Genomic DNA, 56,753 nt, shown 5'->3' on the forward strand with positions numbered 1-56,753 from the left:
GGTCCGGGCCGTCTGGGGGCGCCGGCTGTGGCCGCCGCCGGCCCGGGCGTGCGCTCCACCGGTGGTCGTGTCGCCGTCGAGGTCGTGCTCGTCGAGGTCGTCGTCGGCGGGCGACGGCTCGGGCGCGTTCCGGGCCTCGGGCGTGGCGGGGCCTGACGCGGCGGGGCCGAACGCGGCGGCGAAGCCGGGTCCGGGCTCGTAGGCCTTGGTCTCGGTGGCAGTCGCCGGCCTCGGGGTGGGTTCGGGCTCGGCATCGGCCCGGCTCCCGGCGCGACGGCCGCCGGCGGACCTCGACCCGGCCCGTGCCGTGGCCGGCTCCGGCTCGGCGGCACTGGACGGGTCGTCGGGCGACGTGCGGTCGGCGGCCTGGCGGCCGTCGGCGAGCGGGTCCGGTTCGGGTGCGGATCCGAGTCCGAGCGGGTCGTCCGGCTCGATCCTGATCCGCCCCGACGCCGATCGCCGGCCCCGCTGCGGCGGAGGCTCGCCCTCGGGCACCGGATCGATCGGGCGGCTGTGTTCGGCGACTCGGCCGGGCTCCGAACCACGGCTGGCCTCGGACCCGCCGCCCGCAGCGGCCTCCCCTCCCGGCTCCGGATCGGACCACAGCGGCGTCCCCAGAGCGTCGCCGGAAGCGGCAGAATCGGCCGGACCAGTCAGTGGCGACAGCAGCGGCCCGGTCTCGTGCGGTGCCAGGGCGCCGGACTCGAGCCAGGAGGCGATGCCGAGGTCGTCGTCGGTGGCCGCGCCGGAGCCGCCGTCGACCGTGCCCGAGCGCTCGTCCGGAGATTCACCGGTGCCGCGGCCCGCCGCACGGCGGCCGCCGGCGGCGTGCTTGGCGGCGCGAGCGTCGCCTGAGGCTGGTCGGGACATCGTCGCCTATTGAAGCATCCGCCACCGACGGCCCGCCTCAGCCGACCGCGACCTGGACTTCGTTGGACACGACGGAGTCGTCGTCCTCGCGGACGAGGCGGAACGCGTTGGTGCCGCTCTGGCTGGTCGAGGCGTAGGTGGAGAAGGTGCCGTCGGCGCCGGTGACGGGTTGGTTGTTGAGCGGGAACGTCTCCCAGTCGCCGCCGTCGACGCTGCGTTCGAGCCGGAGCTGGACGCCTTCCTCGGGTGGGTCGATGGCGCCGGTGAAATCGATCTGGCCGCCGGGGCTGACCTCCGTCTGCGCGGCGGACAGGGTGAGCGCGCCGTCGCCGGCCGGGGTCTCGGTCTCGCCCGGGGTCTCACCGTCGCCCGGGGTCTCACCGACCGGGGTGGTGTCGTCGGGAGCGGGCGACTCAGACGCGGAGGGCGAATCGCCGCCGGACTGCGAGCCGAAGTAGCCGCCGCCGGCGAAGCCGACGATGGCAGCGGTGATGAGGCAGGCGGCGAGCGCGCCGCCCGAGGCTCGACTGGACATCGGAGACATTCAACCCCGACACCCCGGGGGCGAAGCAAGTCGGCCCCGCTGCGACGTCCGACGTGACCAGGCGTGACGTCGAGTGTGATGACGGCGACAGGTACAGGACGGGCCGAGGCGGGTACCGTGCCGACAGGCCGAGGAGCCGGGAGGGATCGATGAGTGAGATGCCGGACGTCGTGGTGGTCGGTGGTGGGCCGGCCGGCTTGCTGCTCGCCGGTGACCTCGCCGCCGCCGGGATCCCCTGCACCCTGCTCGAGCGGCGCACCGGCCGCTCGCCGCTGACCCGCGCGTTCGCCGTCCATGCCCGCACCCTTGAGATGTTCGACGCCCGCGGCATCGCCGAGCGGGTCATCGACGCCGGGCGGCGGGTGGCCGCGCTCAGCCTGTTCGGCAACATCGAGGTCGACCTGTCCGAGCTACCGACCCGGTTCCCGTTCGTGCTGGTCACGCCGCAGTACAACGTCGAGGACGTGCTGGCGGCGCGGGCCCGCGAGGCCGGCGCCACGCTCGTCGAGGGCGCCGAGGTCACCGGCCTGGTCCAGGACGGCGCCGGCGTCACCGTGCGGGTGTCCGGCGACGGCGGACGGCGCGAGCGGGAACTGCGTGCGGCCTACGTGGTCGGCGCCGACGGCGTGCGCAGCACGGTCCGCGAGGCGCTCGGGCTGCCGTTCCCCGGCGAGGCCGTCGTCCAGTCCGTCATGCTGGCCGACGTCCGATTGGCGCAGCCGCCCGACGAGGTGCTCGTGGCGAACGCCAACGACGACGGGTTCGCGTTCGTCGCCCCGTTCGGCGACGGCTGGTTCCGCATCATCGCGTGGGACCGCAGGATGCAGCGGCCCGACGACGACCCCGTCGACCTGGACGAGATCCGCGACGTCGCGAGGCGCGTGCTCGGCACCGACTACGGCATGCACGACGCCCGCTGGCTGTCGCGGTTCCACAGCGACGAGCGGCTGGTCCCGAGCTACCGCGAGGGCCGGGCGTTCCTGGCCGGTGACGCCGCGCACGTGCACTCGCCGGCAGGCGGCCAGGGCATGAACACCGGCCTGCAGGACTCCGCGAACCTGAGCTGGAAGCTCGCCGCCGAGCTGCACGGCTGGGCGCCGGCCGGGCTGCTCGACACCTACGACACTGAGCGCCGGGCGGTCGGGGCCAGCGTCGTGCAGGGGAGCGGGACGCTGTTGCGGATGGCGCTGACAGGGTCGGCGGCGCTGCGCGCGGTGCGTAACGTCGCCGGCGCCGTCGCCGCCAGCCTCGGCCCGGTGCAGCGCAAGGCCGGCGAGTTCGTGTCCGGCCTGGCCATCGGCTACGGCAGGTCCCGCGGCGACCACCCGCTGGTCGGCCGGCGGGTCCCGGACGTCGCCGTCGTCACCGATGACGGCACGAAGTCCCGGCTCTACGAGGCGCTGCGCACAGGCCGGTTCGTGCTGCTGACCGGCCAGGACCACCACGGACTGGTGGACCCGTGGGCCGGCCGGGTCGACCTCGTCACGACGGTGGACCGCTCGCACGGCCTGACGCTCGTCCGCCCCGACGGCTACGTCGCCTGGGCCACCGACACCCGGCCGATGATCCGCCGCGACGCCGAACTGCGGGCCGCGCTCATCGCCTGGTGCGGCGACCCTGCCCGCTGACCGGGTTCCCGCGCAACCACAACGCCGGCCTGCGGCGCACGTGGGGCGGCCGGCTGCCGGGTCTCGCTCGGTCGACGTGGTGTTCACCGACAGCTGCCCGGGCCCGACCTGCGACTCGCTGTTCGAGCACGACCTCTGGTCGGTGACCGGCTCGCTGCGGTAGCCCGGCTTCCGCCACAGCCGTCCAAGGCTCCATACCATCCGGTATGGTATGGCGTGAGGTGATGAGCATGGTGAGTAGGCGGGACTGGCTGGACGAGGGCCTCGCGGTCCTGGCCGAGGGCGGCGCGCCGGCACTGACCATCGACCGGCTGACCGGCCGGCTCGGCGTCACGAAGGGGTCGTTCTACCACCACTTCCGCGGCCTGGCGGACTTCAAGACGGCGCTGCTCGAGTACTTCGAGGCCGAGTGGACCGAGCGCTACATCGCCGCCGTCGAGGCCAGTCCGGCAGCGCCCAGGGCGAAGCTCGACCACCTGCTCGAGCTCGTGCTCGCCGACGAGTCCGGCCCCGGCACGTCCGACCCCGAAGTCGGCGTTCGAGCCTGGGCGCTGCAGGACCCGCAGGTGCGTGCGGTGCAGGAGCGCGTGGACCGGGCGCGGGCGGAATACCTGCGCGCCCTGTGGCGAGCCGCCGGCGGCACCGATGACGAGGCCCGGCTCATGGGCTGGGTGCTGTATCTCGTGCTGGTCGGCGCCAGTCACGTCGTGCCGCCCGTGCCGGCAGGCGAGCTGCGCGACATCTACCGGCTGCTCCTGCGGCCGGCCGGAGAAGGGGAGGCATGACGATGACCGCACTGCACCGCTGGATCCCACGGTTGATCACCGCCACCGCCGTGCTGCACGTCGGGTTGGCATTCGCGCAGCCCCACGACTGGTCCGGCCTGATGGCGGACGGATTCGTCGGCGCCAACGTCGACACCGGCGCCGCGTCCTACGCCCTGCGCGAGGCGAGCATCTGGTTCATGGCGGCCGGTCTCGCACTGTTCGCGCTGGCGAGCCTGGCCCGCACGGCCGTGCGCGAGACCGGCCGGCTGCCCGCCCAACTCGGCTGGTACCTGCTGGCCATGGGTGTACCGCTCAGCCTGGTCTATTTCCCGGTCGCCGGGAGCTGGGCCCTCGTGGTGATCGGCGTCCTCAGCGTGTATGCGGCTCGCTCGCCGAGCTCGCCGTCGCCGACTCCACGAGCGGGAGGATCCGCGGGGCCACCACCGTCGACAGCGCGATGAGCGTCGAGGTGCGGACGATGTTGTCGTCGCCGACGAGGTCGTCGATGACGCGCTGCAGATCGTCGTTGTCGCGGGCGACGATGCGGCAGAGCAGGTCGCCCTGGCCGGTGATGGTGTGCACCTCGAGCACCTCGGGGATGCGGCTCAGGTGCGCCGCGACGGACTCGCGCGCGCCCTGGCGGATGTCGAGCGAGGCGAACGCCGTCACCCGGAACCCGAGCGCCGCCGGGTCGACCGTCGGCGCGAAGGTGGCGATGACGCCGGTGTCGCGGAGGCGGTCCAGCCGGGCCTGCACCGTGCCGCGGGCCACCTGGAGCCGTCGCGACGCCTCCAGCACGCCGATGCGCGGCTCGCGGGTGAACAGCTCGAGGATGCGCGCATCGAGACCGTCGATCATGCGTCCTCCCCCCCGGCTGGGCAATCTGTACAGCGACTCACCGGTAACGGTGTTCACACCGTACACCATGACCAGAGTGACACGCGCCACTTGCCCACCTCGCGGCGGGCCCGGCAGAGTCCTGACATGACGGCCATCGATCACGCTCTGACCCCCGAAGAACGCGACGCCGACCTCGATCTCGAGCAGCTCAAGCAGCTCGTCGGACTGGTCGAGTACGACGAGAGCAAGGACCCGTTCCCGGTCACGGCGATGGACGCGGTGGTGTTCGTCGCCGGCAACGCCACCCAGGCCGCGCACTTCTACCAGTCGGCCTTCGGCATGGAGCTGGTCGCCTACTCAGGCCCCGAGACCGGCAACCGCGACCACAAGGCGTTCGTGCTGCGCAGCGGCTCGGCGCGGTTCGTCATCAAGGGCGGCGTGGTGCCTGACAGCCCGCTGCTGGACCACCACCGCCGGCACGGCGACGGTGTCGTCGACCTCGCGCTGGAGGTGCCCGACGTCGACAAGTGCGTCGCGCACGCGCGGGCGCAGGGCGCCACCGTCCTGGAGGAGCCCCACGACGTCACCGACGAGCACGGCACCGTCCGCCTCGCCGCCATCGCGACGTACGGCGAGACCCGCCACTCCCTCGTCGACCGGTCTCGTTATTCCGGGCCGTACCTGCCCGGCTACGTCGTCCGCAGCTCCGGCTACGTCAAGCGCGACGGCGCCCCGAAGCGGTTGTTCCAGGCCGTCGACCACTGCGTCGGCAACGTCGAGCTGGGCAAGATGGACTACTGGGTCGACTGGTACCGCAAGGTCATGGGCTTCGTGAACATGGCCGAGTTCGTCGGCGACGACATCGCCACCGAGTACTCCGCGTTGATGTCGAAGGTCGTCGCCAACGGCAACCACCGGGTGAAGTTCCCGCTCAACGAGCCGGCCATCGCGAAGAAGAAGTCGCAGATCGACGAGTACCTGGAGTTCTACGGCGAGGCCGGCTGCCAGCACATCGCCCTGGCCACCAACGACATCCTGCGCACGGTCGACGCGATGCGTGCCGAGGGCGTGGAGTTCCTCGACACCCCGGACGCCTACTACGACGACCCCGAGCTGCGGGCCCGCATCGGCACCGTCCGCGTGCCCGTCGAGGAGCTGAAGAAGCGCGGCATCCTGGTCGACCGCGACGAGGACGGCTATCTGCTGCAGATCTTCACCAAGCCGATCGGCGACCGCCCGACGGTGTTCTACGAGATGATCGAGCGGCACGGCTCGCTCGGCTTCGGCAAGGGCAACTTCAAGGCGCTGTTCGAGTCGATCGAGCGCGAGCAGGAGCGTCGCGGGAACCTCTGATCCCTTCTGCCTTGTGGGCCTCGCTGCCCGCCCGGGACCTCGCGGTCGGCGTGTCTAGGACCGCGGTCGTCTGCACCAGCCCGTGGACGAAGCGGGCCAGCCGCGCCTGGCCGGTGGGCGTCGTGAACGCGAGGTGCCATCGGCTCGGCGCGTCGCCCTCCAGGTGTTTCACGTCGGCGTAGGTCTGCTCGACGTCGCCGATGACGCACGACCACGGCTCGAGGTCGCCGTCCGCCGGCAGCTCGGGGACGGCGCCGCCCCGCTCGCGGGCCAGCCAGCCGTTGACGACGCTGCCCTTCGCGCCGGTCAGCACCTCCCAGCGCAGGTCCGGCCAGAGCGGCAGGTACCAGTGGTACAGCCGGCACGGCAGGTCGCCGATCTTCAGCTCGCTCTCGCCGACCGGCGCGCCGAGCACGATGCGGTACCGGTCCAGCCCGCGCGGCGCCCGGCGCGACCGCTCCAGCGACTGCCAGAACGCGTTCGCCTGCCGCGCGTCTGAGTGGGTCACGCCGAGCCGCTCCCACGCGGCCTCGACCAGCTCCGGCTGGTAGTCCTGCATGCGGCGCAGCAGGACCAGCTGGAACTCGGTGACGCCGAAGCCGCTCAATGCCATCGGACCAGTCTGTCAGCCAGGTCAGACAGCCCGCGGGCCCACGTGATTTCGCGGCGGACCATTCCCATTCGTCGCGATCTCGGGCAGGCTGCGGTGATCACTCGTCATCTACTCCGGGGAGCGTCCTCGATGAGATCTCGTGTCAGGTCCGGCGTCGTCGCGGCGGCCGCCGTGGCGTTGCTGGCAGGTGCCATCGTCCCGGCGGGCGCGGCGGATGGGCAGTCGTCCAGGCCGGCGCCGGGCGGGTCGGGCGCGGGCGACGCGTACTTCCCGTTCGCCGGCAACGGCGGCTACAACGCCGTGCACTACGACCTCGACCTGCGCTACCAGCCGCCGGCGCCGGCGCCCGCCCCGCTGGCCGGGCGGCTGGACGCCGTCGCGACCATCAGCATCGTGCCGACCCGGCACCTCACCAGCTTCAACCTGGACCTGCGCGGGCTGGAGGTGGAGTCCGTCGTCGTCGGGAGCCGGCCGGCGGAGTTCACCCGCGAGGGCGACGAGCTGATCGTCACGCCGAAGACGATCCTCCCGCGCGGCAAGGCGGTCGACGTCGTCGTCACGTACGGCGGAGCCACCGGCCGGCCCACCGACATCGAGGGTGCGCTCTACGGCTGGGTGACGACGCGCGACGGCGCGATGGTGGCGAGCGAGCCGGAGGGCTCGATGACGTGGTACCCGGTCAGCGACCACCCGACCGACAAGGCCACGTACGACGTCGCCGTCGCCGTGCCGGAGGGGCTGGTCGCGGTCGGCAACGGCGACCTCGTCGGGTCCTCGACGGCGAACGGGTGGACGACGTGGGAGTGGTCGTCGCGCGAGCCGATGGCCAGCTACCTGGTGACGGCGTCGGTCGGCAACTACCAGCTGCGGCAGACGACGACGCCGGACGGGCTGCCACTGATCGACGCGATCGACCGCGACCTCGCGCCCGCGGCGTCGGCCGGCCTTGCGCAGACCGCGGAGATGATCGCGTTGTTCGAGAGCGAGTTCGGGCCGTACCCGTTCTCGTCGTACGGCGCGATCGTCGACGACGACAGCGTCGGCTACGCGCTGGAGACGCAGACCCGGCCGATCTACTCGACCCGGGCGAACGAGGGCACCGTGGCGCACGAGCTGGCGCACCAGTGGCTGGGCAACTCCGTGAGCCCGGCGCGCTGGCAGGACATCTGGCTGAACGAGGGCTGGGCCACCTACGCCGAGTGGCTGTGGTCCGAGCACGACGGCCGCACCACCGCCGCGGAGAACTTCGCCGACGTCATGGCGACGCCGGAGACCAGCTCGTTCTGGCAGACGATCGTCGCCGACCCCGGGCCGCTCGGACTGTTCGCCGGCGCCGTCTACGACCGGGGCGCGGCGACGCTGTACGCGCTGCGGCTGGAGATCGGCGAGGAGACGTTCGACGCCTTGTCGCGGGAGTGGCCGACGCGGTACAAGGACTCGACGGCGACGACGGAGGACTTCCAGGCGCTGGCCGAGGAGCTGTCCGGCCAGGACCTGGAGGAGTTCTTCGACGTCTGGGTCTGGACGGCGGGCAAGCCGGCCGTTCCCTGACGGTTCATCGGCGGAGCGCGCTATCATCGTCGTATGACGATGAATCGGGCGTCCGTCGACGCTGCGGCCGTGCAGCTGTTCCACAGCCTCGCCGATCCGGCCCGGCTGGAGATCGTGCGGCTGCTCGGCCACGGCGAGCGGCGGGTGGTCGACCTCACCGCCGAGCTCGGTCTGGCCCAGTCGACGGTCTCCGGTCATCTGTCCAGCCTGCGCAACGCCGGGCTGGTCGAGCCGCATCCGCATGGCCGGTCCACGTTCTACGCGCTGGTCCGGCCCGAGCTGTGGTCGATGCTGGCCGCCGCCGAGGACGTCCTCGCGGCGGCCGGCTCGCCGGCCCAGTTGCGGCCGGACGGCGTGGGCGCCGGCACCGCGCACGGCCCGCACGCTGACGCCGCCGGGCACCGGGCCCGGCCGGACGCCGCCGCTCCCGCCACCAGGCCTGGGCAGGTGCACTGATGGGCGCCGGGCACGGTCACGGGCACGGCCTGTCGCAGGGCGGCACCGCGTCGTACGCGTACCGGCGGCGCATGCAGGCGGTGCTCGCCATCATCGTCGTCGTGCTGGTCGTCGAGGTCGCCGGCGCGCTGATGTCAGGATCGCTCGCGCTGCTCGCCGACGCCGGGCACATGCTGGCCGACGGGCTCGGCGTCGCGCTGGCGCTGCTGGCCACGGCCATCGCGACCAAGCCGGCGAACACCGCGCGGACGTACGGCTGGCAGCGGGCGGAGATTTTGGCGGCGCTGACCAACGGCGTCGTCGTCGGGGTGATCGGGGTGCTGGCGATCGTCGGCGGCGTCCGGCGCCTCGGCGACCCCGGCGAGATCGAGACCGGCATCATGCTGGCCGTCGCCGTCGTCGGCCTGGTCGCGAACGTCGGCGCGCTGCTGCTCCTGCGGTCCGGCCAGCGCGCGAGCCTGAACGTGCGCGGCGCCTACCTCGAGGTGCTCGGCGACACGCTGGGCTCGCTCGCCGTCGTGGCGGCCGCGTTGGTCATCATGGGGACCGGCTGGGTCGAGGCCGACGCGCTCGCGTCGATGCTCATCGGCGTCCTCATCCTGCCGCGCGCCTGGATGCTCCTGCGCGAGGTCTTCGACGTCCTCCTCGAGGCCACCCCCAAGGGCGTCGACCTCGAGGACGTCCGCCGCCACATCCTCGAGATCCCCGGCGTCGTCGACGTGCACGACCTGCACGCCTGGACCATCACCAGCGGCGTGCCGGTGCTGTCCGCGCACGTGGTCATCGCGGCGTCTGCCGAGCCCGGCTGCGGCGCCGACTCCGTCCTCGACGGCCTGCACGCCTGCCTGGCCGGCCACTTCGACATCGAGCACAGCACATTCCAGATGGAGCCCGAAGGCCACGCCGAACACGAGCACGCCGGCCACGCCTGACTTCCCCGTTGACGATCGCGGCGACTGGGTACCCGCCGACCATCAGCACATTTCCGTCGGTGGAGGTGAGCAGGATGGCGCTGCTCAGACGTGGTGACCGCGACGACCAGCTGGACGTCTTCAGCAGGTTCGACCGGATGTTCGACGAATGGACGCGGGCGTTGCCCTTCGGCCGCGCCGGGTCCGGCTGGTGGCCGGGGAGCGAGGACATGATCCGCGTCGACGAGTACAAGGAAGGCGACACGCTCGTGATCCGGGCCGACCTGCCCGGCGTGGACCCGGACCAGGACATCGACCTCGATATCGTCAACGGGATGCTCCGCCTCCGCGCGGAACGGCGCTCGGAGGAGGACCGCGAGTCCGGCGGCTACCTGCGCCGTGAGCTCAGGTACGGCAGCTTCGCCCGCACCCTGCCGCTTCCGGAGGGCGTCACCGAGTCCGACATCTCCGCGTCCTACAAGGACGGCATCCTCGAGATTCGCGTGCCGATGCCGAAGCCCGAGCCAGCGCAGGAGCCGAAGCGGATCTCCATCGCCCGCGGTTGACCCCCGCCCGCCCATGATCATCGGCGATCGACCCCACGATGACGTGGTCGATCGCCGATGATCATGGGGAGGGGGCGATGGCGCCGGTCACCTCGCCGAGCCGCAGCCGCGTGCCGTCGGGGCCCGGCGCCGTCGCGATGATAGAGACGGTGTCGCCGTCCTCGAGGAACGACCGCTGCGACCCGTCGGCCAGGGTCACGGGTTCGGCACCGTTCCACGTCAGCTCGAGGAAGCAGCCGCTCCCGCCCGGACGGGGTCCGCTCACCGTCCCCGACGCGTAGAGGTCGCCGGTGCGCAGCGACGCACCGTTCACCGTCATGTGGGCCAGCTGCTGCGCCGGCGTCCAGTACAGATCGCGCAGCGGCGGCCGCGACACGACCGTCCCGTTCCACGACACCTCGAAGTCGACGTCCAGCCCCCACGGCTCCTCGTCGCGCAGGTAGTCGGCCACGGCGGGCGAGCGCGACGGTGGCGACACCCGGGCGTGCGCCAGCGCGGCGAGCGGCACCACCCACGGCGACACCGACGTCGCGAAGGACTTGCCCAGGAACGGGCCGAGCGGGACGTACTCGAACGACTGGATGTCGCGCGCCGACCAGTCGTTGACCAGCACCATCCCGAACACGTGCTCCTCGAACGCCCCCACCGGCACGCGAGATCCAAGCGGAGACGGCGTCCCCACGACGAACCCCGCCTCGGCCTCGATGTCCAGCCGCAGCGACGGCCCGAACTCAACGTCCGAGCCGGCGCCACCCACCCGGCGCAGCCCGGACGGCCGCACGATCGGCGTCCCGGACGGGACGACGGTGCCGGCCCGGCCGTGGTAGCCGATCGGCAGGTGCCGCCAGGCCGCCGGCAGCGCGGGGGAGTCGGGCCGGAACAGCTGCCCGACGTTCTCGGCGTGGGTCTGCGAGGCATAGAAGTCGACGTAGTCGGCGATCGCGAACGGCAGGTGCAGCTCGACGTCGTGCAGCGGGACGAGGTGCGGCTCGACGGACTCGCGGCGCGGCTCCTCGGCGACCAGCTCCAGCACCCAGCCGCGCACCGCGTCCCAGGCCCGCCACCCGGCCGCGAGGAACGGGTTCAGCGTGCGCTGGGCGAACAGGTGGGCGCCGTCCAGGCCCTCGACGGCGGCCAGCGGCGCGAGGTCGAGCACCCACGACCCGACGGCGACGCCGACCCGCGGCTCCTCGCCGGGGGTGGAGAAGACCCCGTACGGAAGCGTCCAGGCGTCGAACGGCGCGTCGTCGGCAAGATCCAACCAGGTCACCGCGCGACCTTACCGGGATCGGCGACCAGTCCGAGGGCGATCAGCTCGGCCAGCGGCTCGGCGATGCTGCACGACCCATACGACGCGAACCAGCGCCGCACCGACACGGCCGGCAGCTCCGCCACGGTGGCCGCGAGCCGCGCCCCGTCGTCCAGCGCCAGCGCCGCGGCGACGTCCGCCGCCGCGCCGCCGCCCACCGCCGTCCCGGCGGCGACCAGCATGTTGAGGAACCCGTGCTCCGACGGACGCCGGACGGCGTGGTGCAGACCGGCGGTGAACTTGAACGGGATGCCGCGGTCGAGACACCCGACGATGAACGCGGCCACCGCATCGTCCGACGGCACGGCATCGGGGGACGCGCCGCCGGTGCGCAGCTTGGCCCGATACCCGGCGTCGGCGACGACGTCCAGCGCCTGCTCCCACCCCGGCTCACGCGGCACCTCGACGTAGGCCGGCTCGTCGTCGTCCGGGCCGCCCAGCGCGGCGTCCAGCGCCGCCACCGTCCGCCGCGCGTTCTCGCCCAGCGGCGACCCGCGCAGTGGCACCTCGACCCCGCGCAGGACGACGTGCGACTCCTGGGCGACGGTGTCGACGGCGGCCAGCACGCCGGCCGTCCCCGTGTCGACGACGACGGCCACCTCCAGCGGCGACGGCAGCGTGCGGGCCAGCGACGCCAGGGACTCCAGCGACGACGCCGGGCACAGCAGCGGCCCGACCAGCGCGGAGTACCACGCCGACCGGTGCGCCACATGTGCCGGGACGGCGTCGGCCAGCGGCAGGTCGCCCGGCGGGAACACGGCCGCGTCGTCGATCAGCCGTCCGAAGATCGGTGGAATCGTCATCGCCGGTCTGGTTCCTTTTCCCTTGTGGGACTCGCCGCCGTTTGGGGACCTCGCGGTCGGCCTCGATCTGGCATCCCTTGACACCCGTCATACCATCCTCGACGCTGGTCGATATACGGGCAAGCGCGTCCGATATCCGAACAACGCCGAGAAGGTGACGGAGATGTTCTACCGCAGCGTCGGCCAGGTACCGCCGAAGCGGCACACCCAGTTCCGCCGGCCCGACGGCGCCCTCTACTACGAGGAGCTGATGGGCGAGGAGGGCTTCTCCTCCGACTCGTCGCTGCTGTACCACGAGGGCGTCCCGTCGGCGATCGTCGACTCGCGCATCTGGGATCTGCCCGACGCGCGCACCGTCCCCAACCATCCGCTCAAGCCGATGCACCTCAAGCCGCACGACCTCTTCCCGGGCAGGGACTGGAAGGCGCTCGACGTGGTGACGGGCCGGCGGCTGCTGCTCGGCAACGGCGACGTGCGCCTCGCCTACGTCGCGGCCGGCGAGTCGTCGCCGTTGTACCGCAACGCCATCGGCGACGAGTGCGTCTACGTCGAGGACGGCGAGGCGACGCTGGAGACGATGTTCGGCCTGCTCCGGGTGCGCAAGGGCGACTACGCGATCATCCCGCGGGCGACGGTGCACCGCTGGGTCCCGACCGGCGACGGCCCGCTGCGCGCGTACGTGATCGAGGCGAACTCACACATCACGCCGCCGAAGCGGTACCTGTCGCGGTTCGGGCAGTTCCTGGAGCACGCACCGTATTGCGAGCGCGACCTGACGGCGCCGGCCGAGCCGTTCGTCACCGCCGGCACCGACGTCGAGGTGTACACGAAGCACCGCGGCCACGGGCCGTCCGGGCTGGTCGGCAGCATCGTCACCTACCCGACGCACCCGTTCGACGTGGTCGGCTGGGACGGCTGCCTGTACCCATACACGTTCAACGTCGACGACTTCGAGCCGATCACCGGGCGCATCCACCAGCCGCCTCCGGTGCACCAGGTGTTCGAGGGCTACAACTTCGTCATCTGCAACTTCGTGCCCCGCAAGGTCGACTACCACCCGCTGGCCGTGCCGGTGCCGTACTACCACTCCAACGTCGACTCCGACGAGGTCATGTTCTATTGCGGCGGCGACTACGAGGCGCGCAAGGGGTCCGGCATCGGCCAGGGCTCGATCACGCTGCATCCGGGTGGCCATTCGCACGGCCCCCAGCCGGCGGCGATCGAGCGGGCGCTGGGCAAGGACTACTTCGACGAGCTGGCGGTCATGGTCGACACGTTCCGGCCGCTGGAGATCGGCGAGGCCGGGCAGCAGAGCGACGACGGCGCGTACGCGTGGAGCTGGAGCGGCCGCGGCCCGCAGGGCTGAGCCGGCGGCACCTCCCGCGGGGTACAGGTCGCGAGTGGCGGTTCGGCCGCTCGCGACCTGACGATCAATCGCTGCGCCATGGTCTTTCGCCCTTGACGATCAGCGCTTTCCACGCCTATCGTCGGAAAGCGCTTGCCGGAAAACGCTTACCGGGGACTGATCGCAGCACGGCGAACCTGGGAGGACGATCATGGCACGGCCCTTCGACCGTACAATCCTCATCCCGACGACGAGAGGGCCGGCCTGGCGGATCGCCGCGCTGGTCATGGCGCTGGCGCTGGTGCCGTTCCTACTGGCCGGACCGGCCCAGGCCCAGACGGCGCGGACCGCGCCGGCGCCGGCCGACGACGGGGCGCGGTTCAACGTCCTGGTCTTCTCCGGCGTCACGAACTTCTACCACGACTCGATCCCGGCCGGGATCGACACGGTGCGCGAGCTCGGTGCGGAGCACGGGTTCGCCGTCACAGTCACCGACGACGCCAGCATCTTCTCCGACAAGGGGCTGCGGCCGTTCGACGTCGTCATCTTCAACAACACGAACTCGACGCCCGAGCGGGGGAACCTGCTCGACCCCTCCCAGCGGGCGGCATTCCAGCGCTACATCAACGGCGGTGGCGGCTTCGTCGGCTGGCACTCGGCCACGGGTACCGAGCGCGACTGGGACTGGTACGCGGGGCTCGTCGGCGCCGAGTTCCAGAACCACCCGGCGCCGCGCCCCGGTCGCATCGAGGTGCTCGACCACGCCCACCCGTCCACCGAAGGGCTTCCTGAGCTGTGGGAACGCACTGAGGAGTGGTACAACTGGCAGGCCACGCCGAACGGTAACGTGCACGTTCTCACCGAGATCCGCACCACCGACAACCCGCAGGGCCTGAACGAGGGCCCGGAGCACGCCCACGCCTGGTGCCAGGTCTACGACGGCGGGCGCTCCTGGTACACCGCCAGCGGCCACCACGCCGAGACGTTCGACGAGCCGCTGTTCCGCGAGCACATCCTGGGCGGCATCGAGTGGGCCGCCGGGGCCGTACCGGGGGACTGCGGCGCGACGGAGTGGAACAGCTTCCGCAAGGTCCAGCTCGAGGACGACACGAACCTCGCCGATCCGTACGAGATCGCGCCGCTGCCCGACGGCCGGGTCCTCTACATCCAGCGCACCGGCCAGATCAAGCTGATCCACCAGAACGGCGACGAGGCCACCACCACGCTGGCCGGGGACCTGCAGCTGAGTCTGCCGACCACGCGTACCGCCGACGGCCTCACCGGCATCGCGATCGACGAGGACTTCGCCGAGAACGGCTGGCTGTACCTGCTGTACACGGTGCCGCCGGCCGAGCCGCTCTACCGGTTGTCGCGGTTCACCCTGGTGGGCGACACGCTGGACATGGCCAGCGAGGAGGTGGTCCTGGAGTTCCCGATCTGGCGCAACGAGCTGCTGGCGAACGTCCACATGGCCGGCTCGCTCGCGATGGACGACGAGGGCGACCTGTACATCGCCACCGGTGACAACACCGACCCGTTCGTGCAGAGCGGATACACCCCCATCGACGAGCGCGCGGGCCGGCGGGCCGCGGACGCCCAGGCGACGTCGGGGAACACCAACGACCTGCGCGGCAAGATCTTGCGGATCCATCCCGAGGACGACGGCGGCTACACCATCCCCGAGGGCAACCTGTTCCCGGAGTCCGCCGACGCGACCGACCAGACCCGGCCGGAGATCTACGCGATGGGCTTCCGCAACCCGTTCACCATCAGCTACGACGACGCCGGCGACGCGCTGCTCGTGGCCGACTACGGTCCCGACGCGAGCGCACCGAACCCGCTGCGGGGCCCGGCCGGCCTGGTCGAGCAGAACCGCATCCTCGAGGCCGGCAACTACGGCTGGCCGTACTGCATCGGCCCGAACATCCCGTTCGTCGACTTCGACTTCGCGACGGGCACGTCCGGCGAGCCGTTCGACTGCGAGAACCCCGTCAACGACTCGCCCAACAACACGGGGTTGCGGGAGCTGCCGCCCGTGCAGGAGCCGCTGGTCTGGTACGGCAAGCGTGGCGAGCACTCGGGCCTCTTCCCGGAGATCACCGGCGGCGGCGCGCCGATGACCGGGCCGGTGTACGACTACGACAAGGACCTCGACTCGGACACGAAGTTCCCCCAGTACTTCGACGGCAAGTGGTTCGCCTTCGAGTACGGAGCGGACTGGTACAAGACGATCAGCATCATGACGGAGGCGGCGGCCAGCGACCGGTTCACACCCGCCGAGCCCGGCGACCTGCAGTCGATCAACTCGTTCCTGCCCGGTGAGACGTTCAACTCGCCGTTCGACGCCGAGTTCGGGCCTGACGGCTCGCTGTACACGATCGACTTCGGCGGCGGCTCCGGCGTCGGCCGCGGCGACCACAACGACGGGTCGGGCATCTATCGCATCGACTACGTCGGCGGCGAGGACGTCACCGAGCCGCGCGACCGGTGCTTCGGCGGCTACGGCACCGACGTCCCGGTCTGGTTCGGCGAGGGATCGGACTCCGGCGTCCCCAACCGCGATTCCGGCGACGGCTGCACGATCATGGACCTGATCGAGCACGAGCAGCCGTTCACCAACCACGGCGACTTCGTCCGGACGGTGGAGGGCATCACCTCCCAGCTGGTGGCCGACGGCGTCCTCACACAGCGCGAGCGGGCCGCCGTCATCCGCGCGGCGGCCGGCTCCGAGATCGGCAAGGCGCCCAAGCTCGACGGCGACCGCCAGGTGCCCGCCGAGCAGATCGGCGTGGTCGGGTACACGGTCCGGGCGACCATGCCGGCACCGAACACAGAGGCGACGCTCGCGGCGCTGGCCGCCTGCGGCTACCAGAACATCGAGCCGTCAAGCAACCTGTACGGCTACACCGGCGATCAGCTCGGCGAGCTGATCGCCGCGGCCGGCATGCGAGCGCCCTCGGTCGGCCTGGACCTGGGGCAGATCGAGAGGAACATCGAGGGCGTGATCGAGACCGCGAAGGCCCTGGGTGCGGAGTACGTGCGCATCTCCGGCTCGGCCCGCTGGGACGCCGCCGACTACTCCCGGGTCGCCGACATTCTCAACGAGCAGGGTGCCCGGGCCAAGGAGGAGGGCATCACGCTGGCCTACCACAACCACGACTTCGAGTTCCGGACCGAGGACGGGGTGCGCCTGTACGACGTGCTGGTGCGCGAGACCGACCCGAACCTCGTCGACATGGAACTCGACCTCTACTGGGCCGTGGACGCCGGTGTCGACCCGGTCGGCCTGATCCAGCAGTACCCGGGCCGGTTCTCGTTGCTGCACGTGAAGGACCGGGCCGCCGACGGCTCCTTCGCCGACGTCGGTGAGGGCACGATCGACTTCGGCCGGATCTTCGCCCACAGTGAGCTGGCCGGCGTCGACTACTACTTCACCGAGAACGACCAGCCCCGGCCCGACGGCATCTCGTCGGCCTGCGACAGCATGGCCTACCTGCAGACCCTGCGCTACTGACCACGCATGGAAGCATCGACGGCTGGCGACGTCACGGCGTCGCCAGCCGTCGATGCTGGTTGCCGGCGGGCGCGGCTAGAGTGCGGTTGGTCCGATCCGATCCCCGCCGAGGAGCCCCCGTGCGCCGCATCACCGGCTGCCTGCCACTGGCCGCCGCCCTGCTCGTCCTCGCCGGTTGCGGCGACGACTCCGACGACGGCTCGGCGGGGAGCACAGCCGCCCCGTCGGCCGAGGCATCCGACGAGTCCGGACCGGGCGAGGAGACCACCGAGCCGGCCGCGGACGCCACCTGCACCGACGGGCCGCCGGAGGCCGTCGTCACCGACGCCGGCGACGAGCCGCGGACGCTGATGGAGCTGTCGCCCACGGCCGGCGACACCACTGCCGTCGACATGCGCATGACCATGAACACCACGGCAAGCGTCGACGGCGAGGAATCGCCCTCGATGCCGACGCCGCCGATGCTCATGGGCATGGTGCTGACCATCGACGACGTCACCGACGACGAGATCACCATGACGGTGGCCTACGACCGCATCGAGGTCGAGGGCGGTGACCCGTCGCTGCAGAGCCTTCTCGACTCCATGGTCGGCGTCACCGGCACCGTCACGACGACGCGCAGCGGCGCGTTCGTCGACGGCAAGCTGGACACGTCCGGTGTCGATCCCACACTCGCCCCGACCATGCAGCAGCTCGACAGCCAGTTGGCCAACCTCGCCGTGCCGCTGCCCACCGAGCCGGTCGGCATCGGCGCCACCTGGGACGTCGCCACGGCGGTCGACTCGCAGGGATTCACCTTCTGCAACACCTTCAGCTACACGCTGACCTCGTTCGACGGTGACGCATACGAGCTGGGCGTCGAGATGGCGCAACACGCGGAGCCCACCACCATCGAGCAGGGCGGCGCCTCGGTAGAGCTGATCGAGGCGGCCGGCTCGGGCACCGGCACGAGCGCCGGCCGGCTGAGCTTCCCGATCGCCGGCTCCGGCAGCAGCGACACCAGCACGTCCATCGAGATGGCGATCGACGACGGCTCCACCCAGCAGACGCTGGACATGGACATGGACATCCAGCTGGAGCTCAGCCCGCGCGAGTGAGGCCGTGAGGACGAACGGGAGCGGACGTCCCCCGATCGCCCGCTCCCTTGATCATGTTCCCTCGCGGTCGCTCAGGCGCCGCGAGGGAACATGATCACGGGTTCGCGGGTCGCTCGTCAGCCGCACTCGGACTGGACGCTCTCGCCCAGTCGCTGGCTGACCGCGGCGAGGTCGCCCAGCTCCTCCAGCTGTCCCGCCGCCTCCGGGTCGGCGGGGTCGATGTCGGACAGCGCCTCCATGGCGTCGGCCATGGCGGTCCAGTCCGCGGCGACGTCCTCCGGCGCGACGGCGGCGATCTCGCGGTAGGCGTCGACCAGTCCGGCGGCGGCGTCGGGATCGGTGCTGCCGGCGCCGGCCAGGACGTCGTTGCCGAACGACTGCAGCATCTCGCAGTAGTCGCCGTCGCCGGAGGCCTCCTGCTCGGTGTCCTCCTCCGCCGCGTCGGGCGGCGGCTCCGTCATGGTCATCTCAAGATCGGGCTCCGGCGCCGACGGCGGCGGCGCCTCGTCGTCGGATCCGCAGGCGGCGGTCGCGAACAGCAGGGCGATGCCGGCCAGTGGGGCGAGGGCTCGGGTTCGGATCGTCGATTTCACGCACTATCTCCGTACTCAGTGTGATCTGGTTCGGGTGAACCGACGTGACGATCGCAGCCGCCGCTATACGGGCACTACATGGGCGCTGACCGCCGGTCACGCCGGGTGACGAGCGTCACGGCCGCGGCGCAGGACGGCGGGCATCCGCGGGACCGGCGCGCCGAGGAGGTCGCCGGCCTCGTCGCTCGTCAGGCTGCGCATCTCGCGCAGCAGGTCGGTCGAGCGGCTCCAGCTGTGCCGGGCGTCGCCGTCGCGGCCGAGTAGGCGCAGGATGTCGCCGTGCAGCCATCGGGCCAGCGCCTCGTCGACGCTGGAGCCGCACGCCTGGAACGCCTCGATCGCCGGCTCGAGGCAGTCGAGGGCGCGCTCCGGCCGCCCGGCGTCGAGGTGGGCGTCGCCGAGCCTGAACAGCGCGATGCCGGTGAGATGCGGGCTGTTGTCCAGCTGCAGCGCACGCTGCTGGCACGCGACAGCCTCGTCGAGCCGGCCGCTCAGGTGGTGACTGACGCCGAGCCGGGTGAGGGTGACCGCCTGCCCCTTGGCGTCGGCGATCTCGCGCTGCAGCTGCAGCGCCCGGCGGTACTGGACGAACGCCTCGTCGGTCCGGTCCAAATGGTGCAGGACGAAGCCGAGCGCGCTGCGGGCGTCGGCCTCGCTGTGGCGGTCGCCGCCCTCGTGCGCGGCGCGGACCGCTTCGAGACCGTGCTGGTGCGCCTCCGCCAGCCGGTTCAGCATGAAGTAGCCGTCGCTGAGACTCTGGTGGATCTTCGACCGCCACCGGGCCTGCCCGCTGTCGCCGAGCGTCGCGAGCGCGAGCTGACCGATGGCGACGAGGTCCGCCCAGCGGTCCTGGCTGCGCAGCGGGTGGGCCATGGCCGCCGCCAGGCCGGCCAGGATGGCCGGGCCGTCGCCGTCGAGCGCCGCGGCGTGGATCGCGGCGGCGGCGATGTTGTCGGACTCCGCCCGCACCCAGGCCGAGATGGCCGGGCCGTCGGGCAGGTCGGCGGCGGCCCGTCCCGGCTCGGTGGTCTCCGGCCCGATCGCCGCGTGGCGATCGGACCACGCGACGCTCATGCGCGACGCGTGCCGCGCGGTGGCGAGATAGTGGTGGAGAGCCCGGCGGATGGCGTCGTCGCGGGCGGACGGGGTCAGCGTGCGCTCGGCCCGTTCGCGCGCGTAGAGGCGGACGAGGTCGTGCAGCATGAACCGGTCGCCCGGCGCCGCGATCAGCAGCTGGGCCTCCACCAGCTGGTCCAGCGCCCGCCGTGTCGACGCAAGCGGACGACCGGCCAGCGCGGCCGCGGTGTGGACGGTGAAGTCGGCGAAGCCGGCCAGGCCCAGGCCGGTGAAGACCTCCGCCGGCGCGTCCGGCAGCGCGGCGTAGGCGACGTCGCAGCTGGCCCGCACCGCGAGGTCGTCGTGCTCCAGCTCGTCGAGGCGATGCTGCGCGTCGTCCAGGCGGTCGCGCAGCGACGCGAGCGTCCAGTCGGGCCGGGACAGCAGCCGCGCGCCGGCCACCCGGACAGCCAGCGGGAGCAGGCCGCACAGCGCCACGACCTCGGCGGCGACCTCCGGCTCCGCGGCGACGCGCGCCGCACCGGCCAGCGCGGCGAGCAGGTCCACTGCCTCGTCCGGCGGGAGCGTCCCGAGCGCCAGCTGCCGGGCGCCGGCGAACGTCGCGAGCACCCGGCGGCTGGTGACGAGCAGGGCCGGCCCGGCATCCGGGCCGGGCAGCAGCGGCCGGACCTGCGCGGCGGAGTCGGCGTCGTCCAGCACGATCAGCAGCCGCCGCCCGGCGACGGTGGCGCGGAACAGCGTGGCGGCCGCGGACGGGTCGGCGGGGACGTACCGCTCCTCGACGCCGAGCGCGCTGAGCAGCCTGACGAGCACGTCGTGCGGCCGTAGCGGGCGGACGCCCGGCGTCGCGCCGCGCAGGTTCACGTACAGCTGGCCGTCGGGGAACTGCGCGGCGGCCACGTGCGCCGCCCGCAGGGCGAGGGCGGACTTGCCCACGCCGCCGGGCCCGCTGACGGCGACGACGGCGGGCCGGTTGCCGCCCTCCGTCAGCCAGGCGGTGACGCGCCGCACCTCGTCGCGCCGCCCGGTGAAGGCCGGATCGGCGGGCGGCAGCTCGGCCGGGCGGGTCGAGGCCGGGCTGGTCCCCGCCGGGTCGCGGGGCGGTGGCGGGGCGAGCGCCGGGTCCTCGGTCAGGATGGCCCGCTCCAGTTCGCGCAGCTCCGGTCCCGGCTCCAGCCCCAGCTCCTCGACCAGGGCGGCGCGGGCGCGGTGGTAGACGTCGAGCGCGTCGGCCGTGCGCCCGGATCGGTGCAGAGCGAGCATCAGCTGGCGGTACAGCCGCTGCCGCAACGGATTCGCGGCGACCAGCGAGGTCAGCTCGGCGACCAGCAGGTCGTGCCGGCCGCGTTCGAGGTCGGCCTCGAAACGCAGCTCGACCACCGCCAGCCGCAGCTCACCGAGCCGGGCCGCCTCCAGGTCGACGGTGCCGGACTCGGGGACGTCGGCGTAGGCCGACGGTCCGCGCCAGAGCGCCACGGCGTTGTGGAACAGCTCCGCGGCCTGCGCGACGTCGCCGGCCGCGAGGGCGTCGCGACCGTCCGCGGCCAGCCGCTGGAACTCCTCGTCGTCGGCCTCGCCGGGACGTACCTCGAGCTGGTAGCCGGAGCGATGGTGGACGATCCGGGACTCGCCGAGCAGCCGCCGCAGCCGGTGGACGTAGCTCTGCAGGTTCGCCCGCGCCGACCGCGGCGGGCGGCCGTCCCACAGCGCCTCCAGGAGCGTGTCGGCGGAGACCCGGGTGTTGCGGCGGGTCAGCAGGACGGCCAGCAGCTGCCGCTGCTTGGCCGAGGTGACGGGGACGGCCGTGCCGTGGTCGTCGTGGACCGCCAAGGGGCCCAGGACGCCGAACCTCATCGAACCTCCCCGCCGAACGCCGCCGCCGCGCCCCGGTAGCGTACTTCACGGACGAAGTACTTCTTCCGGTTCGCGGCGACGGCGTTCGGCCGCCGCCCGGGGATCAGACGACGTCGCGGCGCCGCATCAGCAGTGCCGCGACGGCGGCGAAGACCACGAGATACGCCGCCACCAGCAGCGTCGCCGGGCCGCCATCGAGCACGGTGAGCACGCCCGGCGCACCGTCGGGGTCACCCTCGGCGCCGGCGCCCAGTGCGCCGGCCACCGACCCTGCCGCCGTCCCCGGCAGCACGTTCGTCACGTACTCGACGCCGCTGAGCAGGTTGCCGACGCCGCGCAGCAGGTTCTCGATCACCAGCGACCACACCAGGCCGAGGCCGACCGCCAGCGCCGGGCTGCGGGTCAGTACGCCGACCAGCACGCCGGCCGCCGCCCACATCCCGAAGATCAACAGCCCGCCGCCGACCGACTCGGCCAGCGCGCCGAGCTCGGGCCAGACGATGCTCTGGCCCTCGACGACGGCGATCAGCGTCGACGCCGCGAAGTCCAGTGCCACCGTCGCCGCGACCACCGCGACCACCGCCACACCCACGGCGGCCAGCGTCCCGCCGAACGCGGACAACCGGCCCGGACCCTGCGTGAGCACGGTCTTCCAGGTGCCCCAGCCGAACCCACTCCCGGCGGCCAGCGCGCCGAGGATGAACATGATCGCGCCGCCGAACATCGGCATGCCGCCGGTGAGGACCGACGGGATCGCCGCGGGCAGCAGCTCCGGCAGCAGGGCCTCCGGCGCGACGCCCTCGTTGGAGAAGCCGGAGGACCCGGTCGCGTACGCGACGTAGTTGAAGAGGTACGCGAAGGTGAGGTTGAGCAGCAGCCACACCGTCGCCAGGACCCAGACCGCGGGCCACTTGCGCAGCCGGAGCAGCTCGGCCCGGGCGCTGGCGAGCAGGCCGCCGAGCGCGGTCGGGACGGCCCGGGTCTCGCCGCGGGCGGCGGGCCGGCCGGTCATCGTCGCGGTGCTCATCGGTTCTCCTCCTGGTCGGTCGTCATCTCGAAGAACACGTCCTCCAGAGACCGCTCCGACGGGCGGATCTCGTGGATGTCGGCGCCGGCCGCGACCAGCGCGCGGGCCAGCTCCGGCGCCCGGTCCTCGGGCAGCTCCAGCCGCACGCCCGCGTCCGTGAGCTGGACGGCGTCGTCGCCGGCCACCTGCATCGACACCGAGAGCGCCAGCTCCACCGGCTGCGCGCGGACCAGCAGCGTGCTGGCGCCGCGCAGCTCGGCGACGGTGCTCTCGGCCAGCAGCCGGCCGTGCGCGATGACGCCGACGCGGTCGCAGATCTCCTGCACCTCGGCCAGCAGGTGGCTGGACAGCAGCACCGTCTGGCCCTGCTCGGCGAGGTCGACGACGAGCTTGCGCATGTCGGCCATACCGCCGGGGTCGAGGCCGTTCGTCGGCTCGTCCAGGACCAGCAGGTCCGGCTCGCCGAGCAGCGCCGACGCGACACCGAGCCGTTGCTTCATGCCCAGCGAGTACGACTTGAACGCGTCGTCACCGCGCTCAGACAGGTCGACCCGGGCGAGTGCGTCTTCCACGGCCTGGTCGGAGACGCCCTGGTAGCGGGCCATGACCCGCAGGTTGTCGCGGCCGGAGAGGTAGGGGTAGAAGCCGGGACCCTCGACCAGCGCGCCGACCCGTGCCGTCGCGCCGGACTCTCCTGGCGCATGGCCCAGGATCGTCGCGGTCCCGCTGGTGGGACGGACCAGGCCGAGCAGCATGCGCAGCGTGGTCGTCTTGCCGGCTCCGTTCGGTCCGAGGAAGCCGTACACCTCACCGCGGCGGACGGTGAGGCTCACGTCGTCGACGGCGAGCCTGTCGCCGTAGCGCTTGGTCAGCCGGTCGGTGACCACGATGGTGTTCGTCATGGCTCCACGCTCTCGCGCGGCCGCCGTCGCTGGCGTCGGCCGCAGAGCGGCATTCCGCGTACGCAGATCCGCGTAGTCCGGTTACGCCGCGGCGCCGACGCCAGTGGTCGCCGCGCGCGTCTATGGTCGAGTCCGTGGAGAGGTTCGCCCGGTTCAAGATGTCGGCGCTCGACGTCGGCATCGCGCTGTTGCTGCTGTTCGTCGGAATCGCGGGCACACACGGTGCCAGCGCCAGCCAGGACGGCGGCCGCGACGCCGACGCGCTCGCGTTCGCGCTGGTGGTCATCGCGACACTGCCGTTCGCCCTGCGGAGCCGGTACCCGCGCACCGTTCTCGTGGTCAGCGGCGCGGCCCTGCTGTCGTACCTCGCGGCCGATTATCCCTACGGGCCGATCATGTTCACCATCCTGGTGATCAGCTTCACCCTCGGTTACCGGCTGCCGCATCGGATCGCGCTGCGCTGGGTCGGCGGCTACTGGGCGCTCGTTGCCCTGGTGTCGGTGTTCCGCCTGCTCGACGATCCCGGCGACTTCTGGCGGCAGGCCACCGCCGGAGCCGTGGGTTCGCTGGCCGCGTTCGCCGCGCCGCTGGCCGTCGGCGCGGCGCTGAAGACGCGGCGCGAGTCGCAGGCCGACGTGCGCGCGGCGCAGGCCCGCCGGGCGGTGTCTGAGGAGCGGCTGCGGATGGCGCAGGAGCTGCACGACTCCGTCGGCCACGGCCTCGCGGTCATCGCGATGCAGGCCGGTGTCGCGCTGCACGTCCTGGACCGCAACCCGGAGAAGGTGCGGGCCGCGCTGGAGGCGATCCGCGACACCAGCAAGGCGTCGCTCGACGGGCTGCGGGCCGAGCTGCAGGTGCTGCGCAGCCCGGTCACCGACGCCGCGCCGCGCCGGCCCGACCTCGGGCTGGCCGAGCTGGACGTGCTGCTCGACCGCATCCGGGCCGGTGGAGTGGAGGTGGACGCCGACGTCGAGGGCCACACCGACCTGCCGCCGGACATCGACGTGGCGGCGTATCGGATCGTGCAGGAGTCGCTGACCAACGTGCTGCGCCACGCCGCCGCCACCCGCGCAGAGGTGCGCATCCGGCGCTCCGGCGACGAGCTGCTGCTGGACGTGAGCGACGACGGCGTGGGCGGGGCGCCGCCGGGGCCGTCGTCGTCGCCGGAGGGGGACGGGTCGGGGACCGGGATCGCCGGTATGCGCGCCCGGGCCGAGGCGCTCGGCGGCCGGCTGCAGGCGGGGCCGCGCGGCGGCGGCGGGTTCGCCGTCCACGCCCGGCTGCCGCTGGTGGACGCGGACCGCGCGCCGGACATGTCAGGATCGACGTCATGACGGATGGCGGGCGTGACGGTGTGATCCGGGTTGCGGTGGTCGACGACCAGGCGCTGGTGCGCATGGGGCTGGCCACACTCCTGGAGACCGAGGACGACACCGAGCTGGCCGGCGAGGCCGCCGACGGCCGGGCCGGGCTGGACCTCGTCCGGCGCACGAAGCCCGACGTCGTGCTGATGGACATCCGCATGCCGGTGCTCGACGGCCTGGCCGCGCTGCGCGAGATCACCGCCGACCCGGAGCTGAGCGGCGTCAAGGTCATCGTGCTCACGACGTTCGAGCTGGACGAGTACGTCTTCGAGGCGCTGCGCGGCGGGGCCAGCGGGTTCGTCCTCAAGGACTCGCTGCCGGCCGAGCTGTTGCACGCCATCCGGGTGGTCGCCGACGGCGCCAGCCTGCTCTCGCCGTCGGTCACGCGCCGGGTCATCGAGCAGTTCAGCGGGCGCGACGCGCCGGCCAGCGCGCCGCACCCGGAGCTGGACCGCCTCACCGAGCGCGAGCGCGAGATCGTCGCCTGGGTCGCGACCGGCCGGTCCAACGACGAGATCGCCGCCGAGCTCGTCGTCAGCCCGGCGACCGTGCGCACCCACGTCAGCCGGGCGATGGTGAAGCTGCACGCCCGCGACCGCGCCCAGCTGGTCGTCTTCGCCGTCCAGTCGGGGCTGACGCTGCCGTGAAGGTCGTCGCGACGGATCTCGACGGCACCCTGCTGCACAGCGACGGGACGGTGTCGCCGCGCAGCCGGGCGGCCCTGGCCCGGGCCGAGGACGCCGGCGCGACCGTCGTCTTCGTGTCCGGCCGGCCGCCGCGCTGGATCGACGTCCTGGCCGAGGAGGTCGGGTCGCACGGGCTGGCGATCTGCGCGAACGGCGCCCTGGTCTACGACGTGCGCACGCGCGAGGTGGTCGAGGAGCACGGCCTGCCCGGCGACGTCGCACTGCAGGTCGCGCAGGCGATCCGGGCGAGCGTGCCGGGCGCGACGTTCGCCATCGAGCGGCGGCTGACGTTCGGCCAGGAGCCGTCCTTCCGTGGAACGTGGCCGGCACCTGACGGGACCGTCGTGGCCGAGCTGGAGGAGCTGCTGGCCGAGCCGGTGTCCAAGCTGGTCGTCACGCATCCGGAGCTGGACGCGCCGGAGTTCATCTCGCGGGCCGCGGCCGTCGTCGGCTCACTGGCCGCCGCGACGTACTCCGGGCACGCGCCCGTGCTGGAGGTCAGCCGCGCCGGCGTCTCCAAGGCGTCCGCGCTGGCCGCGCTGTGCGGCTCGCTCGGCGTCGACGCGCACGACGTCGTGGCGTTCGGCGACATGCCCAACGACGTCCCGATGCTCACCTGGGCCGGCACGTCGTACGCCGTCCGCAACGCCCACCCCGACGCCGTCGCCGCCGCCACGCACCGCTGCCCCTCGAACGACGAGGACGGCGTCGCCCAGGTCCTGGAGCACCTCTTCCCCTGACCCACAACCACCAGGATTACCCGAGCCTCAACACGATTGCAGACGTGTTGAGGCTCGGGTAATCCTGGTGACGGCCCCACGAACGCCCGACACGGGCGGCAGGGGGACGGCCAACGCCGCATCCCCTGCCAACGCCGCACCTGGGGAGGGTCGCCGTCAGACGCGGGCGAGCACCGCGGCCAGTTGGTCGTCGAGGGGCGGGGCGCCGCGGCGGTTGTCGATCTCGGCGTGCGGCGCCGGCGGCGGGACGTCCGGCAGGGTGGCCGCGGTGAACTCGGCGAAGTTCGCCAGCTTCTGCCCGTCGCGGTCGTGGCCACGGCCGGTGATCCGCTCGCGCAGCGTGTCGCCGTCCGAGCGCACCCACAGCAGGTGCACCGGGTCGCCGCCGAGTCGGTCGACGTAGGCCGCCCAGGCGTCGAGGTCGCGGATCTGGCCGGTGAACGGCGCGACCAGGATCGCCGGGCAGCCGGCCGACCGGACCTCCGCGGCGGTGTCGGCGAGGCCGGCGTACTCGTGCACCTTGATGTGCTCGTCGTACCAGGGCCCCTCGCGCTCGCCGAACGGCCGCCCGTGCGTCTCGAGCGTCGCGACCACGAACGGCGCGTAGACGGTGTCCTTGTCCAGCAGCGCGGGGGTGGGGTCGAGGAGCGCGGCCAGCTTGCGGGCGACGGTGGTCTTGCCGGCGCCGGGCGCGCCGGCGATCATCCAGACGGCGGGGGTCACGTCCGATGAGACTACTAAGGCGCGGTCACGCCTAGCAGCAGGCGGTGGTGCCGCGGCCGCTCGATCTCGTCGGCGACGGCCACGGCGAGGTCGGCGTAGGTGATCCGGGCGGCGGCGTCGCCGGGGACGATCCGGTACCCGCCGGCCGGGGTGCCGCCGTGGTCGAAGTCGCCGGCCGGGGCGACGACCAGCCAGTCGACGGCCGTCTCGGCGGTGCGGAACACGTCCATCCCGGCGCCGTGGCCCAGCATGAAGTCGCGGTGGTCCGACGGGTAGCCGGGCGCGTCCATCAGCGGCGTCCCGGTGACGTCGGGCAGCTGCGACGCCAGCCCGACGGCGACCAGCCGCGGCACGCGCGCCCGGGCCAGGCCGGTGAGCAGCGCCGACGCGGCGGCGGGGAAGAACTCGGCGGCCGGGACGGTGAGGGTCGCCGCGGCGTGGACGGCGGCGTCGTGCCCCGCGGCCAGCCGGGCGACGGCGTCCGGGTCGGTCACGTCGCCGGTCGCCAGGGTGACGCTGCCGCCGTCACCGCCCAGATCGGGGTGGCGCGCGGGGTCGCGCACCACCGCCGTCACCTCCCAGCCCCGGCCGGCCGCCTCGGCCAGTACCGCCCGCCCGGCCCGTCCGCCGGCTCCGAAGACCACGATGCTCGTCATGCAGCGCACGCTAGGCGACCGGCTGGTCAGGCCGAGATGACCACGCAGGTCAGTACGCCTGTCGAGGGCCGTGCACACCGGCGACGACTGGGGGCCGGAGGCTCCCACGAGTCGTCGGTCGGCAGCGTGAGACGAACGGAGCGAGGGAGTCCTGCGTGCACGGCCCGAGACGTGAAAGTGTGATCACATGCCGACGCCGCTCGATCCCGACATGTTCGACCCCGTCTGCCCGTCGACGCTGATGCCGCTGCGGTTCTCGGACAAGTGGGCCGGCCTGGTGATCCGGTGCCTCGAGGACGGCCCGCGCCGGTTCTCCGAGCTGCGCGTGCCGCTGCGCTCCGTCAGCGCCCAGTCGCTGACGACCTCGCTGCGGAACCTGCAGCGCGACGGCCTGGTCGTCCGCACCGAGTGGCCCGGACCCGACCGGAGCGTCGAGTACGCGCTGACGCCGCTGGGCCGCAGCATGCTGCCGGTCATCGAGGCGCTGTGCGAGTGGGGCGCGGAGCACTGGGACGAGCTACTGGACGCCCGCGAGGCGTCGACCGCCGCACGTACCGCCTGATCAGCGGACGATCGGCTCGCCCTGCAGCCGGACGCCGACCGCGCGCATGGCCTCCAGCGCCGCCGCCGTCGTCTCCATCGCCACCCCGGCGGTGAGGTCGAGCAGCACCGTCGTCTCCAGGCCGTTGTGGGCCGCGTCGAGGGCGGTCGCCCGGACGCAGTGGTCGGTCGCGATGCCGACGACGTCGACGCTGCCGACCTCGTGGCCGCGCAGCCAGTCCGCCAGCGGGACGCCGTCGTGCGACTTCCCCTCGAAGCCGGAGTAGGCGGCCTGGTACTCGCCCTTGTCGAAGACCGCGTCGAACGGCTGCGGGTCGAGGTTCGGGTGGAACGCGACGCCGTCGGTGCCGGCGACGCAGTGCGGCGGCCAGCTGTCGACGTAGTCGGGGTGGTCGGAGAAGTGGCCTCCCGGATCGATGTGGTGGTCGCGGGTGGCGACGACGTAGTCGTAGCGGCGGTCCCACGGTTCGCCGTCGGTCCAGCGCTTGAGCACCTCGGCGATGCCGAACGCGACGTCCGCGCCGCCCGCGACGGCGAGGCTGCCGCCCTCGCAGAAGTCGTTCTGGACGTCGACGACGATGAGTGTGCGCTTCATGGGCGATCCTCCCAGCGGGTGGGGATGGCGGGCTCACCGCGCGACAGCTTCAGCGCGGTGCGGGGCAGCTCGGCGCGGGACCGTTCGTGGCGTTCGCGGGCGGCGGCCAGCGGCTCGCGGCCGACGATCTCGCCGTCGCGCACGAGCGGGACCAGCAGCGGCCGCTCGGCCAGAAATTCGGCGCCTTCGGCTGAGGAGCGTACCTCGGCGCTGGCATCGACGGGCTCGTGGCCGACGCAGATGACCTCGGCCTCGGCGACCCCGCGGGCGTTGCGGCGGCGCAGCGCGTATTTGCGGCCGCCGTGGCTGATCTTGCCTTCGCTCTTCTTCTCGACCGAGACCATGGTGCCGTCGTCGTCGGCGCGGGCCACCAGCTTGTAGACCATTCCCGCCGTCGGGGAGCCGGCGCCGGTGACCAGCTGGGTGCCGACGCCGTACGCGTCGACCGGTGCGGCGGCCAGCGCGGCGATGGCGTGTTCGTCGAGATCGCTGGTGACGACGATGCGGGTGTCGCGGGCACCCAGGGAGTCCAGCAACGCGCGGACCTCCTTGGCCTGGGGCAGCAGGTCGCCGGAGTCGAGCCGGACGGCGCCCAGCTCCGGCCCGGCGATCTCGACGCCCAGCCGGACCGCCTCCTCGACGTCGTAGGTGTCGACCAGCAAGGTCGTGCCCTTGCCGAGGGAGTCGACCTGCGCGGTGAAGGCGTCGCGCTCGGTGTCGTGCAGCAACGTGAAGGAGTGCGCGCTGGTACCCCGCGTGGGCACGCCATAGCTGCGGCCGGCCTCGAGGTTGCTGGTGGCGGTGAACCCGGCGATGTACGCGGCCCGGGCGGCGGCGACGGCGGCCCGCTCGTGGGCGCGCCGCGAGCCCATCTCGATGCACGGGCGGTCGCCGGCGGCCGTCGTCATACGCGAGGCCGCCGTGGCGACGGCGGAATCGAAGTTGAGCACCGACAGCACCAGCGTCTCGAGCACGACCGCCTCGGCGAACGATGACTCGACGATGAGCAGCGGCGAGTTCGGGAAGTACGCCTCGCCCTCGCCGTAGCCCCACACATCGCCGGTGAACCGGTACCCGGACAGCCAGTCCAGCGTCGGTCCGCCGACGACGGAGTTGTGCTCCAGGAAGGCGAGCTCGTCGTCGTCGAACCGGAACGACTCGAGGTCGTCGAGCAGCCGGCCGGTGCCGCCGACGACGCCGTAACGGCGACCGCCGGGTAAGCGTCTGGCGAACACCTCGAACACCGAGCGCCGTCCGGCGGTGCCCCGGGCCAGCGCCGCTTGGAGCATCGTCAGCTCGTAGTGGTCGGTGAGCAGGGCTGTCGTAGCCGACACAACCACCAGACTATGCGGCTGCGCCACGAATGGCCCGGATCCCGCGCAGACTGGCGAAGGCGTTGCGTGGGGTGGATGATGAGATGTCGGGGACCGGCGGGAACACCGCGGGTCCAGAGCACGGTTGTGCATGTGAGCGCAGGACGGCGCGGGGTGATGGCCGGAAAATGACACCATTGGGGGCCGTGATGACCGCACCCGTGGAGATCGAGCGCCCGGAGGCCGCCGAGGTTCCGTTGGCGGACGTTCCGTGGGTCACCGTGGTGTGGAACGACCCGGTCAACCTCATGTCGTACGTGACCTACGTCTTTCAGGCATACTTCGCGTATCCGAAGACCAAGGCCGAGAAGCTGATGCTCGACGTCCACGAGAAGGGGAAGGCCGTCGTGTCCTCCGGCACGCGCGAAGAGATGGAGCGCGACGTCGAGGCCATGCACTCGTACGGCCTGTGGGCCACGCTGCAGAAGGCGGGGGACAGAGTCTGAGCACCGCGTTCCGTCGAGCCCGCGGGGGCGTCGTCGCCGCGTCGTTCCACGTCGTCGAGGTCGAGCTGCTGCGCTCACTGGTGGGTCAGCTGCTGGAGCTGGTGCGCGACGAACCCGCCGACCTCGCCGCCGGCGACGGCTGGGCCGCCGAACTCGGCCTGGCCGACGACGCGCCGTCCCGCCCCACCGACCCGGTGCTGCTCCGGCTGTTCCCCGACGGCTACCGCGAGGACGCCGAGGCCGCGTCCGACTTCCGCCGCTTCACCGAGCGCGGCCTGCGCGACAGCAAGGCGGCGACGGCGGCGACGGTGCTCGCCTCGCTGGCAACGGCTGACGGCGCCGGGCTGCCGGCGAAGAGCCGCGAGAAGATCCGCATCGAACTGGACTCCGCCGAGTCCGAGGCCTGGCTGCGGACGCTCACCGACCTGCGGCTGGCCCTGGGGACCCGGCTCGGCGTCACCGAGGGCGACGAGGACGACTGGCTCGCGCTCGACGAGAACGACCCCCGGCGCCACGTGCACGACGTGTACGACTGGCTGGGCTGGGTCCAGGAGACGCTGGTCCGCACGCTGTCGTCCGCCCTGGAATAACCGGCGACGGGCCAACCTCCAGCGAACGTCACGGTGGGCGTCACCGCGATCGCAGGCGCAGTGCGACACGGGGGGCATGGCCGGCCCGGCCCACCGGAACCTCGATCAGCTTCCGTATCCTTCAACCGTGCTGACCATCCGCCGTCACCTCGTCGACGCCATCGTGGAGCATGCCCGCAAGGATCACCCGGACGAGGCGTGTGGTGTGATCGCCGGACCGGCCGGCAGCGACCGCCCGGAGCGGTTCGTCCCGATGCTCAACGCGGCCCGGTCGCCCACGTTCTACGAGTTCGACTCGATGGACCTGCTGCACCTCTACCGCGAGATGGACGACAACGACGAGGAGCCGGTCGTCATCTACCACTCGCACACGGCGACCGAGGCCTACCCGTCCCGCACGGACATCGGGCTCGCCAACGAGCCGGGCGCGCACTACGTCCTGGTCTCGACCCGCGACGAGGACACGCACGAGTTCCGCTCGTTCCGGATCGTGGACGGCGAGGTGACCGAGGAAGAGGTCCAGGTCATCGATGGGGAATGATGGGACCCTGCACCGCCGTTGCGGTGAGTGACCAACTTAGCGAGAGTTCACAGGAGCCGTCCGATGGCCGTCGAGGTCCGTATCCCCACGATCCTGCGCCAGTACACCGGTGGCGCCAAGACCGTCGAGGGCACCGGTGACACGCTGGCGGCGCTCATCGACGACCTCGAGTCGCGGCACCCGGGGCTGCGCGACCGGCTGGTCGAGAACGGCTCGCTGCGCCGGTTCGTGAACGTCTACGTCAACGACGAGGACGTCCGCTTCCTCGGCGCGGAGAAGACCCAGCTGAGCGACGGCGACTCCGTCACCGTGCTGCCGGCCGTCGCCGGCGGCAGTCACAGCCGCTGATGCGCTACGACTCCCTGCTCGATTCCCTCGGCCGGACACCGCTGGTCGGGCTGCCGCGGTTGTCGCCGTCGCCCGACGTGCGGTTGTGGGCGAAGCTCGAGGACCGCAACCCGACGGGCTCGGTCAAGGACCGCCCGGCGCTGCGGATGATCGAGGCCGCCGAGGCCGACGGACGGCTGACCCCCGGCGCGACGCTGCTGGAGCCCACGTCGGGCAACACCGGCATCTCGCTGGCCATGGCAGCCAAGCTCAAGGGCTACCGCCTGGTATGCGTGATGCCGGAGAACACTTCCGAGGAACGCCGCCAGCTGCTGCGCATGTGGGGCGCGGAGATCATCGCGTCACCCCCCGCGGGCGGGTCGAACGAGGCGGTCCGGGTAGCCAAGGAACTCGCGCGACAGAACCCCGACTGGGTCATGCTCTACCAGTACGGCAACCCCGGCAACGCGCTCGCGCACTACGAGACCACCGGCCCTGAGCTGCTGGAGGACCTGCCCGAGATCACCCACTTCGTCGCCGGCCTGGGCACGACGGGAACGCTCATGGGCGTCGGCCGCTACCTGCGCGAGAAGCTGCCCGACGTGCAGATCGTCGCCGCCGAGCCGCGGTACGGCGAGCTGGTCTACGGGCTGCGCAACCTCGACGAGGGGTTCGTGCCGGAGCTGTACGACGAGACGGTGCTCACGTCGCGGTACTCGGTCGGCCCGCGCGACGCCGTCCAGCGGACCCGGCAGCTGCTGGAGCTCGAGGGCATCTTCGCCGGCATCTCCACCGGCGCGGTCCTGCACGCCGCGCTCGGCATCGCCAAGAAGGCGGTCGCCGACGGCAGGCGCGCCGACATCGCGTTCATCGTCGCCGACGGCGGCTGGAAGTACCTGTCGACGGGCGCTTACGAGGGCAGCGTCGACGACGCGGAGGACCGCCTCGACGGCCAGCTCTGGGCCTGAGTACGGTGCTCTGGTGCGCCAGCTGGTCTATTACATCGGTCAGTCCATCGACGGGTTCATCGCCGGCCCGGACGACGAGATCGACTTCTTCCCCGTGCCCGACGAGTACGCGACGTGGATGTTCGCGCAATACGGCGACGCGCTGCCGAGTCACGCCCGGCAGCTGGGCCGCATCGACGACGTCCCGAACTCGCGGTTCGACACCATCGTCATGGGTCGCCGCACCTACCAGCCCGCACTCGACGTCGGCATCACCAGCCCGTACGCCCACCTGCGGCAGTACGTCGTCTCGACGACCATGACGGAGTCGCCGGACCCGGCGGTCACCATCGTCGGCGACGACCCGCTGGAGTTCGTGCGCGGGCTCAAGGCCGAGGACTCGCCGCTGGACGTCTATCTCGCCGGCGGTGCCGGGCTGGCCGGCGCGCTGCTGCCGGCGATCGACCGCATGGTGGTCAAGCAGTACCCGATCGTCGCCGGGGCCGGCGTGCCGCTGTTCACGACCGGGTTCGCGCCGACGGCGTTCGAGCTCGCCGACGTGCAGACGTTCGGCAGCGGCCACGTCGTACTCGACTACCGCCGGGCCTGACACGGCGTGGCGTTCGCCACGTCCGGGCCTCAGCGTCCGCCCGTCGGCGTACGCTCTTGCGACGATGAACGACGCACCGATCGGGATCTTCGACAGCGGAGTGGGCGGTCTGACGGTCGCCCGGGCCGTCCTCGACCAGCTCCCGCACGAACCCGTCATGTACGTCGGCGACACCGCACGCGGCCCATACGGACCGCGGCCCATCGCGCAGGTGCGCGAGTACGCCCTCGACGTCATGGACACCCTCGTCGCCGAGGGGGTGAAGATGCTGGTCATCGCGTGCAACTCGGCCAGCAGCGCGGTCCTGCGCGACGCCCGCGAGCGGTACGACATCCCCGTCGTCGAGGTCATCCAGCCGGCCGTGCGCCGCGCTGTCGCCGCCACCCGCAACGGCCACGTCGGCGTCATCGCGACCCGTGCCACCGTCACGTCGCGCGCCTACGAGGACTCCTTCGCCGCCGCGCCGCACCTGCGCATCACCACGCAGGCCTGCCCGCGGTTCGTCGAGTTCGTCGAGGCCGGCATCACCCACGGGCCGGAGCTGGAGACCGTCGCCCGCGAGTACCTCGAGCCGGTCCGCGCCGCCGGCGTCGACACCCTGGTCCTCGGCTGCACCCACTATCCGCTGCTCACCGGCGTCGTCTCGTACGTCATGGGTGAGGCGGTCACGCTGGTCAGCAGCGCCGAGGAGACCGCGAAGGACGTCTACCGCACGCTCGTCGACCATCGGCTCATGCGCGCCGACACGCTCCCGCCGCCGCGGCACCAGTTCCGGTCCACCGGCGACGCGCGGCCGTTCCGCGAGCTTGGCCGCCGGTTCCTCGGCCCGGAGATCGCGTCGGTCGAGGAGACGTCCGAGCTGCCGGTGGTCGGCCGCAACCTGGCGGTCGGGTCTTGAGGCTCACCGTCCTGGGCTGCTCCGGCTCGATGCCGGGGCCGGACTCGCCCGCGTCCGGCTACCTGGTCGAGGCCGACGGGGTCCGGCTGGTACTGGACCTCGGCAACGGCGCGCTCGGCCCGCTGCAGCGGATGGTCGGCGTCGCCGGGCTGGCCGAGTTGGACGCCGTCGTGCTCAGTCACCTGCATCCGGACCACTGCATGGACGTGTGCGGGCTGTACGTCGCGCTGCGCTACGGCGTGCCGTCGGACCGGCGGGTCCCGGTCTACGGGCCCGACGACACTGCCGAGCGCATGGCCGCGGCGTACGGCAAGGAACCCGACCCGGGGCTGTCCGGCGAGTTCGACTTCCGCACCTATCCGGCCGCCCCGGCCGACGCGTTCGCCGTCGGGCCCCTGACCGTCCGGGTGGCCCGGGTCGAGCACCCGGTCCCGGCGTACGCGATCCGGGTCGAGCACGAGGGCCGGTCGCTCGTCTACTCCGGCGACACCGCGGCCACGCCGGCGCTGGTCGACCTGGCCCGCGACGCCGACCTGTTCCTGTGCGAGGCCGCCTACGCCGACGGCGAAGACAATCCGCCCGGCATCCACCTGACCGGGCGCGAGGCCGGCGAGCACGCCGCGGCCGCCGCAGTCCGTCGACTGGTCGTCACCCACGTGCCACCATGGGGCGATCCGCAGCGCGCGGCCGAGCACGCGAGCGCGGTCTACGACGGCCCGGTGGAGCTCGCCGTGCCGGGTGGACACTGGGAGGTCTGATGACGGAGCACGAGGTCGCGCCCGAGCAGCCGGTGACGGAGCCGTTGCCGGAGCCGCCGCTGCCGATGCCGACGACGCCGCTGGAGCCGCTGCCCGAGGACTGGGACCGGGCGCTGGTCGTCGCCGCGCACCCCGACGACGTCGAGTACGGCGCCGCCGCGGCCATCGCGCGGTGGACCGGGCAGGGCAAACGGGTCGTGTACTGCATGGTCACCAGCGGCGAGGCCGGCATCGACTCCATGCCGCCGGAGCAGACCGGGCCGCTGCGCGAGAAGGAGGAGCGCGACGCCGCCGCCATCGTGGGCGTCGACGAGGTCGAGTTCCTCGGCCACGCCGACGGCGTCGTCGAGTACGGCCTGCCGCTGCGCCGCGACATCGCCCGGGCGATCCGCCGGCACCGTCCCGACATCGTCATCACGGGCAACTTCCACGAGACGTTCGGCGGCGTGATCCTGAACCAGGCCGACCACATCGCCGTCGGGAAGGCCGTGCTCGACGGAGCCCGCGACGCCGGCAACCGGTGGGTGTTCACCGAGCTGCTCGACGAGGGCCTCGAGCCCTGGAACAAGGTGCGCGCCATCTGGGCGGCCGGCTCGCCCGAGGCCAAGCACGGCGCCGACGTCACCGACACGTTCGACCTCGGCGTCCGGTCGCTGGAGGCGCACGCCGGTTACCTCGGCGCGCTGCCGGGGCACCCGGAGCCGCGGGAGTTCCTGGGGATGTTCGCCCGGCAGGCCGGGGACCGGCTCGGCGTCACGTACGGGTCGGTCTTCGAGGTCTACCCGCTGATGCTGTACTGACGGCGCTCAGCCGGTGGCGGTGTCGCGCGGCCGCTCGTCGACCAGCACACCGGTGGCGTACATCCGCTTCTCCGACCCCCACCGCGGCCAGCACGTCGTCAGCGTCAGTCGCGCCTCGGCCGGCTCGGTGCCGGCGGGCTCGCCGGGTACGGGGTCGACGACCCACAGCTCGGTCGCCTCGATGACATTGCCGTCGTTGTCCCCATCGGGCGCGTCGTCCAGCTCGTACCGGAACACGCCGTCGATCGTCTCGATCTCGACGATGTCGCCCTCGCGCAACTCGGCGAACCGGGCGAACGGCTCGCCATGGCCGGACCGGTGCGCGGCGACGGCGAAGTTGCCGAGCTGGCCGGGATCGACGCTGTCGACGTAGTGGCCGGGGCCGTCCCTGAGGTCGTCCGGGTCGGTGCCCTCGATGACGATGCGCTCCCAGCCGTCGCCGAAGCGCGGGATGCGCAGGATGCCGTAGGCGTCGCCGAGCTCGAGCGGCGCCGGCTCGGCACTGGCGTCGTCGCCGCCGTCGGCCTCGGCGCCGGTCGGCTCCTCGCGGCTGAGCAGGTGCTGCTGGAACTCGTCGCGCAGATCGTCCTGGGCGGCTGCGGTCTGCAGCCCGGTGCCCCAGAACGTGTAGACGACGAACAGCAGCACCAGCGCGCCGGCGGTCAGCAGCAGCTCGCCGGCCACCCCGGCGGCCACGAGCGCGGTGCGCCGGCCGGACGACCGCGACCCGGACGCCCGGCGGTGCCTCGGCGCCGCCCTGCGCTGCATGATCTCGAACGTAGCCGGGACGCCGGCCGGTACGCAGGCGATTCGGGTGGTTCGCCGGGGGCCGGCGCTGCGGAGGCGACAGAGGCGATAGCTTGGGCCGCATGACCCGTATCGACGGCCGCAGTGCCGATCAGCTCCGCACCGTCCGGCTCACCCGGGGCTGGCTCGACCACGCCGAGGGCTCGGTGCTCGTCGAGTTCGGCAAGACCCGAGTGCTCTGCGCCGCGTCGGTCACCGAGGGCGTGCCGCGCTGGCGCAAGGGCTCCGGCCTCGGCTGGGTGACGGCGGAGTACGCCATGCTGCCGCGGTCCACGAACACCCGCTCCGACCGCGAGTCGGTGAAGGGGCGCATCGGCGGGCGCACGCACGAGATCTCCCGGCTCATCGGCCGATCGCTGCGCGGCATCATCGACACCGCGGCGCTGGGCGAGAACACGCTGGTCATCGACTGCGACGTGCTCCAGGCCGACGGCGGCACCCGCACGGCGGCGATCACCGGCGCCTACCTCGCGCTGTACGACGCCGTCGAGTGGATGCGCGCGCAGAAGCTCGTGGCGTCGGAGAAGGTGCTGACGGACTCCGTGTCGGCCATCTCGGTGGGTGTCGTCGACGGCGTGCCGATGCTCGACCTCTGCTACGAGGAGGACGTGCGCGCCGAGACTGACATGAACGTCGTCATGACCGGCGACGGCCGGTTCATCGAGGTGCAGGGGACCGCCGAGGGCGCCCCGTTCGACCGCCAGGAGCTGGACTCCCTGCTCGCGCTGGCCGGCACCGGCTGCAAGGAGCTGACCGACCTGCAGAACGCCGCGCTGGTCGGGTGAACATGCCCGAGGTCGTCCTCGCCACCCGCAACGCGCACAAGGTCCCGGAGATCTCCCGCATCCTGGCCTCGGCCGGGGTCCCGGTCGAGCTGGTCGCCGTCACCGAGTTCCCGGGCGTCGAGGACGTCGAGGAGACCGGCCTGACGTTCGCCGAGAACGCGCTGCTCAAGGCCCGCGCGGTGGCCGCGGCGACGGGGTTGCCGGCGCTGGCCGACGACTCCGGCCTGTCCGTCGACGCTCTCGGGGGCATGCCGGGGGTGTTCTCGGCGCGCTGGGCCGGCGTCCACGGCGACGACGGCGCCAACCTGCGGCTGGTGCTCGCCCAGCTGACCACCGTGCCGGACGACCACCGGCACGCCGCGTTCGTCTGCGTCGCGGCGCTGGCGCTGCCTGACGGCACCGCCTGGACCGAGGAGGGCCGGGTCGACGGCGTCGTCGTGCGGGCGCCGCGGGGGAGCAACGGGTTCGGCTACGACCCGATCTTCGTGCCGGACGGGTCCGATCGCACGACGGCCGAGCTGCGGCCGGAGGAGAAGGACGCGATCTCGCACCGCGGCCAGGCCTTCCGGGCGATCGCCCCGCACCTCGCCGCCCTGCCCGCGTTTCGGGGGCCATCATGAGGTTTTCTGGAGCGTCACTATGCCTGCAATCGTGTTGAGGCTCGGGTGATCCTGGTGATGAATAGCGCCCTGGGCCGGCGGGCGCGCGGGTCAAGTCAGCCTCGTCGTCGCGGATCGGGTGGGGAACCTCGTTTCCGGCGGGGAACGGACTCCCGATTCTGAACTTTCGCTGACGATCATGGCGGGCGTTGGGCGGATCGGGCGCGCGCGAGGATGATCGAAGGGTGACTGATTCCGCGACCGCCGCGTCGCCCGCCGCACCGCCGTCCGTGTCGCGCGGGCCGTGGTGGGCGCCGGCGCTGGCCGGAGTCCTGGCGCTGGGCCTCGGGCTGGCGGTCGCCGAGGTGGTGGCCGGTGCACTGGGTCGGGCCGAGACGCCGGTGGTGGCGGTCGGCGAGGAGTTCATCGACCTCACGCCGGGCTGGCTCAAGGATTTCGCCATCGAGGTCTTCGGCACGAACGACAAGACGGCGCTTCTGGTCGGCATGGGGATCGTGCTGACGGTGCTCGGCGCGCTGATCGGCCTGCTCGCCTCCCGCCGCAAGGGCGCCGGCCTGGTCGCCGCCACCGTCCTGCTGGTGATCGCCGGGCTCGCGGTCAACAGCCGGCCGGACACCACGATGGCCGACCTCGTGCCCACCGTCGCCGCGGGGATCGTCGCGCTGCCGACGCTGAGCTGGCTGGTCGGCAAGGCCGCGCCACCCCAGCAGGCCACGAGCACGGCCACGAGACCGGCCCCGAGCCGGCGGTCCTTCCTCACCGCCGCGGGCGTCACCGCGGGCCTGGCCGTCGTCGGGACGGGGCTCGGGCAGCTGCTCGGCGCCCGGCGGGCCGGCGTCGAGACGTCCCGCGACGACCTCGCTGCGAGCCTCGATCTCCCGCGCCCGGACGTCCCCACCGGAACGGACCTCGTCGTCGACGGGGCGGAGCCGTGGCGCACGCCCAACCAGGACTTCTACCGCATCGACACCGCGCTCTCCGAGCCGCTGGTCCGGGCCGAGGACTGGACGCTGCGGGTGCATGGCATGGTCGAGAACGAGGTCGAGCTCGACTACGACCAGCTCGCCGGCATGGGCCTGGTGGACCGCTGGCTGACGCTGAACTGCGTCTCCAACGAGGTCGGCGGCAACCTCATCGGCAATGCGCTGTGGACCGGCGTGCCCATCGCCGACGTCCTCGCGCTCGCCCGCCCACACGCCGACGCCGACGCCGTCCGGTCCCGCTCGCAGGACGGCTGGACCGCCGGCACCCCGCTCGACGTCCTCACCGACGGCCGCGACGCGCTGCTGGCGGTCGGCATGAACGGCGACCCGCTGCCGCTCGCGCACGGGTTCCCCGTCCGGATGATCGTGCCCGGCTTGTACGGCTACGTCAGCGCGACGAAGTGGGTGGTCGAGCTCGAGGTCAGCCGGTTCGACCAGTTCAACGCGTACTGGACGACGCGCGGCTGGGCCGAGCGGGGCCCGGTCAAGGTCGCCTCGCGCATCGACGTCCCGAGCAGCCGCGCGCACGTCAGCGCCGGCACCGTCGCCGTCGCCGGGGTCGCGTGGGCGCAGCACCGCGGCATCGAGGCCGTCGAGGTGCGAGTCGACGAGGGCGACTGGAACGCCGCGCGGCTGGCCGCCGTCCCGAGCACCGACACCTGGCGCCAATGGGTGTGGGAGTGGGACGCGCAGCCGGGCGAGCACCGGCTGCAGGTCCGCGCCACCACGGCCGACGGCGAGGTGCAGACGTCCGAGCAGGCGTCGCCCGCTCCTGACGGCGCCAGCGGCTGGCACACCGTCGACGTGACGGTCGACTGATTCCTTTTCCCTCGTGGGACTCGCCGCCGCCTGGGACCTCGCGGTCGGCCGTGGGGTAGCGCCCCACGTCGCGGGGTACGGTGGCGGGCGACCGCCGCCGACCCGGCCTCGTGGAGGTCAGCCGCCTATGCGTCCCGCATCGCCGTCCCGCCGCCATCCTCGTCTCGCCGCCGCCGTCGCCGTGCTGGCCGTGTTCGCGAGCGCCCTCCCGGCCACCTCCGGCCCGCCGGCCGCCGCGGCCGCGCCGATCGAGGTCTTCCCGGCGCCGCAGCAGGTGGAGCGGCTCGGCGGTGACCTGCGGCTGCCGCCGCGGGTGCGGGTCGAAGCGGCGCCGGACGCCGACCCGGCCGCCGCGGACGCCCTCGCCGCGGTACTCGCCGACGCCGGGCTCACGCCGGTCGACGGCATCGCGCCGGTCACCATCCGGCTGGCCGGCTCCGACGGCGCCGCCGGCACCGCCGACGCGCTCGCCGAGCTCGGCGTCGAGGGCCCGGCCGGGCTGCCGGCGGAGGGTTACGTGCTGGCCGCCGGACGGGCCGGGCGCGGCGTCGAGGTCGTGCTCGCGGGCGCCGACGGCGCCGGCCAGTACTACGCCGTCCAGACGCTGCGCCAGCTGCTCACCGCAGACCGCGGCCGGGTGACCCTGCCCGCCGTCGCCGTCCGTGACCACCCGGCGTTGGAGTGGCGCGGCACCATCGAGGGCTTCTACGGCGAGCCGTGGTCGCACGAGGACCGGCTGCGTCAGCTCGACGCGTACGCCGCGCAGAAGATGAACACCTATGTCTACGCGCCTAAGGACGACCCGTACCATCGCGACCGGTGGCGCGAGCCGTACCCCGCGGCGGAGCTGGATCGGCTGGCCGAGCTGATCGCGCACGGCGCGCAGCAGCACGTCGACGTCGTCTTCACCGTCTCGCCGGGCGTCGACGTCTGCTACTCCGACCCGGCCGACCAGGCCGCGCTCGCCGCCAAGGCGCAGCAGCTGTGGGACGCCGGCGCCCGGACGTTCGGCATCCTGCTCGACGACATCGGCGGCGGCCTGACCTGCGCGTCCGACCAGGAGGCGTTCGGCGGCGACGCCAGCCCGCTCGCCGCTGCCCAGGCGCACCTGCTCAACGCGTTCCAGCGCGACTTCCTCGACACCCACCCGGGCGCCGGCCGGCTGCTCACCGTCCCGACGGAGTACGCCGGCAACCAGACCTCGCCGTACCGCGAGCGGTTCGGCGCCCTGCTCGAGGAGCGGGCCGTGGTGATGTGGACCGGATCGCAGGTGGTCCCGCCGCAGGTGACCGCCGCCGACGCGGACGTCGCGGCGGCCGTCTTCCGGCACGACCTCGTGCTCTGGGACAACTATCCGGTCAACGACTACCTGCCACGCCAGCTCTTCTTCGGCCCGCTCACCGGCCGCTCGCCGGACCTGGCCGAGCACGGCGTCGTCGGCATCACCGCGAACCCGATGCCGCAGGCCGCGCCGTCGCTCGTCGCGCTCGGCACCGTCGCCGACTACGCCTGGAACCCGCCGGCCTACGAGCCGGAGCCGTCGTGGGAGGCGTCGATCCGGCGCCTGGGCGGCGAGGCGGCCGGCGCGCTGCGGACGTTCGCGTCGAACAGCCGCTCGTCCGCCCTCGACAGCACCGAGTCGCCGGAGCTGGTCGCCGCGATCGAGGCGTCGCGGGCCGAACGCGAGGCCGGCGCACCGGGGCCGGCGACGGCCGAGCTCGTCGCGCTGTTCGACGCCATGGCGGCCGCGCCCGGCGAGCTGGAGGCGCGCATGGGCGACCCGGACTTCGTCGAGCAGGCCGGGCCGTGGCTCACGAAGCTGCACCATTACGGGGTCGCCGGCGCGGCGGCGACCCGGGCCCTGGTCGCGGAGGCCGCCGGCGACGGCGCCGAGGCGTGGGCGCAGCGCGTGGTCGCGGCCGATGCCACCGCGGCCGCACGCGAGACCTACGAGACCGTCGCGACGGGCGTCGTGCCGCCGTACCTGAAGGAGGCCGCGGCGGCCAGCCGGGTCGTCACGGCAGGCGCCCCGGATACCGCTGAGGCCGGCGGCGACGTGCCGCTCACCGCCGAGGTCGACGCCGGCGACGTCGCGATCGACCGGGTGGAGTGGTACGCCGGGACCACGCTCGTCGGCTCGGACACGACCGCTCCGTACGAGCTGACCTGGGCCGGCGCGCCGGAAGGGCTGCACCTGGTCACGGCGCGTGCGGTCGCCGCCGACGGGAGCGCCGTCACGTCTCCGGCCGTCCGGCTCACCGCCGGCGACCCGGCGCCCATCCTGCTGCTGGTCGGTGACGACGCGCCGATCCCGGCCGGCGCGGAGCTGAGCACCGGCGACCAGGCCGCGCTGGAACGGCTGGAGCTGCTGGGCCACCCGGTCGAGGTCATGCAGGGCAAGGACGCCGTCACCGCGGACGCCCAGGGCAAGGCCGCCGTCGTCATCACGTCCACGCTCGCGTCGAGCGAGGCCGGCAGCAAGTTCCGCGACGTCGCCGTCCCGGTGCTGACGTGGGAGGCGTTCGTGCTCGACGACATGGGCATGGCGACGGCACCGGGCGAGGCGTTCCGGTCGTTCCAGCTCGAGGTCGACCCGGCCTCGGAGCTGTCCGCCGGGCTGTCCGGCACCGTCGATGTGTACCGCGGCGCCGACCGGCTGCGGTTCGGCACCCCGGCCGCGGGCGCCGACGTCGCCGCCCACCTCCCCGGGGCCCCGCAGCAGGCCGCGCTGTTCGGCTACGCCACCGGCGCCCCGATGGTCGGCCGGACCGCGCCGGCTCCGCGGGTCGCGCTGTTCCTCGGCGACGAGGGCGCCGACCCCGGCGTCCTCACCGACGAGGGACTGGCCCTCTTCGACACGGCGGTTCGCTGGGCGCTGCCACCGTCGGAGTGAGTCACGGGACGACGTCGACGGCGGCCCGCGGCCCGTCCAGCACCGGGACGCCGTCGTCCCACGTCACCTCGGTGAGCCACATCGTCCGGCCGGGCAGCGCGGACCCGACGGACTCCGGCGGCCAGGCGTGGTGCACCATCCATGTGCGCCCGTCCTTCTCGATCAGCACGCAATGCCCCGGCCCGGCGGCGTCCTCGGTCGACGCCAGGATCGGCTCCGTCGACGGCTTCGAGCACGGCCCCAACGGCCCGTCGCAGAGCGCGTACCCGACGGCGTACGCGGCGGAGTCGTAGGCGTTGGCCGAGTAGAACAGGTAGTACGTGCCGTCGCGCAGCCACAGGAACGGCGCCTCGACCAGCGTGCCCTCCCACGGCTGGTCCTGCTTCATCAGCCGCACGGACTCACCGACCAGGGACAGCCCGTCCTCTGACAGCGGCTGGGCGTAGATCCAGGTGTCGACGCCGATCGCGTTGCCGTCGTTCTTCCACAGCAGGTACCGGGTGCCGTCGGCGTCGGTGAACGGGCTCGCGTCGATCGAGCCGCCCTCGTCGGCCTGGCAGATCAGCGGCTCCGCGGAGTCGTCGACGAACGGGCCGGAAGGCGACGACGCCACCGCCCGGCCCACGCACTGCCGCCCCGACGCCGTCCCCAGCGCCGTGTAGTAGAGGACGTACCGGTCCGGCCCGTGCACCGCGATCTCCGGTGCCCAGGTCCGCCCGCCGGTGACCCACGGAGCCAGCACCGGCATCGCGTCGCCGGCCGGCTCCCACGACACCAGGTCGGCCGACGTCATCACCGGCACGTTCCCGAGCCGCGAGTTCGTCGCGTGCGCGAAGTAGGCGCCGTCGGCCTCGATGACGGCCGGGTCGGGGAAGTCGCGGTCCACGACTGGGTTGATGAAGCCCACCTGCTGTTCCTCCTGAGTCGGGACGGGGTCGGGCTCGGCGGGCTCGGTGCCGCCGCTGCAGGCGGCCAGGACGAGGACTGCCCCGGCCGCGGCGAGCAGTCTCATCGAACCTCGTGCAGACGGAACCAGTCGAACGTCGCGACGGTGGCCGGCGTGGCGCCGCCGCCGGCGTACAGCCCGATCTGCGGCGACGTGTGCGCCGGCAGCGTCCACGTCGCGCCCCACCGCCAGGTGACGCCGTCGCGCGACGACGCGGACCGGTACCGGTGCTCGCCCGTCTCCGGGTCGGTGGTGTGGTGGATCCGCAGCCACATCGTCTCGGCCACCGGGCCGCCGAGGTGCGCGCCCCACCGCAGCGCGCCGTTCTCGTCCAGCTCCTTGCCGAACTCGACCTGCCGGGTGCCCCAGATCGCGACGTCGCCCAGCCGCAGCAGGTTGTCGTCGTCGACCCGGACGATCAGCCCGGCCTGCTGGTAGTTGCGGATCGTCCCGGAGCCGAGGTCGAGGTGCAGCTTGGTCTCGGCGATCCAGTCGCCCTCCGGCGGCGTGCGCAGCAGCAGCGGCCCGGTATTGCCGGCGCCGACGACGTCGACGGACTCCAGCGGCCAGCGCAGCATGCCCTCGCCCACGGTCACCGACGACGACGGCCGCACCCACGACCAGCCCTCGGCCAGCGCCGGGTCGTCGAAGTCCTCGCCGAACAGGGCGTCGCCGGCCCGCGGCTCGTCCACCCGCGACGTCACCGGCTCGTGCGCCGCGACGACGGTGAGGTTGTCGACCTGTGCCGCACCACCGGACGCGGCCAGCGTGACGGGGCGCGGCTTGGCCACGCCGCGGGGCAGGTCGACGGCGACCTCGGCGTCGGCGTCGCCGAGCCGGCTCTCCGCCAGCCGCGCCGTCGCCCGGCCGGCCCGCAGCTCGACCGCCAGCGATGTCCACTCACCGGCGTCGAACCGGGCCGGCAGCGGCGCGGCGTCGCGCACCGTCCGCCCGCCGACCCGGCCCTCGACGGTCAGCCGGCCGGCCGCGTCGTCCACGGTGACGCTGACGCCGTCCGCGACCCCCACCGTCAGCCGGCCGCTGGCGGGCACCCGCACGTCGGCCTCCACCCGGGCCTCGCGCGGCGCGGACTCGCGGGTGCGCGCGACGCCGCCGTCCGACAGCACCGCCACGTCGCCGCCGTCACCCGTCGCATCCGTGCCGGCCGTCCAGCCGCCGCGGACGGCGCGCAGCGCGTCGTTTGACGCCGGCGCGAAGGCGTCGACGCCCAGCCCGCTCGCCGTCACCGGCGCCGGCTGCGGGGTGTCCGACGGACCGGCCCCGGCCCGCGCGACCGGCCAGCCGCCGATCCAGTCCAGCCGGTCGATCAGCGTCGGCCGCTGGTTGATCCCGCCGGGCGCGTCCAGCCAGGCGTCGTTGCGATCGATCGCGTGGTAGACGATGTGGTCCTGGCCGGACACGTCGGTGACGATCGTGTGGTGGCCGACGCCGATCCAGCGGTTGCCGTTCTGCGCCAGCACCTGGGTGCCGCCGACCCGCGAGTCGAGCAGCGAGACGCCCTCATGGTCGACGAACGGGCCGAGCGGGCTCTTCGACCGGCCCGCGTAGACGCTGTACCCGGTGACCGGCCCGGCGCAGCAGTTCGCCGACGACGCCGTCAGGTAGTACCAGCCGTCCCGCTCGACCACGAACGAGCCCTCGTACCGGTCGCCGACCGTGACCTGCGTCGGCGACCCGACGGCGCGCAGCCCGGACTCGTCCAGCTCGGTCACCCACAGACCGCCGTGGAAGCCGCCGAAGTAGAGGTACCGCTTGCCGTCCGACGCCGACAGCAGTGCCGGGTCGATGGTGTTGAAGTAGTCGCCGTTGCCGGTCGGCCGCGGCGGGACCACCGGCCCGCCGGTGTCGGTCCACGGCCCGGCCGGGGTCGGCGCCGTCGCGGCCCCGATCGCGAAGTTCCACGCCCCGGGCTCGGCGACGGTGTCGGTGACGGTGTAGTAGAGGACATACTGCCCGTCGACGTAGCGGATGTCCGGCGCCCAGTAGAACGAGGTGTCCGTCGTCCAGGCCGGCCGGTCGTCCTCGTCGAACACCGTCCCGAGGTACTCCCAGTCGACGAAGTCGCGGGACCGGGCGATGTGCATGAGCCCGAACTCGCTCGGCGCCTCGTGTAGTGGGTCGCTGGTCGCGTACAGGTACCACCAGCCGTCCTTGCCGCGCAGCACGGCCGGGTCGGCGTAGGTGTCGGAGAACGAGCCGGAGATCGGGTTCTGCGTGGTGGCGGTGGTGACGGCGTCAGGCGCGGGCGCCGCGGTGGCGACCGGGACCGCGGCTGGCAGCGCCAGCACGGCGGCGGCCAGCAGAGCGACGGATCGGAGCACGGGCGATCATCCCTTCAGTCCGCTGCGCGACACGCCCTCGATGACGTAGCGCTGCGTGAACAGGAACAGGATCAGGACGGGGACGCTGGCGACGAATGCGCCGGCCATGATGACGGGGTAGTCGGTGGTGTAGGCGCCCTGCAGCAGCCGCAGCCCGGCCGGCAGCGTGAGCCGCTCCGGGCTGAACAGGACGTAGATCGGCCAGATGAAGTCGTTCCAGTTGGACAGGAACGACAGCACCGCGAGCGTGGCCAGCGCCGGCTTGGAGTTCGGCAGCACGATGCGGGTGAAGATCTCCCACTGGTTGGCGCCGTCGATCAGCGCCGCCTCCTCCAGCTCGGTGGGCAGCATCGCGAAGAACTGCCGGAGGAAGAACACGCCGAACGCGCCGGCCGCGCCCGGGACGGCCAGCGCCCAGACGGTGTCCAGCCAGCCCAGCTGGTCGATGATCAGGTAGTTCGGGATGAGGAACACGAACCCCGGCACGAACAGCGTCGACACGATCACGACGAACAGCACGCCCCGGCCGCGGAAGTGCAGCCGGGCCAGCGCGTACGCCGCCGTCGACGCGACCGCCAGCACCAGCGCCATGTGCAGCGTCGCCGCCATCAGGCTGTTGAAGAACCAGCGCAGGACGGGATACGAGCCCTCGAGCTGGAGCAGTCCCTCGTAGGCCTCGAAGGTCGGCGACGACGGCAGCAGCGTCGGCGGAACGGAGGTGGCCTCCGGGTTCGTCTTGATGGACGTCAGGAACATCCAGACGATCGGCCCGATGAAGATCACCGTCAGGACCAGGAGGAACAGCCAGAACATGCCCTGCCGGGCGAGGCCGCCCGGCGGACGGCCGGAGCGCTGTGCCGCCGGCGGCGGGTGCGGCGTCGAGCCGGCGGGTGGCCGGGTCAGGACTGCCATCGCGGCCTCCTCTCCCGCATCGCGAGCACCTGGACGATGGAGACGATGCCCAGGAACACCGCCAGCAGGTACGACATCGCCGCGGCGCTGCCCATGCGGAACGACTCCAGGCCCTCGGCGAGCATGACGATCAGCGCCGTCCGCGTGCTGTCGCCGGGTCCGCCGTTGGTGACCAGCAGCGCCTGGCCGAACATGTTGGCCGAGGCCAGGATCGTGATCGTGACGACGAACAGCTGCACCGTCCGCAGCCCGGGCAGCGTCACGTGCCGGAACTGCTGCCACGCCGACGCGCCGTCGACCTTGGCGGCGTCGTAGAGCTCCGACGGTATGTCCTGCAGCCCGGCGAGGTAGATGATCGTGTTGAAGCCGAGCGTCCACCACACCGTCATCGCGACCAGGCTGATCCACGCCCAGGGCTGGGCGGTGATCCACGGGATCGACGTGCCGAGCAGCCCGTTCACGATGCCGATGTTCGGGTCCAGCATGAACCGGAACAGCAGCCCGACGACGGCGACGCCGAGCACGTACGGCATGAAGAAGATCGCCCGGAACACCGTCCGGCCGGGGAAGCGCCGGTTCAGCATGACCGCCAGCGCGAGCGGGATCGCGACCAGGAACGGCACGCTCGCGACGGTGAAGATCGCCGTGGCGCGCATGCCGTTCCAGAACATCTCGAACACCGCGGACGTGGAGTCGAACAGCGCGAGGTAGTTGTCCAGCCCGACGAAGGGCCGGTTCTCGAGCATGAAGTCCCAGTCGTGCAGACTCATCCAGATTCCCAGCAGAGCCGGGGCCAGCACGAACGTCGCGAAGATGACCAGGAACGGCGCCATGAACGCGTACGGCGTCCACGGCGCGTGCCGCCGGATGCGCGGGGTGGTCGTCGCCACGGGACTATCCGCCGTACCGCTCGCGGTTCTCTTCCAGCTTCTTCGACGCACGATCGGCCGCCTCGGACAGCGCGGCCGCCGGCTCCTTGGTGAGCAGGACGGCCTCGTTGACCGCCTGGTTGAAGTCGGCGAACACGTCGCCGATGCCCGGCACCGCCGGCGGGAAGTGCAGGTAGTCGACCTGCTGGGCCAGCGCGGACTGCTCCGGCAGCGCCTGGAACTCCTCCGATTCGCGCACCGAGTTGCGGGCCGGCACCTGGCCGCCCTCGGCCCAGGCGAGCGACTGCTGGCTCACCCAGTTGATGAAGACCCGGGCGGCCTGCTGCTTGTTGTCGTCGGGCGTGCGCTGGCGGGGCAGCACGAAGTTGTGCGAGCCGGCCCAGGCGGCCTCGGTGCCGCCGATGTTCGGCAGTGGCGCCACGCCCCACTCCAGGTCCGGCACCTCCTTGAGCGTGTTGATGTGCCAGATGCCGTTCCAGTTGAACGCCGTCTGGCCGTTCTGCAGCGCGATGGCGTCGGCGTCCTGGCCGACGTCGGTGGGGCTGTGGCCGTTGCGGACCAGGTCGACCGCCCAGGTGAGCGCCTCGACGGCGGGGTCCTCGTGCCAGGTGACCTCGGTGCCGTCCTCGTTGAACAGGTCGCCGCCGAACTGCCAGACCAGCGCCTGGACGGTCAGCACGCCGGTGAACACGTGCGGTGACATCCAATGGCCCTGGATGCCCGCGGCCTTGAGCTGCTCGAGTGCGGCCTCGTAGGACTCGCGATCCGTCGGCGGGCTCTCCGGGTCCAGCCCGGCGGACTCCAGGACGGCCTTGTTGTAGTAGAACCCGAGCGGATGCACGTCGAGCGGGATGCCGAAGCGCTGGCCGTCGTACTCGCCGGCGCTCCAGACGGCCTCGGCGAAGTCGCCCTCTCGCAGGTTCAGTGCCTCGGCGACGTCGTCGAGCGGGACGATGACGTTGCGCGCGGCGTTCGTGGGCAGCGAGTCGATGTGCATGATGGCCACGTCCGGGCCGTTGCCCGACTGGACCGCCGTGGGGATCTTGGCGTAGTAGTCGGCCCACTCCATCACGGTCATCGTCACCGCGATGTTCGCGTGCTCGCTGTTGAACTGGTCCACGAGCTGCTGCATGACCGGGCCGTCGCCGCCGGTGAAGCCGTTCCAGTACGCGAGCTCCACGTTGGGGCCGTCGTAACCGCTGGCGCCGCCGCCGCCCTCGGCCGGCTCGGCGCCAGGGGACTCGGAGCCGCCTCCGCAGGCGGCGAAGACGGCACCGGCACCGGCCAGCCCCGTCGCGGTGAGGAAGCGTCGTCGGGTGAGTGCGTTGTAGGTGTACACGGCTGCTCCTTCGCAGAGTGTCGGGTCAGTGGCCGAGCCGGATCAGGTGCCAGGACGACGGCGGCAGGGTCGCGGTGACCGTCTGGTCGCCGTCGAGGACGGTGCCGGTGACCGGACGCGGGACGACCCGGTCCGGGTGCTCGGCGGTGTTGGTGGCGGATGGGTCGGCGTCGGCGATGGCGAGGTGCTCCAGCAGCCGCAGCGGCCGGCCGTCCTTGTCGAACGCGCGCAGCGAGACGGTGAGCCGGGCCGGCTCCGTGCGGTTCCGATTCGCGGCCAGCAGCGTGAGCGCGCCGGTCTCCGGATCCTGAACGGCGGTCACCCGGGTGGCGGGGACGTCGCCGTGCCGCTGGGTGGCGAGGTCGGGGGTGCGGACGGCCGCGCGCAGCACCGTCCCGCGGGCGTACCGGGCGGTCAGCGCGAACGGGTGGAAGATCGTCTGCCGCCAGGCCGGTCCGCCGGTCTGCGTCAGGATCGGTGCGATCACGTTGACCAGCTGCGCCTGGCAGGCGATCGCCACCCGGTCGCAGTGGTCCAGCAGCGCCATCAGCAGATCGCCGACCACGACCGCGTCGGTGACGTCGAACACGTCCTCGATCAGCGGCGCGTTCTCGTTGACCTCGAGGCCGGCCTGCCCGGAGAAGCGGTGCTGGTACCAGACGTTCCACTCGTCGAAGGAGATGGTCAGCCGCTTGGCGCTGCGCCGGACCGCGCCGACGTGGTCCGCGGTGGCGGCGATCGCGGTGATCATCCGCCGCATGTCCTCGGACGAGGCGAGGAAGCTGTCGACGTCGCCGCCGACCGGCTCGTAGTAGGCGTGCAGCGAGATGTGGTCGACCAGGTCGTAGGTGTGCTCCAGGACGATCCGCTCCCAGCTGCCGAACGTCGGCATGCCGCTGTTGGAGCTGCCGCAGGCGACCAGCTCGAGGTCCTGGTCGGCACGGCGCATCGCCCGGGCCGTTTCCGCGGCCAGCCGCCCGTACTCGTCGGCAGTCTTGTGCCCGACCTGCCACGGGCCGTCCATCTCGTTGCCCAGGCACCAGGTCCGGATCGCGTGCGGGTCCTTGTGCCCGTTGGCGACCCGCCGGTCGGCCAGCGCCGTCATGCCGGGCGCGAAGTTGGTGTACTCCAGCAGGTCGACGGCGGCGTCCACGCCGCGGGTGCCGAGGTTCACCGCCATGATCGGGTCGACGCCGACGCCGCGGGCCCAGCGGCAGAACTCGTCGGTGCCGACGGTGTTCGGCTCCAACGAGCGCCAGGCGAGGTCCAGCCGGCGCGGGCGGTCCGCGACAGGGCCGACGCCGTCCTCCCAGCGGTAGCCGGAGACGAAGTTGCCGCCCGGATATCGAATGACGGTGACCCCCAGCTCGCGGACCAGCTCGGCGACGTCGCCGCGGAAGCCGTACTCGTCGGCGGTCGGGTGGTCGGGCTCGAAGATGCCGCCGTAGACGCACCGGCCCATGTGCTCGACGAACGACCCGTACAGGCGTGGGTCGACGGTGCCCACGGTGAATGCCGGATCCAGTCCGACCTCGACGTCGTACAAGGGTCCCTCCGCTCTCCGGAGTTTTACAACGGATAACCGTGCGGACATTTTTACAACGGATAACCTGGATTGGGAAGAGTGTGGGCCGGGTTGGTCCGGTCCGCGGCGGGCGCCGGAAAACCGGTCGGCCCGGTGCTGGGGCGGTGCCTACACTCGTCAGGTCGTCTTGGGCAGGCGAGAGGGGCAGGCAGGTGGGCACGCGGCTGAAGGACGTGGCGGACCTCGCCGGGGTGTCGTTCAAGACGGTCTCGAATGTGATCAACAACCACCCGAACGTCACCGAGAAGACCCGCGAGAAGGTGCTCAAGGCCATCGCGGAGCTGCGGTATCGCCCCAACGTGTCCGCGCGCAGCCTGCGGCACGGCCGGTCCGGGTTCGTGGCGCTAGCCGTGCCGGAACTGGTCTCGCCGTACTTCGCCGCGCTGGCCTCCGAGATCGGCGCCGTCGCCAAGCGGCAGCACCTCATGGTGCTCATCGAGGAGACGTTCGGCGAGGTCGAGCAGGAGCGCGTCGTGCTCGAGGGGCTCGACACCCGGCTGATCGACGGCGTCATCTTCAGCCCGATGGGCATGACGACGGCCGAGGTCGCCGCACGCTCCGACGCCGCGCGCATGGTGCTGCTCGGCGAGCGCGGCCACCCCGCCGGCTTCGACCACATCGCCATCGACAATGTCCGGGCGGCGCGCGAGGTCACCACCCACCTCATCGCCCTGGGCCGGCGGCACATCGCGGCCATCGGCGCGCAGCGGGCCGGCACCGGTGGCCTGCGCGCCCGCGGCTACCGGGCGGCACTGCGCGACGCCGGCCTGCCGGTCGACCGCCGGCTCGTCGTCTCCGACCTCGACTTCGACCGCGCCAGCGGCGCCCAGGCGATGGCCGGCCTGCTCGACAGCGGCCGCCCCGTCGACGCCGTCTTCTGCTTCAACGACCTCATGGCGCTGGGCGCCCTGCGGACGCTGCACGAGCGCGGCCTGCGGGTGCCCGGCGACGTCGCCGTCGCCGGCTTCGACGACATCGAGGACGGCCGCTACTCGACGCCGTCGCTCACCACCGTCTCACCCGACGTGCCGTTCCTCGCCGCCGAGGCGGTCCGCCTGGTCGTCCGCCGGCTCGCCGACCCCGACGCCAAGGCCGAGCGCATCGACGTCCCGTTCACGCTGGAGATCCGCGAGAGCACCGCCGGCTGACTCAGCGCGCGTCAGGTCGGAGTTTCACCCGCTATAGGGAGGACAACTCCCTCTTGATCAAGAGCGAGGGCGTTGGGTTGTCCACAGATGGCACGGTGGGTATGGCGCGGTGGTTTCCGCGCGACGCGCGCTTGCGTGCGTGTCTCACGTGCGCGCGCTGCACCTGGCCAGGGTGCAGGACGGCCTCATCACTCGAACGCAGGCGCTCGCAGCCGGGCTGACACCGTCGGCGATCGAGCACGCGCTGCGACCTGGAGGACCGTGGCGGTGGGTGGTCCGCGGTGTCTATGCGACCTTCACCGGTCCACTCGCGCCCATCCATCGGTTGCGAGCAGCCTGTCTGCGGGCCGGTGACGGTGCGCTGGTCACAGGGGCGTGGGCGTGCTGGCTGTCCGGGCTGCGATACGCACCGCCGCCGGGCGACGTGGTGGACGTGCTGGTCGGGCGCGAAATCGACCGGTCGAACACAGGCTTCGTCCGGATCCATCAGACATCACGCCTTCCGGAGGGTCAGTTCTGGTTCGGCCTCGACGAGCCGCCGGTTCCGCGCGAGGTGGTGCTCGATTGGATCGCGCCTGCGGCCCGGCCCGGCGTGATTCCCGCAGTGTCCGCCGCGCGCGCCGTCGTCGACGCCATCGTCCTCACGCAGCCGCAGCTGCCCGACTGGATGCCGGTGCACCGGCAGGCGGCGTTGCGGAATGTCCGGGCGCTGATGTGTGAGGCGGTGCAGCGCCGGAAGGCCCAGCTGGACGACCTCAGGGTGGAGGCGCTGGCCGCGCGGAGACGCGGATCGGCGCTGGTCCGGGTCGCTCTCGCGGATATCGAGGCCGGCTGCCGGTCCGCTCCCGAGTGCGAGCTGCGCGACCTGGTGCGCCGCAGCCGGATCCTGCCGGAGCCGCTCTGTAGCCGGCCGCTCGCCGGAGTCCGCGGGATCGTCCCGGACGCGTGCTGGCCGGACCGGCGGCTGATCGTGGAGGTCGACTCCCGCTCGTTCCACGGCTTCGGCGACGCGCCGGAGCGGACCGAGCAGCGGCGCGCCCGGCTGGCCGCGCTCGGCTGGGTGGTGCTGCCGGTGTCGCCGGCCCGGTTACGTGCCGACCCGGCCGGGGTGCTGGCTCAAATCGAGGCCGCCTTACAGGGCGCGCAGCTGATCAGCGCTATCCGTGCACGGCCGCCGGGCGGCGGCGGGAGCGCAGCAGCGCGTGGTCGACGCTGTAGCGGCCGGGGCCGACGGCGGCCGTCAGCAGGGCGGCGGCGCCCAGCGCGAGTACCAGCTCCGCGCCGCCCTCGGTGACGAACATCCCGTTGCCGGCGTGCACGAAGACGTACGCGCCGAGCATGTCGGCCACCAGCAGCAGGCCCACCACCGGCGTCGCGGCGCCGAGGATCAGCGCCGCCCCGCCGATCAGCTCGACCAGCGCCGCGAACCATGCCGACGCTGTGGCCAGCGGGACGTCCATTTGCTCGAACCCGGCCGCGACGCCGTCGATGCCGGTGTCGGCCAGCTTCTGCCAGCCGTGCGCGACGAAGACGGCGCCGATCCCGACGCGGGCGAGGAGGACGACGAGGTCACGGACGGGCGGCGGCACGGTCATAGGACTCCTTCGTTGAGCGTTCACGTTTCAGTCGCCGTTGACCGAATCTTTCTGACGCGTCAACTACTAGCAAGGTGGTCGAGGTTCCCGGCGGCACCGATAGGGTCGGCTCGTGAAAGGGATGCGCTATCGCCAGCTGGGCGAGTCCGGGCTCACCGTCTCCGTCGTCGGCATCGGGTGCAACGCGTTCGGGCGGCGCATCGACGAGGCCGCCGCCACCGCCATCGTGCACGCCGGCCTCGACCAGGGCGTGACTCTGTTCGACACCTCCGACACCTACGGACTGGGCGAGAGCGAGCGGATGCTCGGCACCGCGCTGGCCGGCCGTCGCGACGACGTCGTCATCGCGACCAAGTTCGGCGGCGACATGCAGGGCCTCAACGGCGCCGACTGGGGCGTGCGCGGGTCGCGGCGCTACATCCGGCGCGCCGCCGAGGCCAGCCTCCGCCGCCTCGACACCGACTGGATCGACCTCTACCAGCTGCACTTCCCCGATTCGGTGACGCCGCTGCAGGAGACGCTGGCCGCCCTGGACGAGCTGGTAGCCGAGGGCAAGGTCCGCTACGTCGGCTCCTCGAACCTGGACGGCTGGCAGGTCACCGAGGCGGCCTGGATCGCCAGCACGGAGGGCCTGACGCCGTTCGTCAGCGCCCAGAACCAGTACTCGCTGTACGACCGGTCCGCCGAGGCCGAACTGATCCCCGCCGCCGAGCACGCCGGCATCGGCATCCTGCCGTACGGGCCGCTCGCGTACGGCCTGCTCACCGGCAAGTATCGCCGCGGCCAGCCGGCGCCGGAGGGCTCCCGGCTGTCCGGCCCGGCGCAGGCGCAGCGGCTCGCCGAGGCCGACTTCGACCGCATCGAGGCGCTGGAGCGGTTCGCCGCCGAACGCGGCATCGGCATCCTCGACGTCGCCATCGGCGGGCTGGCCGCCCAGCCCGCCGTCGGCTCCGTCATCGCCGGTGCGGTGTCCGCGGAGCAGGTCGCGGCGAACGTCGCCGCCGGGTCGTGGGAGCCGGGACCGCAGGACCTCGCCGCGCTCGACGAGATCTGATCGTTCAGGGGCGGACCCGCCAGGCGGCTTCCACCAGCGCCGCCAGAGCCGGCTCCACCTGGTCGTACGTGCGCGTCTTCAGTCCGCAGTCGGGGTTCACCCAGAGCCGGTCGCCGGGGATCGCGGCCAGGGCGCGCCGCAGCAGCGCCTCGACCTCGTCGGCGCCCGGCACCCGCGGCGAGTGGATGTCGTAGACGCCGGGGCCGATGCCGCGGGCGAACCCGGACGCGGCCACGTCCGGCACGATCTCCATCCGCGACCGCGCCGCCTCGATGCTCGTGACGTCGGCGTCGAGCCCGTCGATCGCGGCCACGACGTCGCCGAACTCCGAGTAGCACAGGTGCGTGTGCACCTGCGTCGCGTCGCCCACGCCGGACGTCGCCAGGCGGAACGCCGTGACCGACCAGTCCAGATACGCCGCCTGGTCGCGCGAGCGCAACGGCAGCAGCTCGCGCAGCGCCGGCTCGTCCACCTGCACGATTCCGACGCCGGCCGCCTCCAGGTCGACGGTCTCGTCACGGATCGCCAGCGCGACCTGCCGGGCGGTGTCGCCGAGCGGCTGGTCGTCGCGGACGAACGACCACGCGAGGATCGTGACCGGCCCGGTCAGCATGCCCTTCACCGGCCGGTCGGTGAGCGACTGCGCGTAGGTGGCCCACTCGACGGTGATGGGCGCGGGCCGCGAGACGTCGCCGTAGAGGATCGGCGGGCGGACGCAGCGCGAGCCGTACGACTGCACCCAGCCGTGCTCGGTGGTGACGAACCCGGCCAGGTGCTCGGCGAAGTACTGCACCATGTCGTTGCGCTCCGGCTCGCCGTGCACGAGGACGTCCAGCCCGAGCTTCTCCTGCAGCCGGATCACCCGCTCGATCTCGGCGCGCATCCGGGCCGTGTACTCGGCGCCGTCCAGCCGGCCGGCCCGGAACTCCGCCCGGGCCCGCCGGATGTCGCCGGTCTGCGGGAACGAGCCGATGGTCGTGGTCGGCAACGGCGGCAGTCCGAGCCGAGAGCGCTGGGCGGCGGCCCGCTCGGCGTACGGGCCGCGCCTGGCGTCGCCGGGGGTGAGTCCCGCGAGCCGCGAGCGGACGCCGTCGTCGACGACGCGCGGCGCGGCGGCCCGGTCGGCGAGGGCGGCCCGGGCCTCCTCGAAGGCCGCGGACCGGTCCTCGCCGCGCAGCACGGCCGCGAGCGTCACGACCTCGGCGACCTTCTGGTCGGCGAAGGCCAGCCAGGACCGCAGCTGCGGGTCCAGCGCCGTCTCGGCGTCGAGGTCGTACGGGACGTGCAGCAGCGAGCACGAGGTCCCGACGGCGACGGCACCGGCCCGCTGTTCGACGGCGCGCAGCATCGCCAGCGCCGCGTCGAGATCGGTGCGCCAGACGTTGCGGCCGTCGACGACACCGGCGACGACGGTCTTGGTGCCCAGCCCGTCGACACCCTCGGGCGGCAGCCCGCCCGCGACCAGGTCCAGCCCGATCGCCTCCACCGGCGACGACGCCAGCACCGGCAGGGCGTCGCCGGGGTCGCCGAAGTACGCCGACACCAGGATCGCCGGCCGCTCCGCGAGCCCGCCGAGCCGCTCGTACACCCGCCGCAGCGCGTCCACCTCGTCGCCGGTCCGTTCGGCGACGTAGGCCGGCTCGTCCATCTGCACCCACGCCACCCCCTCGGCGGCCAGCGTCGTCAGCAGCAGCTCGTAGACCGCGACGAGGTCGTCGAGCCGGTCCAGCGGCGCGAAGCCGCCCGGCGCACCGTCCGCGGGCTTGGACAGCAGCAGCAGGCTGGCCGGGCCGAGCAGCA

General features: G+C 72.7%; 52 protein-coding genes and 1 pseudogene (1 of these 53 running past the window's edge). 30 read left to right on the plus strand and 23 right to left on the minus strand.

Annotation, left to right across the window (positions count from 1 at the left end; genetic code table 11):
• Together E1262_RS19715 and E1262_RS19720 are read right to left on the minus strand one after the other, a co-directional pair.
• A pseudogene (locus E1262_RS19715) lies at window positions 1–870 on the minus strand (hypothetical protein); the annotation flags it as partial.
• 37 nt (window positions 871–907) lie between these two features.
• Window positions 908–1,405: a hypothetical protein gene (locus E1262_RS19720; RefSeq protein ID WP_132104847.1), complete on the minus strand. Its 498-nt coding sequence runs from the start codon at window positions 1,403–1,405 to the stop codon at window positions 908–910.
• A gap of 158 nt (window positions 1,406–1,563) precedes the next feature.
• Here E1262_RS19720 and E1262_RS19725 point away from each other — a divergent pair, with 158 nt between their 5' ends.
• From E1262_RS19725 to E1262_RS19735, 3 genes are all read left to right on the plus strand, one after another.
• Window positions 1,564–3,042: an FAD-dependent oxidoreductase gene (locus E1262_RS19725; protein WP_132104848.1), complete on the plus strand. Its 1,479-nt coding sequence runs from the start codon at window positions 1,564–1,566 to the stop codon at window positions 3,040–3,042.
• Window positions 3,043–3,272: 230 nt separating this feature from the next.
• Window positions 3,273–3,827, plus strand: coding sequence for a TetR/AcrR family transcriptional regulator (locus tag E1262_RS19730; protein WP_203454066.1), 555 nt, complete (start codon window positions 3,273–3,275; stop codon window positions 3,825–3,827).
• Window positions 3,824–4,270 (plus strand): DUF6463 family protein, encoded by a 447-nt coding sequence (locus tag E1262_RS19735; protein WP_132104850.1) that lies wholly within the window; start codon window positions 3,824–3,826, stop codon window positions 4,268–4,270. The genes E1262_RS19730 and E1262_RS19735 overlap by 4 nt, the downstream gene beginning before the upstream one ends.
• Here the strand turns inward: E1262_RS19735 and E1262_RS19740 are convergent.
• Window positions 4,179–4,667, minus strand: a complete 489-nt coding sequence (locus E1262_RS19740; protein WP_132104851.1) for an Lrp/AsnC family transcriptional regulator — start codon at window positions 4,665–4,667, stop codon at window positions 4,179–4,181. The genes E1262_RS19735 and E1262_RS19740 overlap by 92 nt on opposite strands.
• 126 nt (window positions 4,668–4,793) lie before the next feature.
• Here E1262_RS19740 and hppD point away from each other — a divergent pair, with 126 nt between their 5' ends.
• Window positions 4,794–6,002 carry a 4-hydroxyphenylpyruvate dioxygenase gene (gene hppD, locus E1262_RS19745; RefSeq protein WP_132104852.1) on the plus strand — a complete coding sequence of 403 codons (1,209 nt, stop codon included), beginning with the start codon at window positions 4,794–4,796 and terminating at the stop codon, window positions 6,000–6,002.
• Here hppD and E1262_RS19750 read toward each other — a convergent pair.
• Window positions 5,947–6,615, minus strand: coding sequence for a hypothetical protein (locus tag E1262_RS19750; RefSeq protein WP_203454067.1), 669 nt, complete (start codon window positions 6,613–6,615; stop codon window positions 5,947–5,949). The genes hppD and E1262_RS19750 overlap by 56 nt on opposite strands.
• A gap of 129 nt (window positions 6,616–6,744) precedes the next feature.
• Between E1262_RS19750 and E1262_RS19755 the strand changes: the two genes are divergently transcribed.
• The 4 genes from E1262_RS19755 (at window position 6,745) to E1262_RS19770 (ending at window position 10,099) form a co-directional block, all read left to right on the plus strand.
• Window positions 6,745–8,166, plus strand: coding sequence for a M1 family metallopeptidase (locus E1262_RS19755; protein WP_132104853.1), 1,422 nt, complete (start codon window positions 6,745–6,747; stop codon window positions 8,164–8,166).
• A 33-nt stretch (window positions 8,167–8,199) separates the two neighbouring features.
• Window positions 8,200–8,622, plus strand: coding sequence for an ArsR/SmtB family transcription factor (locus E1262_RS19760; RefSeq protein WP_132104854.1), 423 nt, complete (start codon window positions 8,200–8,202; stop codon window positions 8,620–8,622).
• Window positions 8,622–9,554 carry a cation diffusion facilitator family transporter gene (locus E1262_RS19765; RefSeq protein WP_132104855.1) on the plus strand — a complete coding sequence of 311 codons (933 nt, stop codon included), beginning with the start codon at window positions 8,622–8,624 and terminating at the stop codon, window positions 9,552–9,554. Before E1262_RS19760 ends, E1262_RS19765 begins: the two co-directional genes overlap by 1 nt.
• Before the next feature lie 74 nt (window positions 9,555–9,628).
• A complete protein-coding gene (locus tag E1262_RS19770; protein ID WP_203454068.1) occupies window positions 9,629–10,099 on the plus strand; it encodes an Hsp20/alpha crystallin family protein in 471 nt (156 codons plus the stop codon).
• 61 nt (window positions 10,100–10,160) lie between these two features.
• Here E1262_RS19770 and fahA read toward each other — a convergent pair whose 3' ends face one another.
• Both fahA and E1262_RS19780 read right to left on the minus strand, forming a co-directional pair.
• Window positions 10,161–11,369, minus strand: coding sequence for a fumarylacetoacetase (gene fahA, locus E1262_RS19775; protein ID WP_132104856.1), 1,209 nt, complete (start codon window positions 11,367–11,369; stop codon window positions 10,161–10,163).
• Window positions 11,366–12,211 (minus strand): hypothetical protein, encoded by an 846-nt coding sequence (locus tag E1262_RS19780; protein ID WP_132104857.1) that lies wholly within the window; start codon window positions 12,209–12,211, stop codon window positions 11,366–11,368. The genes fahA and E1262_RS19780 overlap by 4 nt, the downstream gene beginning before the upstream one ends.
• Window positions 12,212–12,374: 163 nt before the next feature.
• Here E1262_RS19780 and E1262_RS19785 point away from each other — a divergent pair, with 163 nt between their 5' ends.
• The 3 genes from E1262_RS19785 (at window position 12,375) to E1262_RS19795 (ending at window position 18,167) form a co-directional block, all read left to right on the plus strand.
• On the plus strand, window positions 12,375–13,577 hold the full coding sequence (locus tag E1262_RS19785; RefSeq protein ID WP_132104858.1) for a homogentisate 1,2-dioxygenase: 1,203 nt from the start codon (window positions 12,375–12,377) through the stop codon (window positions 13,575–13,577).
• Between the two features lie 190 nt (window positions 13,578–13,767).
• Complete coding sequence (locus tag E1262_RS19790) at window positions 13,768–17,070, plus strand: ThuA domain-containing protein (RefSeq protein WP_132104859.1); 3,303 nt, start codon at window positions 13,768–13,770, stop codon at window positions 17,068–17,070.
• 119 nt (window positions 17,071–17,189) lie between these two features.
• Window positions 17,190–18,167: a hypothetical protein gene (locus E1262_RS19795; RefSeq protein ID WP_132104860.1), complete on the plus strand. Its 978-nt coding sequence runs from the start codon at window positions 17,190–17,192 to the stop codon at window positions 18,165–18,167.
• A 116-nt stretch (window positions 18,168–18,283) separates the two neighbouring features.
• Here the strand turns inward: E1262_RS19795 and E1262_RS19800 are convergent, their stop codons facing one another.
• The 4 genes from E1262_RS19800 to E1262_RS19815 all read right to left on the minus strand — a co-directional run bounded on the left by E1262_RS19800 (window position 18,284) and on the right by E1262_RS19815 (window position 23,620).
• Window positions 18,284–18,760, minus strand: coding sequence for a hypothetical protein (locus tag E1262_RS19800; protein WP_132104861.1), 477 nt, complete (start codon window positions 18,758–18,760; stop codon window positions 18,284–18,286).
• 96 nt (window positions 18,761–18,856) lie between these two features.
• A complete protein-coding gene (locus E1262_RS19805) occupies window positions 18,857–21,691 on the minus strand; it encodes an AfsR/SARP family transcriptional regulator (RefSeq protein ID WP_132104862.1) in 2,835 nt (944 codons plus the stop codon).
• A gap of 103 nt (window positions 21,692–21,794) precedes the next feature.
• Window positions 21,795–22,718, minus strand: a complete 924-nt coding sequence (locus E1262_RS19810) for a hypothetical protein (RefSeq protein ID WP_203454070.1) — start codon at window positions 22,716–22,718, stop codon at window positions 21,795–21,797.
• Window positions 22,715–23,620: an ABC transporter ATP-binding protein gene (locus tag E1262_RS19815; RefSeq protein WP_132104863.1), complete on the minus strand. Its 906-nt coding sequence runs from the start codon at window positions 23,618–23,620 to the stop codon at window positions 22,715–22,717. The genes E1262_RS19810 and E1262_RS19815 overlap by 4 nt, the downstream gene beginning before the upstream one ends.
• 134 nt (window positions 23,621–23,754) lie before the next feature.
• On the opposite strand from E1262_RS19815, the gene E1262_RS19820 reads away from it, so the two are divergent.
• Genes E1262_RS19820 through E1262_RS19830 form a run of 3 tightly spaced genes read left to right on the plus strand, consistent with a single transcriptional unit; the run spans window position 23,755 to window position 26,410 of the window.
• Window positions 23,755–24,954: a sensor histidine kinase gene (locus tag E1262_RS19820; RefSeq protein ID WP_162606004.1), complete on the plus strand. Its 1,200-nt coding sequence runs from the start codon at window positions 23,755–23,757 to the stop codon at window positions 24,952–24,954.
• A gap of 20 nt (window positions 24,955–24,974) precedes the next feature.
• A complete protein-coding gene (locus E1262_RS19825) occupies window positions 24,975–25,631 on the plus strand; it encodes a response regulator transcription factor (protein ID WP_132104894.1) in 657 nt (218 codons plus the stop codon).
• Window positions 25,628–26,410 (plus strand): HAD family hydrolase, encoded by a 783-nt coding sequence (locus E1262_RS19830; RefSeq protein WP_132104865.1) that lies wholly within the window; start codon window positions 25,628–25,630, stop codon window positions 26,408–26,410. The genes E1262_RS19825 and E1262_RS19830 overlap by 4 nt, the downstream gene beginning before the upstream one ends.
• Window positions 26,411–26,566: 156 nt before the next feature.
• Here E1262_RS19830 and E1262_RS19835 read toward each other — a convergent pair whose 3' ends face one another.
• Both E1262_RS19835 and E1262_RS19840 read right to left on the minus strand, forming a co-directional pair.
• A complete protein-coding gene (locus E1262_RS19835) occupies window positions 26,567–27,133 on the minus strand; it encodes a P-loop nucleotide/nucleoside kinase family protein (RefSeq protein ID WP_203454074.1) in 567 nt (188 codons plus the stop codon).
• A gap of 14 nt (window positions 27,134–27,147) precedes the next feature.
• The gene (locus tag E1262_RS19840) at window positions 27,148–27,789 is read right to left on the minus strand and encodes an NAD(P)-dependent oxidoreductase (RefSeq protein ID WP_132104866.1); all 642 of its coding nucleotides are present in this window, start codon (window positions 27,787–27,789) and stop codon (window positions 27,148–27,150) included.
• A 187-nt stretch (window positions 27,790–27,976) separates the two neighbouring features.
• On the opposite strand from E1262_RS19840, the gene E1262_RS19845 reads away from it, so the two are divergent.
• Entirely contained in the window at window positions 27,977–28,351 is a 375-nt protein-coding gene (locus E1262_RS19845) for a winged helix-turn-helix transcriptional regulator (protein ID WP_132104867.1), read from the plus strand.
• On the opposite strand, the gene E1262_RS19850 is transcribed toward E1262_RS19845, so the two are convergent.
• Together E1262_RS19850 and E1262_RS19855 are read right to left on the minus strand one after the other, a co-directional pair.
• Entirely contained in the window at window positions 28,352–28,945 is a 594-nt protein-coding gene (locus E1262_RS19850; RefSeq protein ID WP_132104868.1) for an isochorismatase family protein, read from the minus strand.
• Window positions 28,942–30,234 (minus strand): nicotinate phosphoribosyltransferase, encoded by a 1,293-nt coding sequence (locus E1262_RS19855; RefSeq protein ID WP_420810547.1) that lies wholly within the window; start codon window positions 30,232–30,234, stop codon window positions 28,942–28,944. The genes E1262_RS19850 and E1262_RS19855 overlap by 4 nt, the downstream gene beginning before the upstream one ends.
• A 221-nt stretch (window positions 30,235–30,455) precedes the next feature.
• Between E1262_RS19855 and clpS the strand changes: the two genes are divergently transcribed.
• The 9 genes from clpS (at window position 30,456) to E1262_RS19900 (ending at window position 36,235) form a co-directional block, all read left to right on the plus strand.
• Window positions 30,456–30,764: an ATP-dependent Clp protease adapter ClpS gene (gene clpS / locus E1262_RS19860; protein WP_132104896.1), complete on the plus strand. Its 309-nt coding sequence runs from the start codon at window positions 30,456–30,458 to the stop codon at window positions 30,762–30,764.
• On the plus strand, window positions 30,728–31,354 hold the full coding sequence (locus tag E1262_RS19865; protein ID WP_203454076.1) for a DUF2017 domain-containing protein: 627 nt from the start codon (window positions 30,728–30,730) through the stop codon (window positions 31,352–31,354). Before clpS ends, E1262_RS19865 begins: the two co-directional genes overlap by 37 nt.
• A 127-nt stretch (window positions 31,355–31,481) precedes the next feature.
• Window positions 31,482–31,895 (plus strand): M67 family metallopeptidase, encoded by a 414-nt coding sequence (locus E1262_RS19870; protein ID WP_132104870.1) that lies wholly within the window; start codon window positions 31,482–31,484, stop codon window positions 31,893–31,895.
• A 63-nt stretch (window positions 31,896–31,958) separates the two neighbouring features.
• Complete coding sequence (locus E1262_RS19875) at window positions 31,959–32,243, plus strand: MoaD family protein (protein WP_132104871.1); 285 nt, start codon at window positions 31,959–31,961, stop codon at window positions 32,241–32,243.
• Complete coding sequence (locus E1262_RS19880) at window positions 32,243–33,190, plus strand: PLP-dependent cysteine synthase family protein (RefSeq protein WP_132104872.1); 948 nt, start codon at window positions 32,243–32,245, stop codon at window positions 33,188–33,190. Before E1262_RS19875 ends, E1262_RS19880 begins: the two co-directional genes overlap by 1 nt.
• A 13-nt stretch (window positions 33,191–33,203) precedes the next feature.
• On the plus strand, window positions 33,204–33,779 hold the full coding sequence (locus E1262_RS19885; RefSeq protein ID WP_132104873.1) for a dihydrofolate reductase family protein: 576 nt from the start codon (window positions 33,204–33,206) through the stop codon (window positions 33,777–33,779).
• A gap of 64 nt (window positions 33,780–33,843) precedes the next feature.
• Window positions 33,844–34,677 (plus strand): glutamate racemase, encoded by an 834-nt coding sequence (murI, locus tag E1262_RS19890; RefSeq protein WP_132104874.1) that lies wholly within the window; start codon window positions 33,844–33,846, stop codon window positions 34,675–34,677.
• A complete protein-coding gene (locus E1262_RS19895) occupies window positions 34,674–35,435 on the plus strand; it encodes an MBL fold metallo-hydrolase (RefSeq protein ID WP_132104875.1) in 762 nt (253 codons plus the stop codon). Before murI ends, E1262_RS19895 begins: the two co-directional genes overlap by 4 nt.
• A gap of 65 nt (window positions 35,436–35,500) precedes the next feature.
• The gene (locus E1262_RS19900; RefSeq protein ID WP_132104898.1) at window positions 35,501–36,235 is read left to right on the plus strand and encodes a PIG-L deacetylase family protein; all 735 of its coding nucleotides are present in this window, start codon (window positions 35,501–35,503) and stop codon (window positions 36,233–36,235) included.
• Between the two features lie 6 nt (window positions 36,236–36,241).
• Here the strand turns inward: E1262_RS19900 and E1262_RS19905 are convergent, their stop codons facing one another.
• On the minus strand, window positions 36,242–37,003 hold the full coding sequence (locus E1262_RS19905) for a class E sortase (protein ID WP_132104876.1): 762 nt from the start codon (window positions 37,001–37,003) through the stop codon (window positions 36,242–36,244).
• A 101-nt stretch (window positions 37,004–37,104) separates the two neighbouring features.
• Here E1262_RS19905 and rph point away from each other — a divergent pair, with 101 nt between their 5' ends.
• From rph to E1262_RS19925, 4 genes are all read left to right on the plus strand, one after another.
• Window positions 37,105–37,827, plus strand: a complete 723-nt coding sequence (rph, locus tag E1262_RS19910) for a ribonuclease PH (protein WP_132104877.1) — start codon at window positions 37,105–37,107, stop codon at window positions 37,825–37,827.
• A 2-nt stretch (window positions 37,828–37,829) separates the two neighbouring features.
• Window positions 37,830–38,447, plus strand: coding sequence for an RdgB/HAM1 family non-canonical purine NTP pyrophosphatase (gene rdgB / locus E1262_RS19915; protein WP_132104878.1), 618 nt, complete (start codon window positions 37,830–37,832; stop codon window positions 38,445–38,447).
• A gap of 224 nt (window positions 38,448–38,671) precedes the next feature.
• Window positions 38,672–40,249 carry a molybdopterin-dependent oxidoreductase gene (locus tag E1262_RS19920; RefSeq protein WP_132104879.1) on the plus strand — a complete coding sequence of 526 codons (1,578 nt, stop codon included), beginning with the start codon at window positions 38,672–38,674 and terminating at the stop codon, window positions 40,247–40,249.
• Window positions 40,250–40,376: 127 nt separating this feature from the next.
• A complete protein-coding gene (locus E1262_RS19925) occupies window positions 40,377–43,142 on the plus strand; it encodes a beta-N-acetylglucosaminidase domain-containing protein (RefSeq protein WP_132104880.1) in 2,766 nt (921 codons plus the stop codon).
• A gap of 1 nt (window position 43,143) precedes the next feature.
• Here E1262_RS19925 and E1262_RS19930 read toward each other — a convergent pair whose 3' ends face one another.
• From E1262_RS19930 to arfA, 6 genes are read right to left on the minus strand one after another with little or no spacing between them, the layout of a single operon-like run.
• On the minus strand, window positions 43,144–44,154 hold the full coding sequence (locus E1262_RS19930) for a glycoside hydrolase family 43 protein (protein ID WP_132104881.1): 1,011 nt from the start codon (window positions 44,152–44,154) through the stop codon (window positions 43,144–43,146).
• Window positions 44,151–46,430, minus strand: a complete 2,280-nt coding sequence (locus E1262_RS19935) for a family 43 glycosylhydrolase (protein ID WP_132104882.1) — start codon at window positions 46,428–46,430, stop codon at window positions 44,151–44,153. Before E1262_RS19935 ends, E1262_RS19930 begins: the two co-directional genes overlap by 4 nt.
• 6 nt (window positions 46,431–46,436) lie before the next feature.
• Complete coding sequence (locus E1262_RS19940; protein WP_132104883.1) at window positions 46,437–47,342, minus strand: carbohydrate ABC transporter permease; 906 nt, start codon at window positions 47,340–47,342, stop codon at window positions 46,437–46,439.
• On the minus strand, window positions 47,330–48,232 hold the full coding sequence (locus E1262_RS19945; RefSeq protein ID WP_203454081.1) for a carbohydrate ABC transporter permease: 903 nt from the start codon (window positions 48,230–48,232) through the stop codon (window positions 47,330–47,332). Before E1262_RS19945 ends, E1262_RS19940 begins: the two co-directional genes overlap by 13 nt.
• Window positions 48,233–48,236: 4 nt before the next feature.
• Entirely contained in the window at window positions 48,237–49,571 is a 1,335-nt protein-coding gene (locus E1262_RS19950; protein WP_132104884.1) for an ABC transporter substrate-binding protein, read from the minus strand.
• 25 nt (window positions 49,572–49,596) lie between these two features.
• Window positions 49,597–51,117, minus strand: coding sequence for an arabinosylfuranosidase ArfA (gene arfA / locus E1262_RS19955; protein WP_238992990.1), 1,521 nt, complete (start codon window positions 51,115–51,117; stop codon window positions 49,597–49,599).
• 191 nt (window positions 51,118–51,308) lie between these two features.
• Between arfA and E1262_RS19960 the strand changes: the two genes are divergently transcribed.
• Window positions 51,309–52,304 (plus strand): LacI family DNA-binding transcriptional regulator, encoded by a 996-nt coding sequence (locus E1262_RS19960; protein ID WP_132104886.1) that lies wholly within the window; start codon window positions 51,309–51,311, stop codon window positions 52,302–52,304.
• Between the two features lie 1,157 nt (window positions 52,305–53,461).
• Here the strand turns inward: E1262_RS19960 and E1262_RS19965 are convergent.
• Window positions 53,462–53,899 (minus strand): DoxX family protein, encoded by a 438-nt coding sequence (locus tag E1262_RS19965; protein ID WP_132104887.1) that lies wholly within the window; start codon window positions 53,897–53,899, stop codon window positions 53,462–53,464.
• Window positions 53,900–54,020: 121 nt separating this feature from the next.
• On the opposite strand from E1262_RS19965, the gene E1262_RS19970 reads away from it, so the two are divergent.
• Entirely contained in the window at window positions 54,021–54,953 is a 933-nt protein-coding gene (locus E1262_RS19970; RefSeq protein WP_132104901.1) for an aldo/keto reductase, read from the plus strand.
• A gap of 4 nt (window positions 54,954–54,957) precedes the next feature.
• Here the strand turns inward: E1262_RS19970 and metE are convergent, their stop codons facing one another.
• Window positions 54,958–56,753, minus strand: the 3' portion of a protein-coding gene (gene metE / locus E1262_RS19975) for a 5-methyltetrahydropteroyltriglutamate--homocysteine S-methyltransferase (RefSeq protein WP_132104900.1). Its footprint extends 469 nt past the window's final position; 1,796 of the gene's 2,265 nt are visible here — the last part of the coding sequence; its start codon lies off the right edge, out of view; its stop codon occupies window positions 54,958–54,960.

The sequence above is a fragment of the Jiangella aurantiaca genome (assembly GCF_004349105.1).
GTDB lineage: Bacteria > Actinomycetota > Actinomycetes > Jiangellales > Jiangellaceae > Jiangella > Jiangella aurantiaca.

What these genes read in the sequence shown, in the direction of transcription:
- E1262_RS19720 (WP_132104847.1), bottom strand. Translation starts at nt 1,405, where the DNA reads ATGTCCAGTCGAGCCTCGGGCGGCGCGCTCGCCGCCTGCCTCATCACC.
- E1262_RS19725 (WP_132104848.1), top strand. Translation starts at nt 1,564, where the DNA reads ATGAGTGAGATGCCGGACGTCGTGGTGGTCGGTGGTGGGCCGGCCGGC.
- E1262_RS19730 (WP_203454066.1), top strand. Translation starts at nt 3,273, where the DNA reads ATGGTGAGTAGGCGGGACTGGCTGGACGAGGGCCTCGCGGTCCTGGCC.
- E1262_RS19735 (WP_132104850.1), top strand. Translation starts at nt 3,824, where the DNA reads ATGACGATGACCGCACTGCACCGCTGGATCCCACGGTTGATCACCGCC.
- E1262_RS19740 (WP_132104851.1), bottom strand. Translation starts at nt 4,667, where the DNA reads ATGATCGACGGTCTCGATGCGCGCATCCTCGAGCTGTTCACCCGCGAG.
- hppD (WP_132104852.1), top strand. Translation starts at nt 4,794, where the DNA reads ATGACGGCCATCGATCACGCTCTGACCCCCGAAGAACGCGACGCCGAC.
- E1262_RS19750 (WP_203454067.1), bottom strand. Translation starts at nt 6,615, where the DNA reads ATGGCATTGAGCGGCTTCGGCGTCACCGAGTTCCAGCTGGTCCTGCTG.
- E1262_RS19755 (WP_132104853.1), top strand. Translation starts at nt 6,745, where the DNA reads ATGAGATCTCGTGTCAGGTCCGGCGTCGTCGCGGCGGCCGCCGTGGCG.
- E1262_RS19760 (WP_132104854.1), top strand. Translation starts at nt 8,200, where the DNA reads ATGACGATGAATCGGGCGTCCGTCGACGCTGCGGCCGTGCAGCTGTTC.
- E1262_RS19765 (WP_132104855.1), top strand. Translation starts at nt 8,622, where the DNA reads ATGGGCGCCGGGCACGGTCACGGGCACGGCCTGTCGCAGGGCGGCACC.
- E1262_RS19770 (WP_203454068.1), top strand. Translation starts at nt 9,629, where the DNA reads ATGGCGCTGCTCAGACGTGGTGACCGCGACGACCAGCTGGACGTCTTC.
- E1262_RS19780 (WP_132104857.1), bottom strand. Translation starts at nt 12,211, where the DNA reads ATGACGATTCCACCGATCTTCGGACGGCTGATCGACGACGCGGCCGTG.
- E1262_RS19785 (WP_132104858.1), top strand. Translation starts at nt 12,375, where the DNA reads ATGTTCTACCGCAGCGTCGGCCAGGTACCGCCGAAGCGGCACACCCAG.
- E1262_RS19790 (WP_132104859.1), top strand. Translation starts at nt 13,768, where the DNA reads ATGGCACGGCCCTTCGACCGTACAATCCTCATCCCGACGACGAGAGGG.
- E1262_RS19805 (WP_132104862.1), bottom strand. Translation starts at nt 21,691, where the DNA reads ATGAGGTTCGGCGTCCTGGGCCCCTTGGCGGTCCACGACGACCACGGC.
- E1262_RS19810 (WP_203454070.1), bottom strand. Translation starts at nt 22,718, where the DNA reads ATGAGCACCGCGACGATGACCGGCCGGCCCGCCGCCCGCGGCGAGACC.
- E1262_RS19815 (WP_132104863.1), bottom strand. Translation starts at nt 23,620, where the DNA reads ATGACGAACACCATCGTGGTCACCGACCGGCTGACCAAGCGCTACGGC.
- E1262_RS19840 (WP_132104866.1), bottom strand. Translation starts at nt 27,789, where the DNA reads ATGACGAGCATCGTGGTCTTCGGAGCCGGCGGACGGGCCGGGCGGGCG.
- E1262_RS19845 (WP_132104867.1), top strand. Translation starts at nt 27,977, where the DNA reads ATGCCGACGCCGCTCGATCCCGACATGTTCGACCCCGTCTGCCCGTCG.
- E1262_RS19850 (WP_132104868.1), bottom strand. Translation starts at nt 28,945, where the DNA reads ATGAAGCGCACACTCATCGTCGTCGACGTCCAGAACGACTTCTGCGAG.
- E1262_RS19855 (WP_420810547.1), bottom strand. Translation starts at nt 30,234, where the DNA reads ATGCTCCAAGCGGCGCTGGCCCGGGGCACCGCCGGACGGCGCTCGGTG.
- E1262_RS19875 (WP_132104871.1), top strand. Translation starts at nt 31,959, where the DNA reads ATGGCCGTCGAGGTCCGTATCCCCACGATCCTGCGCCAGTACACCGGT.
- E1262_RS19880 (WP_132104872.1), top strand. Translation starts at nt 32,243, where the DNA reads ATGCGCTACGACTCCCTGCTCGATTCCCTCGGCCGGACACCGCTGGTC.
- murI (WP_132104874.1), top strand. Translation starts at nt 33,844, where the DNA reads ATGAACGACGCACCGATCGGGATCTTCGACAGCGGAGTGGGCGGTCTG.
- E1262_RS19900 (WP_132104898.1), top strand. Translation starts at nt 35,501, where the DNA reads ATGCCGACGACGCCGCTGGAGCCGCTGCCCGAGGACTGGGACCGGGCG.
- E1262_RS19905 (WP_132104876.1), bottom strand. Translation starts at nt 37,003, where the DNA reads ATGCAGCGCAGGGCGGCGCCGAGGCACCGCCGGGCGTCCGGGTCGCGG.
- rph (WP_132104877.1), top strand. Translation starts at nt 37,105, where the DNA reads ATGACCCGTATCGACGGCCGCAGTGCCGATCAGCTCCGCACCGTCCGG.
- rdgB (WP_132104878.1), top strand. Translation starts at nt 37,830, where the DNA reads ATGCCCGAGGTCGTCCTCGCCACCCGCAACGCGCACAAGGTCCCGGAG.
- E1262_RS19925 (WP_132104880.1), top strand. Translation starts at nt 40,377, where the DNA reads ATGCGTCCCGCATCGCCGTCCCGCCGCCATCCTCGTCTCGCCGCCGCC.
- E1262_RS19930 (WP_132104881.1), bottom strand. Translation starts at nt 44,154, where the DNA reads ATGAGACTGCTCGCCGCGGCCGGGGCAGTCCTCGTCCTGGCCGCCTGC.
- E1262_RS19940 (WP_132104883.1), bottom strand. Translation starts at nt 47,342, where the DNA reads ATGGCAGTCCTGACCCGGCCACCCGCCGGCTCGACGCCGCACCCGCCG.
- E1262_RS19965 (WP_132104887.1), bottom strand. Translation starts at nt 53,899, where the DNA reads ATGACCGTGCCGCCGCCCGTCCGTGACCTCGTCGTCCTCCTCGCCCGC.
- E1262_RS19970 (WP_132104901.1), top strand. Translation starts at nt 54,021, where the DNA reads ATGCGCTATCGCCAGCTGGGCGAGTCCGGGCTCACCGTCTCCGTCGTC.